General features: G+C 62.5%; 53 protein-coding genes and 1 tRNA gene (1 of these 54 cut by a window edge). 32 read left to right on the top strand and 22 right to left on the bottom strand.

The genetic code is table 11. The features are described 5' to 3' along the window. Positions 1–24 carry the end of a DoxX family protein gene (locus F8R15_RS16165; protein ID WP_152845282.1) on the top strand. Its footprint begins 360 nt before the window's first position, so 24 of the gene's 384 nt are visible here — the last part of the coding sequence; its start codon lies off the left edge, out of view; the stop codon is at positions 22–24. Between the two features lies 1 nt (position 25). Here F8R15_RS16165 and betA read toward each other — a convergent pair whose 3' ends face one another. The 3 genes from betA to betI form a co-directional block, all read right to left on the bottom strand. Further along, positions 26–1681, bottom strand: coding sequence for a choline dehydrogenase (gene betA / locus F8R15_RS16160; RefSeq protein ID WP_152845281.1), 1656 nt, complete (start codon positions 1679–1681; stop codon positions 26–28). Between the two features lie 105 nt (positions 1682–1786). Further along, positions 1787–3238 carry a betaine-aldehyde dehydrogenase gene (betB, locus tag F8R15_RS16155; RefSeq protein ID WP_152845280.1) on the bottom strand — a complete coding sequence of 484 codons (1452 nt, stop codon included), beginning with the start codon at positions 3236–3238 and terminating at the stop codon, positions 1787–1789. After that, positions 3235–3816, bottom strand: coding sequence for a transcriptional regulator BetI (betI, locus tag F8R15_RS16150; protein ID WP_083078886.1), 582 nt, complete (start codon positions 3814–3816; stop codon positions 3235–3237). The genes betB and betI overlap by 4 nt, the downstream gene beginning before the upstream one ends. Before the next feature lie 118 nt (positions 3817–3934). On the opposite strand from betI, the gene F8R15_RS16145 reads away from it, so the two are divergent. The 4 genes from F8R15_RS16145 to choV are packed head-to-tail and all read left to right on the top strand — an operon-like array spanning position 3935 to position 7460. After that, positions 3935–4879: a choline ABC transporter substrate-binding protein gene (locus F8R15_RS16145; RefSeq protein WP_078522864.1), complete on the top strand. Its 945-nt coding sequence runs from the start codon at positions 3935–3937 to the stop codon at positions 4877–4879. 35 nt (positions 4880–4914) lie between these two features. Then, positions 4915–5556: a hypothetical protein gene (locus F8R15_RS16140; protein ID WP_152845279.1), complete on the top strand. Its 642-nt coding sequence runs from the start codon at positions 4915–4917 to the stop codon at positions 5554–5556. 18 nt (positions 5557–5574) lie between these two features. Beyond that, positions 5575–6411: a choline ABC transporter permease subunit gene (gene choW / locus F8R15_RS16135; protein ID WP_152845278.1), complete on the top strand. Its 837-nt coding sequence runs from the start codon at positions 5575–5577 to the stop codon at positions 6409–6411. Beyond that, positions 6408–7460 carry a choline ABC transporter ATP-binding protein gene (choV, locus tag F8R15_RS16130; protein WP_152845277.1) on the top strand — a complete coding sequence of 351 codons (1053 nt, stop codon included), beginning with the start codon at positions 6408–6410 and terminating at the stop codon, positions 7458–7460. The genes choW and choV overlap by 4 nt, the downstream gene beginning before the upstream one ends. Positions 7461–7576: 116 nt before the next feature. On the opposite strand, the gene F8R15_RS16125 is transcribed toward choV, so the two are convergent. Together F8R15_RS16125 and F8R15_RS16120 are read right to left on the bottom strand one after the other, a co-directional pair. Further along, positions 7577–8482, bottom strand: a complete 906-nt coding sequence (locus F8R15_RS16125) for a DMT family transporter (protein WP_253732690.1) — start codon at positions 8480–8482, stop codon at positions 7577–7579. A 54-nt stretch (positions 8483–8536) separates the two neighbouring features. Next, a complete protein-coding gene (locus tag F8R15_RS16120) occupies positions 8537–9148 on the bottom strand; it encodes a LysE/ArgO family amino acid transporter (RefSeq protein WP_152845276.1) in 612 nt (203 codons plus the stop codon). A 95-nt stretch (positions 9149–9243) separates the two neighbouring features. Between F8R15_RS16120 and F8R15_RS16115 the strand changes: the two genes are divergently transcribed. Together F8R15_RS16115 and F8R15_RS16110 are read left to right on the top strand one after the other, a co-directional pair. Beyond that, positions 9244–10098: a LysR family transcriptional regulator ArgP gene (locus F8R15_RS16115; RefSeq protein WP_152845275.1), complete on the top strand. Its 855-nt coding sequence runs from the start codon at positions 9244–9246 to the stop codon at positions 10096–10098. Between the two features lie 109 nt (positions 10099–10207). Next, a complete protein-coding gene (locus F8R15_RS16110; protein ID WP_152845274.1) occupies positions 10208–10543 on the top strand; it encodes a cupin domain-containing protein in 336 nt (111 codons plus the stop codon). Between the two features lie 10 nt (positions 10544–10553). On the opposite strand, the gene F8R15_RS16105 is transcribed toward F8R15_RS16110, so the two are convergent. Further along, positions 10554–11327: a transglutaminase family protein gene (locus F8R15_RS16105; protein WP_078542696.1), complete on the bottom strand. Its 774-nt coding sequence runs from the start codon at positions 11325–11327 to the stop codon at positions 10554–10556. A 207-nt stretch (positions 11328–11534) separates the two neighbouring features. On the opposite strand from F8R15_RS16105, the gene F8R15_RS16100 reads away from it, so the two are divergent. Continuing rightward, complete coding sequence (locus tag F8R15_RS16100; RefSeq protein ID WP_152845273.1) at positions 11535–12437, top strand: Stf0 family sulfotransferase; 903 nt, start codon at positions 11535–11537, stop codon at positions 12435–12437. Between the two features lie 50 nt (positions 12438–12487). On the opposite strand, the gene F8R15_RS16095 is transcribed toward F8R15_RS16100, so the two are convergent. After that, positions 12488–12919 (bottom strand): peptidylprolyl isomerase, encoded by a 432-nt coding sequence (locus F8R15_RS16095; protein ID WP_078522873.1) that lies wholly within the window; start codon positions 12917–12919, stop codon positions 12488–12490. Between the two features lie 279 nt (positions 12920–13198). Here F8R15_RS16095 and F8R15_RS16090 point away from each other — a divergent pair, with 279 nt between their 5' ends. Next, the gene (locus tag F8R15_RS16090; protein WP_152845272.1) at positions 13199–13924 is read left to right on the top strand and encodes a GIY-YIG nuclease family protein; all 726 of its coding nucleotides are present in this window, start codon (positions 13199–13201) and stop codon (positions 13922–13924) included. Between the two features lie 47 nt (positions 13925–13971). Here F8R15_RS16090 and F8R15_RS16085 read toward each other — a convergent pair whose 3' ends face one another. The 4 genes from F8R15_RS16085 to F8R15_RS16070 all read right to left on the bottom strand — a co-directional run bounded on the left by F8R15_RS16085 (position 13972) and on the right by F8R15_RS16070 (position 17957). After that, positions 13972–14712 (bottom strand): YebC/PmpR family DNA-binding transcriptional regulator, encoded by a 741-nt coding sequence (locus F8R15_RS16085; protein ID WP_078522874.1) that lies wholly within the window; start codon positions 14710–14712, stop codon positions 13972–13974. Positions 14713–14821: 109 nt separating this feature from the next. After that, positions 14822–15217: a hypothetical protein gene (locus tag F8R15_RS16080; protein ID WP_152845271.1), complete on the bottom strand. Its 396-nt coding sequence runs from the start codon at positions 15215–15217 to the stop codon at positions 14822–14824. 12 nt (positions 15218–15229) lie between these two features. Continuing rightward, positions 15230–17008, bottom strand: coding sequence for an SLC13 family permease (locus F8R15_RS16075; RefSeq protein ID WP_083078896.1), 1779 nt, complete (start codon positions 17006–17008; stop codon positions 15230–15232). A gap of 133 nt (positions 17009–17141) precedes the next feature. Beyond that, entirely contained in the window at positions 17142–17957 is an 816-nt protein-coding gene (locus F8R15_RS16070) for a TIGR00282 family metallophosphoesterase (protein WP_078542693.1), read from the bottom strand. Positions 17958–18115: 158 nt separating this feature from the next. Between F8R15_RS16070 and F8R15_RS16065 the strand changes: the two genes are divergently transcribed. From F8R15_RS16065 to F8R15_RS16045, 5 genes are all read left to right on the top strand, one after another. Then, positions 18116–20134, top strand: a complete 2019-nt coding sequence (locus F8R15_RS16065) for an ASKHA domain-containing protein (protein WP_152845270.1) — start codon at positions 18116–18118, stop codon at positions 20132–20134. Positions 20135–20303: 169 nt separating this feature from the next. Further along, complete coding sequence (locus F8R15_RS16060) at positions 20304–20864, top strand: fasciclin domain-containing protein (protein WP_152845269.1); 561 nt, start codon at positions 20304–20306, stop codon at positions 20862–20864. Positions 20865–21017: 153 nt separating this feature from the next. Then, positions 21018–21091, top strand: a tRNA-Gly gene (locus F8R15_RS16055). A gap of 631 nt (positions 21092–21722) precedes the next feature. Then, positions 21723–22172, top strand: coding sequence for a thiol-disulfide oxidoreductase DCC family protein (locus F8R15_RS16050; RefSeq protein ID WP_152845268.1), 450 nt, complete (start codon positions 21723–21725; stop codon positions 22170–22172). Next, entirely contained in the window at positions 22169–23785 is a 1617-nt protein-coding gene (locus F8R15_RS16045; protein ID WP_152845267.1) for an SDR family oxidoreductase, read from the top strand. The genes F8R15_RS16050 and F8R15_RS16045 overlap by 4 nt, the downstream gene beginning before the upstream one ends. 235 nt (positions 23786–24020) lie before the next feature. Here F8R15_RS16045 and F8R15_RS16040 read toward each other — a convergent pair whose 3' ends face one another. Then, entirely contained in the window at positions 24021–25265 is a 1245-nt protein-coding gene (locus F8R15_RS16040; protein WP_152845266.1) for a hypothetical protein, read from the bottom strand. A gap of 636 nt (positions 25266–25901) precedes the next feature. On the opposite strand from F8R15_RS16040, the gene F8R15_RS16035 reads away from it, so the two are divergent. From F8R15_RS16035 to F8R15_RS16020, 4 genes are read left to right on the top strand one after another with little or no spacing between them, the layout of a single operon-like run. After that, the gene (locus F8R15_RS16035; RefSeq protein WP_152845265.1) at positions 25902–26798 is read left to right on the top strand and encodes a cytochrome ubiquinol oxidase subunit II; all 897 of its coding nucleotides are present in this window, start codon (positions 25902–25904) and stop codon (positions 26796–26798) included. Beyond that, complete coding sequence (locus tag F8R15_RS16030; RefSeq protein ID WP_216644141.1) at positions 26795–28915, top strand: cbb3-type cytochrome c oxidase subunit I; 2121 nt, start codon at positions 26795–26797, stop codon at positions 28913–28915. The genes F8R15_RS16035 and F8R15_RS16030 overlap by 4 nt, the downstream gene beginning before the upstream one ends. Continuing rightward, on the top strand, positions 28912–29532 hold the full coding sequence (locus tag F8R15_RS16025) for a cytochrome c oxidase subunit 3 (protein ID WP_152845264.1): 621 nt from the start codon (positions 28912–28914) through the stop codon (positions 29530–29532). The genes F8R15_RS16030 and F8R15_RS16025 overlap by 4 nt, the downstream gene beginning before the upstream one ends. Next, a complete protein-coding gene (locus F8R15_RS16020) occupies positions 29529–29840 on the top strand; it encodes a cytochrome o ubiquinol/quinol oxidase subunit IV (protein WP_152845263.1) in 312 nt (103 codons plus the stop codon). The genes F8R15_RS16025 and F8R15_RS16020 overlap by 4 nt, the downstream gene beginning before the upstream one ends. Before the next feature lie 1250 nt (positions 29841–31090). Here the strand turns inward: F8R15_RS16020 and F8R15_RS16015 are convergent. Then, positions 31091–32137, bottom strand: coding sequence for a hypothetical protein (locus tag F8R15_RS16015; protein WP_152845262.1), 1047 nt, complete (start codon positions 32135–32137; stop codon positions 31091–31093). 658 nt (positions 32138–32795) lie between these two features. Here F8R15_RS16015 and F8R15_RS16010 point away from each other — a divergent pair. From F8R15_RS16010 to F8R15_RS16000, 3 genes are all read left to right on the top strand, one after another. Beyond that, positions 32796–33086, top strand: coding sequence for a hypothetical protein (locus F8R15_RS16010; protein WP_152845261.1), 291 nt, complete (start codon positions 32796–32798; stop codon positions 33084–33086). Beyond that, a complete protein-coding gene (locus F8R15_RS16005) occupies positions 33071–34516 on the top strand; it encodes a hypothetical protein (protein WP_152845260.1) in 1446 nt (481 codons plus the stop codon). The genes F8R15_RS16010 and F8R15_RS16005 overlap by 16 nt, the downstream gene beginning before the upstream one ends. Before the next feature lie 79 nt (positions 34517–34595). Next, positions 34596–36464 (top strand): SLC13 family permease, encoded by a 1869-nt coding sequence (locus tag F8R15_RS16000; protein WP_152845259.1) that lies wholly within the window; start codon positions 34596–34598, stop codon positions 36462–36464. A 1034-nt stretch (positions 36465–37498) separates the two neighbouring features. On the opposite strand, the gene F8R15_RS15990 is transcribed toward F8R15_RS16000, so the two are convergent. After that, positions 37499–37831, bottom strand: coding sequence for a hypothetical protein (locus F8R15_RS15990; RefSeq protein WP_134331000.1), 333 nt, complete (start codon positions 37829–37831; stop codon positions 37499–37501). A 248-nt stretch (positions 37832–38079) separates the two neighbouring features. On the opposite strand from F8R15_RS15990, the gene F8R15_RS15985 reads away from it, so the two are divergent. From F8R15_RS15985 to F8R15_RS15955, 7 genes are all read left to right on the top strand, one after another. Beyond that, positions 38080–38784: a hypothetical protein gene (locus F8R15_RS15985; protein WP_134330999.1), complete on the top strand. Its 705-nt coding sequence runs from the start codon at positions 38080–38082 to the stop codon at positions 38782–38784. Between the two features lie 70 nt (positions 38785–38854). Then, positions 38855–39628 carry an exopolysaccharide biosynthesis protein gene (locus F8R15_RS15980; protein WP_306461409.1) on the top strand — a complete coding sequence of 258 codons (774 nt, stop codon included), beginning with the start codon at positions 38855–38857 and terminating at the stop codon, positions 39626–39628. Positions 39629–39758: 130 nt separating this feature from the next. Then, positions 39759–40103, top strand: coding sequence for a hypothetical protein (locus tag F8R15_RS15975; RefSeq protein ID WP_098411360.1), 345 nt, complete (start codon positions 39759–39761; stop codon positions 40101–40103). Between the two features lie 413 nt (positions 40104–40516). Next, entirely contained in the window at positions 40517–41623 is a 1107-nt protein-coding gene (locus F8R15_RS15970) for a mechanosensitive ion channel family protein (protein WP_253732688.1), read from the top strand. 27 nt (positions 41624–41650) lie between these two features. Next, complete coding sequence (locus F8R15_RS15965; RefSeq protein WP_098411361.1) at positions 41651–42622, top strand: Gfo/Idh/MocA family protein; 972 nt, start codon at positions 41651–41653, stop codon at positions 42620–42622. 21 nt (positions 42623–42643) lie between these two features. Next, a complete protein-coding gene (locus F8R15_RS15960; protein WP_098411362.1) occupies positions 42644–43441 on the top strand; it encodes an SDR family NAD(P)-dependent oxidoreductase in 798 nt (265 codons plus the stop codon). Positions 43442–43741: 300 nt separating this feature from the next. After that, positions 43742–45196, top strand: a complete 1455-nt coding sequence (locus F8R15_RS15955; RefSeq protein WP_098411363.1) for an MFS transporter — start codon at positions 43742–43744, stop codon at positions 45194–45196. A gap of 266 nt (positions 45197–45462) precedes the next feature. Here F8R15_RS15955 and F8R15_RS15950 read toward each other — a convergent pair whose 3' ends face one another. The 6 genes from F8R15_RS15950 to F8R15_RS15925 all read right to left on the bottom strand — a co-directional run bounded on the left by F8R15_RS15950 (position 45463) and on the right by F8R15_RS15925 (position 51897). Then, the gene (locus F8R15_RS15950) at positions 45463–45645 is read right to left on the bottom strand and encodes a hypothetical protein (RefSeq protein WP_078522903.1); all 183 of its coding nucleotides are present in this window, start codon (positions 45643–45645) and stop codon (positions 45463–45465) included. A 61-nt stretch (positions 45646–45706) separates the two neighbouring features. Next, positions 45707–47266 carry a GMC family oxidoreductase gene (locus tag F8R15_RS15945; RefSeq protein ID WP_253732701.1) on the bottom strand — a complete coding sequence of 520 codons (1560 nt, stop codon included), beginning with the start codon at positions 47264–47266 and terminating at the stop codon, positions 45707–45709. Positions 47267–47349: 83 nt separating this feature from the next. Further along, positions 47350–47973, bottom strand: coding sequence for a gluconate 2-dehydrogenase subunit 3 family protein (locus F8R15_RS15940; RefSeq protein ID WP_098411366.1), 624 nt, complete (start codon positions 47971–47973; stop codon positions 47350–47352). Beyond that, positions 47970–48956 carry a hypothetical protein gene (locus F8R15_RS15935; RefSeq protein WP_152845257.1) on the bottom strand — a complete coding sequence of 329 codons (987 nt, stop codon included), beginning with the start codon at positions 48954–48956 and terminating at the stop codon, positions 47970–47972. The genes F8R15_RS15940 and F8R15_RS15935 overlap by 4 nt, the downstream gene beginning before the upstream one ends. 69 nt (positions 48957–49025) lie before the next feature. Continuing rightward, positions 49026–50126 (bottom strand): enolase C-terminal domain-like protein, encoded by a 1101-nt coding sequence (locus F8R15_RS15930; protein ID WP_098411368.1) that lies wholly within the window; start codon positions 50124–50126, stop codon positions 49026–49028. A gap of 1 nt (position 50127) precedes the next feature. Next, complete coding sequence (locus F8R15_RS15925) at positions 50128–51897, bottom strand: thiamine pyrophosphate-requiring protein (RefSeq protein ID WP_152845256.1); 1770 nt, start codon at positions 51895–51897, stop codon at positions 50128–50130. A gap of 163 nt (positions 51898–52060) precedes the next feature. Here F8R15_RS15925 and F8R15_RS15920 point away from each other — a divergent pair, with 163 nt between their 5' ends. After that, positions 52061–52915, top strand: coding sequence for an SDR family oxidoreductase (locus F8R15_RS15920; RefSeq protein WP_152845255.1), 855 nt, complete (start codon positions 52061–52063; stop codon positions 52913–52915). An 82-nt stretch (positions 52916–52997) separates the two neighbouring features. On the opposite strand, the gene F8R15_RS15915 is transcribed toward F8R15_RS15920, so the two are convergent. Then, complete coding sequence (locus F8R15_RS15915; RefSeq protein ID WP_166741314.1) at positions 52998–53345, bottom strand: BON domain-containing protein; 348 nt, start codon at positions 53343–53345, stop codon at positions 52998–53000. Between the two features lie 202 nt (positions 53346–53547). Between F8R15_RS15915 and F8R15_RS15910 the strand changes: the two genes are divergently transcribed. Genes F8R15_RS15910 through F8R15_RS22055 form a run of 3 tightly spaced genes read left to right on the top strand, consistent with a single transcriptional unit; the run spans position 53548 to position 55452 of the window. Continuing rightward, positions 53548–53745 (top strand): hypothetical protein, encoded by a 198-nt coding sequence (locus F8R15_RS15910; RefSeq protein ID WP_098411372.1) that lies wholly within the window; start codon positions 53548–53550, stop codon positions 53743–53745. Positions 53746–53801: 56 nt separating this feature from the next. Then, a complete protein-coding gene (locus F8R15_RS15905) occupies positions 53802–54074 on the top strand; it encodes a hypothetical protein (RefSeq protein WP_152845254.1) in 273 nt (90 codons plus the stop codon). Between the two features lie 13 nt (positions 54075–54087). Beyond that, the gene (locus tag F8R15_RS22055) at positions 54088–55452 is read left to right on the top strand and encodes a cytochrome P450 (protein ID WP_152845253.1); all 1365 of its coding nucleotides are present in this window, start codon (positions 54088–54090) and stop codon (positions 55450–55452) included. 78 nt (positions 55453–55530) lie between these two features. Here the strand turns inward: F8R15_RS22055 and F8R15_RS15895 are convergent. After that, positions 55531–56266, bottom strand: a 736-nt coding sequence (locus F8R15_RS15895; protein WP_253732686.1) for an FAD-binding oxidoreductase, incomplete at its 5' end; no start/stop codon positions are given.

Raw genomic sequence — 56266 nt, 5'->3', positions numbered from 1 at the left:
CTCCCGCGCCGCAAGAACGGTTAGATCAGCGCTGCGCCACCTGCCAGTTCGGCGCAATCCACGGCTCAAGATTCTCGCGCGCGAGCGGCGCCCGGCCCAGCAGGTGATCGGCCATCTTCTCGCCCACCATGATCGAAGGCGCGTTCAGGTTGCCATTGGTGATGCGCGGGAAGACCGAGCTGTCAGCGACCCGCAGCCCCTCAACCCCGATCACGCGCCCTTCGGGATCGACGACGGCACTCGGATCGTCCGCCGCCCCCATCTTCGCGGTGCCGCAGGGGTGATAGGCGCTCTCGGCGTGCTCGCGGATGAAGGCGTCGATCTGCTCATCCGTCTCGACCGCAGCGCCGGGCTGGATCTCGTGCTTCACATGCGCGGCCATCGGACCTTGGGCAAAGATTTCCCGCGTCAGCCGCACGCATTTGCGGAACTCGGCCCAGTCGTCGGGATGGCTCATGTAATTGAACTTGATCTCGGGCTTGGCCTCGGGATTGCCCGAGCTGAGCCGCACATGCCCGCGCGATTTCGAACGCATCGGCCCGACATGCGCCTGGAAGCCATGCCCCTCGGCAGCGGCCTTGCCGTCATAGCGCACCGCGATCGGCAGGAAGTGATACTGGATATCCGGATAGTCGATCCCGGCATCCGAGCGGATGAAAGCGCAGCTCTCGAACTGGTTCGACGCGCCGAGCCCGCCCTTCGTAAACAGCCACTGCGCGCCCACCCGGGCCTTGCCGTAGAGGTTCCAGTATTTGAACAGCGTCACCGGCTGTTTGGCGGCGAATTGCATATAGATCTCAAGGTGATCCTGCAGGTTCGCGCCCACACCCGGGCGATCCGCCAGAACCTCGACACCATGGTCGCGCAGATGCTCTGCCGGACCCACGCCCGAGAGCATCAACAGCTTCGGCGTGTTGATCGAGCTAGCGGCCAGCACGACCTCGGAGCTCGCCCGGACCACCTCGACCTGCCCCTTGCGCTTGATCTCGACGCCGACAGCCTTCTTGCCGTCGAAGACGACGCGCCGCGCCAGACCGCGCACGATCCGCAGCTTCCCGGTCTTAAGCGCCGGGCGCAGATAGGCATTGGCCGCCGACCAGCGCCGCCCCTTGTAGATCGTGGCCTCCATCGGCCCGAAGCCTTCCTGCTGCTGGCCGTTGTAATCCTCGGTCACCGGATAGCCCGCCGCCTTGCCTGCCGCCACGAAAGCGTCGAACAGCGGATTGGCGCGCGGCCCGCGCGTCACATGCAGCGGCCCCGAACGGCCACGCCACTCGGTCTCTTCGCCGCCATGCCAATGCTCCATCCGCTTGTAATAGGGCAACACATCGGCATAGCCCCAGCCGGTTGCGCCGCTTTCTTCCCAGTGGTCGAAATCGCGCGCGTGGCCCCGGACATAGACCATGCCGTTGATGCTCGACGAGCCGCCCAGCACCTTGCCGCGCGGAGTCGCAAGACGCCGCCCGCCCAGATGCTCTTCGGGTTCCGACTGAAAGCCCCAGTCGTAGATCCCCATATTCATCGGATAGCTCAGCGCGCCGGGCATCTGGATGAACGGCCCCGCATCCGAGCCGCCATGCTCGATCACCACCACGTCGCGCCCCGCTTCCGCGAGCCGATACGCCAGCGCCGAGCCACCCGAGCCTGCGCCTACGATCACAAATTCTGCCGAAACACTCATATCTTCCCCTTGGCGGAAATATCCCGGGGGTCGCCGGTTGGTGCGCCATCGGTCCGCGGACCAACCGGCGACGCGCAGCGCCCCCAAGCCTCGTCAAATTCGAACTCAGTAAGGGCTCTCGACCGGTCCCATGCCGACATAGACGGATTTGAGCTGCGTATAATGCTCCACCGCCGCGCGCGAATTCTCGCGCCCGAAGCCCGATTGCTTGACCGCGCCGAAGGGCATCTCCACCGGCGTCAGGTTATAGGCGTTGATCCAGGTCGTGCCCGCCTGAAGCTGGCTGACGACGCGGTGGCCGCGCGCCAGATCACCGGTGAACACACCCGCGGCGAGGCCGAATTGCGTGTCATTGGCCCGCGCGATCGCCTCTTCCTCGGTGTCGAAATCCAGCACCGACATGACCGGGCCGAAAATCTCCTCGCGCGCGATGGTCATGTCGTCGGTGACATCGGCGAAGACCGTGGGCTGTACGAAAAGCGGCCCCTCATTGCCCGCAGAGCCGCCGCAGACCAGCCGCGCGCCCTCGGATTTCGCGCTCTCGACATAGGACATCACCTTGTCGAACTGCGCCTGCGAGATTAGCGGACCGAACTGCGTCGCCTCATCCAGCGGATCGCCCGCGACGATGGTCTCGGCGCGCTCTTTCAGCCGGGCAAGAAACTTCTCCTTGATGCCCTTCTGCACGAAGACCCGCGTCCCGTTGGAACAGATCTGCCCCGAGGAATAGAAATTCCCCAGCATCGCAGCCCCGATCGCGCTTTCGATATCGGCGTCGTCGAACACGATCATCGGGGATTTGCCGCCCAACTCCATCGTGACGTGCTTCATGCCCGCCGAAGCCGCCTGATAGACCTTCGCGCCCGTCGGCACCGAGCCCGTCAGCGAGACTTTCGCGATACGCGGATCGGTGGACAGCGCCGCCCCCACCGGGCCGAAGCCCTGCACCACGTTGAAGATACCCGCGGGCATCCCGGCTTCGATGAAGATCTCGGCCAGCTTCAGCGCGCCCAGCGGCGTCATCTCGGAAGGCTTGAACACCATCGCGTTGCCGGTCGACAGCGCGGGCGCGGATTTCCAGCAGGCGATCTGGCTGGGATAGTTCCACGCACCGATCCCTGCGCAGACGCCCAGCGGTTCGCGGATCGTATAGGCGAAATCGCCGCCCAGCGGCATCGTCTCGCCGGTCAGCGTCGGCGCGAGACCTGCGAAATATTCCAGCGCCTCGGCGCCCGAGGGCCAGTCGGCCTCGCGGGTTTCCTGAATCGGCTTGCCGGTGTCGAGCGTCTCCAGCAGCGCCAGCTCCTCGGCACGCTCGCGGATGATCGCGACGGCACGGGTCAGGATGCGGCCGCGCTCAACCGGGCGCAGCGCGGCCCAGTCCTTCTGCGCTTCCATCGCGCCCGAAATCGCGGCGTCGATCACCGCGGGCGTCGCGGCATGCAGCTTGGCGATCACCTCGCCGGTGCCGGGATAGGTGACGATCAGCTCGTCGCCATCGGTGTCTTCCATCCAGTCGCCATTCACGAAATGGCTTGCTTTCGGCTGTGCCCTCATTGGTGGACCTCCAATTCCTTTTCCAGATGCGCCAGCACCAGTTCACAGGCGGCCTCGCGGTCGGGATCGCCCGCGACCAGCGCCGCGCGGATGTAGACGCCGTCGATCATCGCGCCCAAACCCTCGGCCACGGAGCCCGCCCGGTCGCCGACCAGCGGACGCAGCCCGTGCATGAGGTTGGAGCGCAGACGGCGCTGATAGATATGCAGCAGTCGCCGCGCATCGGCGCTCGACTGCGCGAGCACGTAGAAGTTCAGCCACGCGGCGATCGCCTCGTGACGGAACGAGCCAGCCGCGAAGGAACCCATCACAACTGCGCGAACACGCTCATGCGGGGTCTGTGCCATCGCCATCGCACCGCGCACTTCCGCGCCGTAGATCGACAGAATCGACCGCATCGCGGCGAGGAAAATCCGGTCTTTCGACCCGAAATAATGGTGCGCCAGCGCCGAGGACATGCCCGCGCGCCGGGCGATCTGCGCGACCGTCACATCGAGCGATCCCGCCTCGCCCACTGTCTCAATAGTCGCTTTGACCAAGGCAGCGCGCCGTATAGGCTCTGCTCCAAGCTTCGGCATGTGATCGGCCTCCTTCCGGGTGGCTTGCTTGCATGTCGAGCTAGAACATGTTTATTGACTCGTCAATCAACAACCGCATCCCGCGGTTTTTCTTAACGCTGCACAGGGAGAAAAAAGCATGAAACTTCGTTCCACGCTCCTCGCAATGGGGGCTGCGCTCTCGCTCGGACTGGCAGGCACCGCGCCCGCACAGGCCGCCGATTGCTCGAAAGTGACCTTCTCCGATGTCGGCTGGACCGACATCACCTCGACCACCGCGGTCGCGACCACGATCCTCGAAGCGCTCGGCTACGAGACCGACACCAAGGTCCTCTCGGTTCCGGTGACCTACGAGGCGCTCTCGAAGGGCGATGTCGATGTGTTCCTCGGCAACTGGATGCCCTCGATGGCCGCCAACGTGGATCCCTACACCAAGGACGGCACGGTCGAGACGCTCGGCACCAACCTGACCGGCGCGAAATACACGCTCGCCACCAACGCCGCCGGCGCCAAAGCCGGCATCAAGGACTTCTCCGACATCGCCAAGCATGCCGACGAGCTGGACAACCAGATCTACGGCATCGAGCCGGGCAATGACGGCAACGCGCTGATCCTCGACATGATCGACAAGGACGCGTTCGGCCTGAAAGACTTCGACCTGAAGGAAAGCTCCGAGCAGGGCATGCTCGCGCAGGTCGCGCGCGCCGACAAGGCCGACAAGCCGATCATCTTCCTCGCGTGGGAGCCCCACCCGATGAACTCCAACTTCGACATCACCTACCTGTCGGGCGGCGATGACTTCTTCGGCCCCGATTACGGCGGTGCAACGGTCATGACCAATGTCCGCGCGGGCTATGTCGACGAATGCCCGAACCCGGGCAAGTTCGTCTCCAACCTGAAGTTCACCCTCGGGATGGAAAACGAGATCATGGGCAAGATCCTCGACGACGGCGATGATCCCAAGGACGCTGCGAAGGCTTGGCTCAAAGCCAATCCCGATGCTTGGAAAGCCTGGCTCGACGGTGTGACCACGAAGGATGGCGGCGACGCGCAGGCAGCGGTCGAGAAAGCGCTGAACTCGTGAGCCTTCGGGCGAAATATTCGCGCGGGCGACAGGGCATGACCCTGCGCCCCCGCTTGCCCTCGGTCCGCGCCCTCACCGGCGCGGCCCTTCTCTTCGCAGGGATGATCGCGGCCCCCCTCACCCCGGCGCAGGCCGCGGATTGCCCGGACGCCGAAGCCCTGCACGCGGCGGGCGTCACGCTTACCCGCAACACCCCGAAAATGGCGCAGGCCTATCGCTACGAGAACGGCACGCTGACCTCCTACCGGGTCGACGATCCCGAGCTTGGCCGGCCGCCCAAGCGCGAGCGCTACGACCATCCGCTGGCGGTGAGCCTGCAGGAAATGGACGGGCGCAGCTTCGCGCTCATCTATGACGACGACCCCACGCGGCTCGACCAATTGCCGCAACTGGGCAACTGGCGCACCCCGGTGAGCCTGAAAGTCGACGGCGAGACCAAGGATCGCGGCACCATCTCCTACGCCTATCGCGGCACCGGCTCGGTGCAGATCGGCGCGTGCCGCTACGATGTCTGGCAGGTCGTCGAACGGATCGCGATGGGCAAGCTGCGCACCGCCTTCCTCAAGGAATTTTCCCCCAAGGCCGGGCTGGTCCTGCGCGTGACCAAGCTCGACCCCGAAACCGGCAAGGCGCAATCGCAAGTCGCCTTCGACCGCATCGAAACGCGCCAGAAATAACAAACCGCAAGGACAGCTATGAACTGGTTGACCGATATCAAAATCCCCGTGGGCAAGACGGCCAAGATCGTGATCGACTGGCTGCAGGACCACGCCGCACCGCTCTTCGACGCGCTCTCCGTCGCGTTGAAAGCGCTGATCGACGCAACGCTCTGGGTGCTGCAAGGCCCCCCGCCCCTTCTCGTGATCCTTGCCTTCGCGGTGATCGCCTACCTGCTGCAGCGCAGCTGGAAGATTTCGCTGCTGGTGATCGTGGGCTTCCTCTTCATCCTCAACCAGGACTACTGGGAGGAGACGACCGAGAGCCTCACCCTCGTGATCGCCGCCTGCGTGGTCTGCATGGGCATCGGCGTGCCGATCGGCATCGCCGCCGCCCACCGCCCGCGCCTCTATTCGGTGCTGCAGCCGGTGCTCGACCTGATGCAGACGCTGCCGGCCTTCGTCTACCTGATCCCGGCCATCGTCTTCTTCGGCATCGGCATGGTGCCCGGCCTGATCGCGACCGTGATCTTCGTGCTGCCCGCGCCGATCCGCCTGACCCATCTCGGCGTCTCCTCGACGCCCGACACGCTGACCGAGGCCGCCCAATCCTTCGGCGCGACCAAGAGCCAGCTTCTGTGGAAGGTCGAACTGCCCTACGCCACACCGCAGATCATGGCCGGTCTGAACCAGACCATCATGCTCTCGCTCTCGATGGTCGTGGTGGCCGCGCTGGTCGGCGCGGACGGCCTCGGCGTGCCGGTCGTGCGCGCGCTCAACACCGTGAACACGGCGCTCGGCTTCGAGTCCGGCTTCGTGATCGTCGTCGTCGCCATCATCCTTGACCGCATGCTGCGCCGCGGAGGTTCGAAATGACCCAGACCAAAGCCAAAACCGCCGTCAAATTCGACAATGTCTCCATCGTCTTCGGCGACCGCCCGCAAGAGGCCCTGCCTTTGATGGACGAAGGGCTCTCGCGCCCCGAGATTCAGGAGCGCACTGATCAGGTGCTGGGCGTGCATGACTGCTCGGTCGAGGTGCCCGAGGGCGAGATCCTCGTGCTGATGGGCCTCTCGGGCTCGGGCAAATCGACGCTGCTGCGCGCGGTCAACGGGCTCAACCCGGTCGTGCGCGGTCAGGTCGAGGTGCATGACGGCGAACGCCTCGTCGATGTCACCCATGCCGATCCCGCGACCTTGCGCAAAATGCGCCTGAACAAGATCGCGATGGTCTTCCAGCAATTCGGCCTGCTGCCCTGGCGCACCGTGCGCGAGAATGTGGGGCTCGGCCTCGAACTCGCCGGCATGAGCAAGGCGCAACGCCGCAAGAAGGTCGACACCCAGCTCGAACTGGTGGGGCTGTCGGACTGGGCCGACCGTCAGGTGGCAGAGCTTTCGGGCGGCATGCAGCAGCGCGTGGGCCTCGCCCGGGCGTTTGCCACCGACGCACCGATCCTTCTGATGGACGAGCCCTTCTCCGCGCTCGACCCGCTGATCCGCACCAAACTGCAGGACGAGCTGCTGGAACTGCAGACCAAGCTCAAGCGCACGATCATCTTCGTCAGCCACGACCTCGACGAGGCGTTCAAGATCGGCAACCGGATCGCGCTGATGGAAGGCGGGCGGATCGTGCAATGCGGCACCGCGCGCGACATCATCGCCAAGCCCGCGAACGGCTATGTGGCCGATTTCGTGGCCCATATGAACCCGCTCGGCGTGCTGACCGCAGAAGACATCGCCGATCCCGTCGGCACACCCACCGGCGACGCCACCGGCGAGCCGATGCCCGCCGACGCGCCCGTGCGCGACGTGATGGAGCGGCTCCGCCACGAGCCCGCCGTGCCGCTCACCGATGGCCGCGTCGTAACCCGCGAGGGCGTCATCACGCGGCTCATCGACCCCCAGCGCAGCGCCGAGGCCAGCTGAGGGACGCTTCGCGGAGGATATTTGGAGCAGTTGGAAGACGGGCCACAGCGCCCTTTCCAACTGCCTCAAATATCCCCGCCGGAGGCATCCGACATTTGCAGGAAAGCGCCGCGCTGTCAGATCTTGGTGGCCGGCGGAGGCGGCGTCACCCGGCGTTTGAGCTGCGCCTCGCGGAAGGTCATGTAGCTCACCGCGCCGATGATGATCGCACCGCCCAGGATCACGTAAGGGTCCGGGCGCTCGCCGAAAATCGACCAGCCCGCAATCGCCGCCCAGACCAGTTGCAGGAAGATCACCGGCTGCGTCACCGTCACAGGCGCCGCGGCGAAGGCCCGCGTCATACAGTAATGCCCGCCCGTTGCGAAGACCGCCACCGCACCCAGCCAGAGCGTCTCGGACAGCGTTATCGGCTCCCATTTCCAGATCGCTACCGGGGCAAGCGCGACGGTCACCACCAGCGTCATCATTGCGACCACCGTGCCTGCGGGGACGTAATCGGTCAGCCGCTTCGCGGCGAGATAGGCGCCGCCGAAGAACAGCGCCGCGCCGAGCTGGGCGAGATGGCCGGGCTCGATCGCGCGCATCCCCGGACGCAGGATGATCAGCGCCCCGATCAGCGCGACGACCACCGCCGTCACGCGCCGCCAAGCCAGCCCCTCGCCTAAAAGAAGCGCGCCGCCCACCGTCACCACAATTGGGTTGAGGTAGTTGATCGCGGTGACGTCGGCGATCGGGATATTGCTCATCGCGAAGAACCACAGCCCCACCGCCACCGCATGCAGCGCCCCGCGCAGCCCGAATAGCGCCCAGACCTGAGGCGGGAAGTTCTGGCGCAGGATGCGGGTTAGCGCGGGGGCGAAGAAGATCAGCCCCCACATGAAGCGCACGAAGGCCGATTGCGCGGCAGGCACCTGATCGCCCAGCCAGTGGACGATGATGTTCACCATCACGAAACAGGCCGTGGTGGCGAGCATCCACAGGATGCCGATCAGCGGTTTGTTGGGTTTGTCTTGCGCGGTCATGACCCCTCTTGGACGCTGGTTCGGCACCGCGCGCAAGGGGCGGTTTTGTGTCGGTTATAATCCGCCCGCCGCGAGCTTCCAGGCGATCGAGCCCATCAGCACCGCGATCAGCGCATCGAGCACGCGCCATGCGCTCTCCTTGGCAAAGAGCGGCGCCAGAAGTCGCGCGCCATAGGCCAGTGCGAAGAAGAACACGAAGGAGGCCACGATCGCGCCCGAGGCGAAGCTGACCCGCGCGCCCGCGAACTGCGCCGAGACCGCGCCCAAGAGCACCACCGTATCAAGCCAGACATGCGGGTTCGCCCAAGTGAAAGCGGCCACCGTCACGAGCACGGCGCGCAGGGACGGTGCGCTGCCTGCGCTCGGGTCGAGATGCTCGCCGCCCCGGATCGCCGCCAAAGCGGAGCGGAGCGCATACCAGCTGAGAAAAGCGACACCGCCCCAGCGCAGCGTCTCCGGCAGCCATGGCAGCGCCGTGGAAGCGGCAGCGAAGCCCGACACGCCAAGCGCGATCAGCACCGCATCGGAGAGCGCGCAGAACAGCGCCACCGCGAAGACATGCTCGCGCCGCAGCCCCTGACGCAGCACGAAGGCGTTTTGCGCGCCGATCGCCACGATCAGCCCGAGCCCCAGTTTCAGCCCCGCCCAGAATGCCACCAATTCCATCCGCCTCACCCCCAGTCTGCTCAGAGACGCTTCTCAGTGCCGGGGCGTGCGTATAAGTTCAACTTAATTAAACTAACTCTGTATAAGTAAAACTTATGTTCGACTATGCCGCGCTGGATGCGCTCGCCACCGTGATCGAGACCGGAAGCTTCGAGGCCGCCAGCGCGCGGCTCGGGGTGTCGCAATCGGCCGTCTCGCAACGGGTCCGTCAATTGGAGGAACGCATGGGGGCGGTTCTGGTGATCCGCGCCACGCCCTGCCGCGCGACCGAGGACGGGGCGCGGCTGATCGCCCATCTGCGGGAAGTGGCGCTTCTGGAAACCGAGATTGCGCCTTCCGAAACCCCGCCGGTTCTGCGCATCGCGGTGAATGCGGACAGCCTCGCGACTTGGGTGCTGCCCGCACTGGCCGAGGTCGTGGGCGTGCGGTTCGATCTGGTGATCGACGATCAGGACCATTCGGCGGGGCTGCTGCGCCGCGGTGAGGTCGCGGGCGCGATCACCGCCGATGAGGGGCCGATTGCGGGCTGCGACAGCGTGAGCCTCGGGCGGCTGCGCTATATCGCGACGGCGAGCCCGGACTTCGTCGCGCGCTATTTCCCGAACCGGATCGACCGGCACTCCTTGCGCGCGGCCCCTGCCCTGCAGTTCAACGCCAAGGATCGGCTGCAGGACCGCTGGGCCTCGATGATCGCGGGCATGCCGATGGGGCTGCGGGCGCATCGTATCGGCTCGACCGAAGGCTTCGTGGAGGCCTGTCTGCGCGGCATGGGCTGGGGGCTGAACCCCGAGGCGCTGGTGCGCGCGCATCTGGAAAGCGGCGCGCTGGAACGGCTGGGCCCGGCGCCGATCGACGTGCCGCTCTACTGGCAGAGCGCGCGGAGGTTGAAAGCCCCGCTCGCGCCGCTGACCAAAGCGCTGCGGCAGGCGGCGAAAGCGGTGTTGTTGTAAGGGGCCGGGAAGGGGCTGATCCGGCAGTCTGAGCGCACGCGTTGCCCGCGGCCTGCGCGGCGCACATAGTGACGCATGTCCCGTAGGCCCGTCAGGAGGAGAGACGCCCATGGAGCTACCCGATTTCATTAAGGCCTTCCCCGCCCTCGATCTGCCGTTTCCCGAAGATCAGGTGCGCAGCCACGCGATCCGCACGGAGGCGGGGCTGGTGGTGTTCCTGCACTTCCTCACCGATTTCGACCTGCCGCCCCATGCGCATAAGGCTCAGTGGGGCACGGTGATCGAAGGCGAGGCGGAACTGACCATCGCAGGCGAGACCAGGGTCTATCGCCCCGGTGACAGCTACGACATCCCCGCCGGCGCAGAACATTCGGCGCGGCTCAAGGCGGGGACGAAGGTGATCGACGCCTTCGAGGAGGCCGATCGCTATCCGCTGAAGCCCTGAGGAAAGGCGCTCAGACCCGGATCACCGAGACGCTCTGGTTGATCAGCATCGCGGGGGCCTGCGATTCCATGAAGGCCACGTCATAGGCATCGCGCCCCACCGCGACCAGCGCCATGTTCTCGGCCCCGCACATGCCGGTCGCATCGACCATATGCCATGCGCCATCGAGCCAGACCTCGGCCACGGCGTGGAAATCCTGCGGCCACACATCCGGCCCGTAGGAGGACGCCATGCGCGCCGGGATCTGCGCCGCGCGCACCATAGCACAGAACAGATGCGCGTAGTCGCGGCACACCCCTGCCCGGCCCGCGAAGGTCTCGAGCACATTGGTGTCGCTGTCCGACGCGCCGGGCACGTATGAAAGGTTCTTCTCGATCCAGTCTCGGATCGCGGCCACTTTCGCCCCGCCCTGCAGATCGCCGAAACGCTTGCTCACGAAGGAGACGAATTTGTCCGACTGCACATAGCGCGAGGGCCGGATATAGGGCGCGGCCTCGGCGGGCAGCTCGTGGAGCTGTGCCGCCCGCATCTGGGTGAGGTCGATCGCCGGACGCGTGATGTCGATCAGCGCCTGATAATGCAGCGTCATCTGCGTGCCGACCTGCGCCCAGATCCGCTCGCCCACGCCGCAATCGCCCGCGATCCGGCCCACGCTCGCATCGCCGAGGTTCATCGACGCGTTGACGATCTCCTGCCCCGGAGCCTGCGCCGCTTCGAGCACCAGCGCGACCGTATTCGGCTGCGGGAACTGGTATTGCATCTGCACGTCGACGGAAATGCGCATGGCGGCTCCTTCTCTCGGGATTCAGGTGGTGTCACTGGGATGGAGCGCGCCGCGTAACAGAGACACGTCGGTGGGGAAAGGGGGGCGCCGAGGGTTTGGTTCCCTATCGCGCGCCGGAAAGCCGAACCCGCTGGACCGGGCTGGTCGTGCGCCTCGAGACCGTCCATGATACAGGTGCGAAAACGCCCCGGGACTGAAAGGTGAGTAATGGCTCCCAATGATAACTACAGACCGGCTTGCCTGCTCGTCTTTTCCACCCAGAGGACCGGCAGCTCGCTGCTTTGCGACTATCTGCAACGCGCGGGTTTGGGAAAAGCGGGCGAATTTTTCCTGCTTTTGATGCGCAGCAAACCCCGCAATGAGATCACGCCTGCGGATTTCTTCGCCGCGGCTGAAATGGGGCGTGGCGAAAACGGGACCTCGGCGATCAACGTGATGTCGAACCAGCTTGCTCCGATCGCGGAAGCCTTTTTCGGCAAACCGGCCTATGAGGCTCTGGAGCCGGTGGCGGCTCACGCACAGTTCATCGACGCCTATGCAAAAATCTTCGGATCGAGCGCCTATCTGCGCATCTCTCGCAGCGACCGCGTAGCGCAGGCGGTCTCGCGTCTCGTGCATCGAAAGAGCGGCGTCGCCCATGTGAAAGCCGGAGAGGCGCAACGCACGCCGAACCACAAATCCGGCAGCGGCGATCCGGTCGACGAGATCACCGGGGCGGACCTTGCCCACGAAATCTTTCGGATCGATCAGGGCGAAGCCCATCTCGATGCGGTTCTTGCGCAACTCGACCAGGCCGTTTGCGACGTCACCTATGAAGACCTGACCGAAGACCCGGAGCGGCAGTTTCAGGCCATCTGGCATTTTTTCGGTTGGGGTGATTTCGACATACCCCTGCGCACGGACCACACGAAGGTGACCAAGACCGCGGATCTCACCGTTCTGCGGACGAAACTTGCCGCCTATCTGGGGGCCGATCCGGAGAGCAGCGATGCGGACCTGCTCGCGCTGTGCCGGGCCCGCAATGCGCAGGAAGGTCACGGCACCCGCAGCGCGAAACGAACTGGCGGCCTGAGCAGGCTCCTGCGACGCGGCGCACGCTCGCGCGCATGAAAAAAGGCGCCACGAGGGCGCCTTCTCAAGCTCTGGAAGCAAACGCAGACTTACGCGTCGATCTTGACGAGTTCCACGTCGAAGGTCAGCGCCTTGCCGGCGAGCGGGTGGTTCGCGTCGAGGACGAGTTCTTTCTCGTTCGCCTCGGCGACGGTCACGTTCACGGTCTGACCGTCCTGGGTCTGAACCTGAAGCTGGGTGCCCGGCTCGGTCGGGATGTCGTCGGGGATGTTCGCGCGGTCGACCGACTGCATGCGCTCGGGGTGATGCTCGCCATAGGCCTCTGCGGGCTCGACGCGCACGGTGCGCTTTTCGCCCTCTTCCATGCCGGTCACGCCCTTGTCGAGGCCGGGGATGATCTGGCCCGAACCGAGCGTGAAGGACAGCGGGTCGCGGCCTTCCGAGCTATCGAAGACGGAGCCGTCGTCCAGCTTGCCGGTGTAATGAAGATGCAGGGTGTCGCCAGCCTTTGCCTGGGTCATGGTGATATCCTTTCGCGGGGAGATGAATTTGCCGAGGCCACGGGGTTACGCGGGTGCTCGGAGCGTCACGCGACAAACTGGGGGTTCTGACCCGGAATGTAAACCGGGGGGCCGGAATTCGGGTGGTTTGAGGCCGTTTGAGACGCAAAAAGCGCCCCGGAGGCCCAAACGACGCGAAGTTACATGCTTTCACTGTTGGCCATCTCTTAAGCACGATAAGCTCGCCATGCTTACCCTAATAAAGATTTCGGCAGAAACATTGATTTGGAATTAGAGAGCATGAATAAACCAGTCCACATCAACCGGAATGAAGTTCTCCGGCAGATGCGCCCACTCCAGAAGATTGCTGGCGAACTTTTCATTCGCGACGCTCGCGAGGGAAATCTGCCGCTAACCGTTAGCGAAGCAAAACAACGGTATCGCTCCGAGCTTGGTGAGGGCTTCAATTTTGACACCGGAGAGGATTGGGCGGACGACATCCGAGACGCGTCGATATTTTGCCTTATCAAATACGGTTTCCACAAAGCGAAAGCGGTAAAGTTATCTAGCAACTTCGAAGATCTCTCCGAGTGGTCCTCCGAGGTAAATCTGATCGAGTTCGGAGCAAGGCTGGAATACGAATTCGAAAGCAACCTCCGTCAGTGTCAAATCTTTGAAGAGATGGTCGCGACCTGCAGCGTTCATGGGACTGGAGGAGAAGCAGTTTACACTTATTCGGATAGCCTCCTGGACAGTCTTGGCCACCCCTGCACGAAAATTGGCAGACACTTGAGCAGTAGCATCGGCTCCGTGGCTGCCCGAGTGGTCGCACAGTATGGGACAGGAAGCCCGGGCAAACCTGTGCTCCGGGACATCTTCAGGACAGACGACGCTGTCAAACTTGAGACGGACCTTCATCGCGCGTTTCGTGGACAGAAAATCTCGGGATCATTTGGCACCGAGTGGTTCGAAGTTGAGCACTCCGCTGTCCTGACACGCTATAGCACCATTGTGGGCACCGAATAGAAAAGCGCCCCGAAGGACGCTTTTGACGATTTTCGGTGCATATCGCCTTACAGCTGCGCTGCGACCTCTTCGGGCACGTCGAAATTGGCGGTGACGGATTGCACGTCGTCATCGTCTTCGAGCGTGTCGATCAGCTTCATCAGCTTCTGCGCGGTTTCCAGATCGACCTCGGTGCGGTTCTGGGGCTTCCAGATCAGCTTGGCTTCCTCGGCCTCGCCCAGTTCCTTCTCGAGCGCGTCGGAGACATCCGAGAGGTCTTCCATCGTGCAATAGATCCAATGGCCTTCGTCGTCGCTCTCGACGTCTTCAGCGCCAGCCTCGATCGCGGCCATCAGCACGGTCTCGGCATCGCCCACGGAGGCGGGATAGATGATCTCGCCCATCCGGTCGAACATGAAGGACACCGAGCCGGTGGTGCCCAGATTGCCGCCGTTCTTTGTGAAGGTGGAGCGCACGTTCGACGCGGTGCGGTTGAGGTTGTCGGTCATCGCCTCGACGATCACCGCGATGCCCTCGGGGCCGTAGCCCTCGTAGCGGATCTCGGTATAGTCATCGCCGTCTCCCGCCTGCGATTTCTTGATCGCGCGGTCGATCACGTCTTTCGGCATCGACTGGGACTTGGCCGCTTTCACGGCGAGGCGCAGGCGCGGGTTCTTCTCGGGATCGGGGTCGCCCATCTTGGCGGCGACCGTGATCTCCTTCGAGAGCTTGGAAAACATCTTCGAGCGCGCCGCATCCTGCTTGCCCTTGCGGTGCTGGATGTTGGCCCATTTTGAGTGGCCTGCCATGGGTATCTCCGTTCGGAATAGTCGCGAAATCGACCCCGTATAGTGCGCAACGGGGGGATGATTCAAGATAGATGGGTTGCGGGCGGTGCCGGGCGCCCGCCATTGCCGATCAATGCGGCAGCTTGAGGACCCCGTCGGGCTGGCTGCGCGAGGGGATCGGCTCGGGCGTCTTGAAGCTCCAGCGGCGGCCTTGCGCGTCCTTCAGCGTGACCTCGGCATAGGGCTGGAAAATGTTGCCGACCGCGACGCCGCCGAGATAGCTCGGCTCGAACCGGGTCACCTGATAGCGCATCGGATGCGGGCACCCGGCCAGATCGCCGGTATACTGGCCCGAGATATTCGCGCGGCAGACCGTGCCGTCGATGAAGGAGACACGCATCACGGTGCCCTGAAAGGTCACCCGGTCGGGCCAGGAGGGTGCGCGGGTGCCCTGCCCCGGCACACAGGCGGCGAGCGCGAGCGGTGCGAGAAGCGACAGGGCGGCGAGACGGGCGGCAAAGCGCATGGGGGAACCTCCTCAGAAGGGCCAGATCAGCGGGATCAGCAGGCAGGCGGTCAACCCGGTCACGATATCCATCGGGATGCCGACGCGCAGGAAATCGGTGAACTTATAGCCACCGGGGCCATAGATCATCATGTGAGTCTGATACCCGATCGGGGTCGCGAAGGCCACCGAGGCCGAGAACATCACCGCCACCGCGAAGGGCCGCGGATCGAGTCCGAGGGCAGCAGCCAGCGAGATCGCGATCGGGGTGTAGATCACCGCCACCGCGTTGTTCGACAGCAATTCGGTCATGACGAGACCGAGGAAATAGACCACGATCAGCGCGAGCTGCGGCGGCAGCATCTTCAGGAAGGGCGCCACGCCCGAGACGATCAACTGGACCGCGCCGGAATGCTCCAGCCCCGCGCCGACCACGAGCATCGCGAAGATCAGCGCAAGCAGGCGGCCCTCGATGAAGGTAAAGGCCTCGTCGGTATCGATACAGCGGGTCACGAGGATGCCCGCCACCGCCACCATCGCAAGCGCGAGGATCGGGGCCACGCCAAGGGCTGCGAAGATCACCACCGCGCCGAGCGCGCCCATGGCAAGCGGCAGATGCGAGCGGCGATAGGCGCGCGCCTGCGGTTTGGACACGTCCACGAGATCCATGTCAGAGGCTAGACGCGCGATATCCTCGGGCGCGCCTTCGAGCAGCAGCGTATCGCCCACCACCACGATCAGATCGTCGAGCTGGCGGCCGATATTCTGGTTCCGGCGATGCGCGGCCAGCGTATAGACGCCGTAGCGACGGCGCAGACGCATGTCGCCCAGACGCTGCCCGATCATCCGGCAGCCGGGCGAGATCAGCACTTCCACCGTCTCGGTCTGCACCGAGGACAGCTTGTCGACCATGCGCAGGTCGCGGTTCTTCTGCATCCCCAGAAGCTCTTCCATCTCGGAGCGCAGCACGACCCGGTCGCCGGCCATCAGCTCTACCGATGCCAAATCCCGGCGCAGCGACGCATCGCCGCGCAAGACGTCGATCACCCGCACGCCCTCGCGCTTGAACGTGTCGGTCTCGAGCACCGACTCGCCGATCAGCCCGCTTTCCTCCGGGATCGCGACCTCGGTGAAATATTTCATCTTCGGACGGTCGCCGAGCATGAAGGAGAGCGATTGCCGCTCGGGGATAAGTTTCGGCGCGAAGATCGCAAGGAACGTCCCGCCGACCAGACAGATCGCGAAGCCCAGAGGCGCGATCTCGAAAATGGTGAAGGGCTCCATCCCCCGCCCCCGGACGACGCCATCGACGAGAATGTTGGTCGAGGTGCCGATCAGGGTGATCATGCCGCCCATCACGGTGACGTAGCTCAGCGGCATCAGCAGCCGCGACGGCGAGAGGTTCAGCTTGCGCGCGACCTGAATGAAGACCGGGATCATCACTGCGACGACCGGCGTGTTGTTCATCACGGCGCTTGCGAACATCGTGACCCCGAACATCAGCAGCACGGTCAGCTTCGGGTTCTGGTCGATCCGCGATTCCGCATAGCGCGTCATCGCGTCGAGCGCGCCGGTCCGCACCAGCGCGCCGACGATCAGGAACATGAAGGCGATGGTCCAGGGCGCCGGGTTCGACAGAATCGCGGCGGCGTTCTCGTAAGGCACGAATCCGAAGATCAGCATCAGGGCCGCGCCCGCCATGGCGGTGACCTCCGGCGGCCATGTCTCGCGGACGAACATGACGAACATCCACCCCACGACGAGAAGGGCCGCGATGGCGGTCTCGGTGCCGGTGAAGGGCAGTTGGATCATGTCAGGCTCTCGCGTAAGCGCATCGGGCCGATACTATCGACACGTGTTGCACGAGCAAGCGCGCTCTGCCCGCGGCAGAGGAAATTTCCACGTAACGGCATGAGGTTCGGGCAACTCGGGACGCGAACGACGCTCAGATTGGCACCGATTGTGCGAGCCTGCCGCCGGTGCGCACCGCTTCGCAGCGGGTGGCGCGCCCGGTCTTGTCGTCGGTCTCGACATAAAAGCCGCAGAGCGTCACCGGACCGCGGGCGGGCGAGAAGCGTTCCTTCGACATGCCGGTCACGAAACGGCGCATCGGTTCGGCCTTCGCCATGCCGATGACGGAATCGTAATCGCCGCACATCCCCGCATCGGAGAGGTAAGCCGTCCCCTTCTCGAGAATCTGCGCATCGCCGGTGGGCACGTGGGTGTGGGTACCCACGACGACGCTCGCACGCCCGTCGCACCAATGGCCCATCGCCATCTTCTCCGACGTCGCCTCGCAATGGACATCCACCAGGGCTGCCTGCACCGCCCCGCCCAGCGGGTAGCGTTTGAGTTCGGCCTCGATGGCCGAGAAGGGATCGTCGAAGGCGCGTTTCATGAACACGTTGCCCAGAACCTGCGCCACCAGCACCTTGCGCCCGCGCCGGTCCTGAAACACCCGCGCGCCCTTGCCCGGCGCTTCCTTGGCATAGTTCACGGGACGGATGATGCGCGGCTCGCTCTCGATGAAGCGCAGCATGTCCTTCTGATCGAAGGCGTGATCGCCCAGCGTCACCACATCCGCGCCCGCATCCAGCAGAAGCTTCGCGTGATCGCCGGTCAGCCCCATGCCGCCCGAGGCGTTCTCGCCATTGACCACGACGAAATCGAGGCGCCACTCCTCGCGAAGTTTCGGCAGGGTTTCGGTGATCGCGGCGCGGCCCGCGCGGCCCATCACATCGCCAAGAAAGAGTATCTTCATGGCTCGATTAGATAGAACGCGGCGCTGGGGAGAGCAATGGGCGGCGCGCATCGGCTGCATGATGATGATGACGATTTCTCATGCAGGCGCGTCGGTTGCGGGCTTTGCTCTGCCCGGCTTGGGCCCTAGAACGGGGGCAAGGAAAACGGGAGCGCGATATGGCCGACGACGTGCAGGTGATCTTTACCCCCTCTGGAAAGCGCGGGCGCGTGGCGCGTGGCACAAGGGTGCTCGCAGCGGCGCGCAAGCTGGGGGTCGACCTCGATTCCGTCTGCGGCGGGCGCGGCGTGTGCTCGAAATGCCAATGCACGCCCTCCTTCGGGGATTTCCCGAAACTCGGCCTGCATGTGGACCCGGACGCGGTCAGCCCGCTCAATGCGGTCGAGGAACGCTATGACCGGATTCGCGGGTTGAAACCGGGGCGGCGTCTGGGCTGCCAGACCGAGATCCTCGACGACGTCGTGATCGATGTCCCGCCCGAAAGTCAGGTCCACAAACAGGTCGTGCGCAAGGCGGCCTCAGAGCGCGTGATGGAGATGGATCCGGCGACGCGGCCTGTCTATGTCGAAGTCGCCGAACCGGATATGCACCGCCCCGAGGGCGACCTGCAGCGGCTTTCGCAGGCACTGGAAAAGCAGTGGCAGATCAAGGGTGTGCGCGCCGATCTTGATGTGCTTCGGATGCTGCAGCCCGCGCTGCGCAAGGCCGAGTGGAAGGTCACGGTCGCGATCCACGATGCGGGCGACGGGCCGCGCGTGACCGGCATCTTCCCCGGCGTGCGCGAGGTGCCGCTCTACGGGCTCGCGATCGACCTTGGCTCGACCACGATCGCGGGGCATCTGGTCGCGCTCGATGACGGGCGGGTGCTGGCGAGCGCGGGCGTGATGAACCCGCAGATCCGCTTCGGCGAAGACCTGATGAGCCGGGTCTCCTACGTGATGATGAATCCCGGCGGCGATCAGGAAATGACCAATGCCGTGCGCGATGCGATGGGCGATCTGGCGCGCCAACTGGCGGAAGAGGCGAAAGTCGAGACGGGTGAGATCGTCGAGGCGGTCGTGGTCTGCAACCCGGTCATGCACCACCTGCTGCTGGGCATCGATCCGGTGGAGTTGGGTCAGGCGCCCTTCGCGCTGGCGACCTCGGAGAGCCTTGAATTCGCCGCGCGCGAGATCGGCATCGAGGCCAGCGCTGGGGCGCGCGCCTATATCCTGCCGCTGATCGCGGGCCATGTCGGCGCGGATGCGGCGGCGGTGGCGCTGTCGGAGGCTCCGCAGAAGCGCGACGACCTGTCGCTGATCGTCGATGTCGGCACCAACGCCGAGATACTTCTTGGGAACAAACAACGGGTTCTGGCCTGTTCTTCACCCACCGGCCCCGCCTTCGAGGGCGCGCAGATTTCCAGTGGCCAGCGTGCAGCCCCCGGGGCCATCGAGCGCATCGAGATCGACCCCGAGACCAAGGAGCCGCGCTTCAAGATCATCGGCAACGATCACTGGTCGACCGATCCCGAATTTGGCACGCCGCGGATCACCGGCATCTGTGGCTCGGGCATCATCGAGGCCGTGGCCGAGATGCGGATGGCCGGGATCGTGGACACGTCGGGGCTGATCGGCTCGGCCGAGCAGGTCGGTACGCCGCGCTGCGAGCCGAACGGGCGCACCCATGAATACGTGATCTATGACGGCGGCGAGGAAGGCCCGCGCATCACTGTCACCCAAGGCGACATCCGTGCGATCCAACTGGCGAAATCCGCGCTCTATGCGGGCGCGCGCCTCTTGATGGACGAGATGGGCGTGGACACGGTCGACCGCGTGGTGCTGGCCGGTGCGTTCGGCGCGCATATCTCGCCCAAGCACGCGATGGTGCTGGGTATGATCCCGGATGCGCCGCTGGGTCACGTCACCTCGGCGGGCAACGCAGCAGGCACCGGGGCGCATATGGCGCTGTGCTCGGTGAAGGCGCGGCGCGAGATCGAGGCGCAGGTGCATCAGATCACCAAGGTCGAGACCGCGATCGAGCCGCGCTTCCAGGAGCATTTCGTCGCCGCGAACGCGCTGCCCCACGCCACGGCCCCCTTCCCCGAGCTGCGCAAGATCGCGCCGCTTCCGGAGGTCAGCTTCAACACCGGTGGGTCGGGCGAAGATGGCGGGCGCAGGCGTCGCCGGCGCGGCTGAGGCGGGCCTTCGGGCCTCTCCTCGGGGCGCTGCGAGACCACCGATTTCAGGCCGGATCAGACTGCACACGGTTTCGTGATGAGACATAAGTGATCGGCGCGCCCCCAGCGCGCCGTAACCCTTGTGCTTTGGCGGGGACAACCGTCGTTTAACAGGGAGGAAAATCCTTATGTCTATGAAATTCCGTGCATTCGCCGCATCGCTCACCGCAGCTGCAACGCTGGGCCTCGCCCTGCCCGCGCTGGCAAACCCGATGGTCGGTGGCGCGAAAATGTATGAGAGCAAGCCGATCGCGGCGAACGCTTCGGCCGCTCCGAACCTCACCACGCTGGTCGCCGCGGTGAAAGCGGCGGGCCTCGTCGACACGCTGGCAGGCCCCGGCCCGTTCACCGTCTTCGCGCCGACCAACGCGGCCTTCGACAAGCTGCCCGCGGGCACCGTCGACACGCTGGTGAAGCCGGAAAACAAGGAGATGCTGACGCATATCCTGACCTGCCACGTCGCCAAGGGCGTGATCACCGCCGAGAACATCATGGCGACCGTTCAGAAGGGCAACGGCATGGCCACGATCAAGACGCTCGGCGGCTGTGATCTGACCGCGATGGTCAAGGACGGCATGGTGATGCTGAAGGACCCGAAAGGCGATGTCGCGACGGTTCAGACCGCCGATGTGAAGCAGCAGAACGGCATGGTCCACGTGATCGACACCGTGCTTCAGCCGAAGATGTAAATCGACCCCGCGCCTCGTCTCCCTTTTTTCGCGCGGCGCCTGGCGTCCGGTGAGGTCCTTCTCGCCGGGCGCTTTTTTGTGAGCGCACCCGAGGACGCGCGCGATCCCTCTTGACCGTGGCTTTCGGCTGGAATACCTCTGCGCTCGCACCATGCGGGTATGATGTAATGGTAGCCTGTCAGCTTCCCAAGCTGAACGCGCGGGTTCGATTCCCGCTACCCGCTCCAAGCTCCCATGACGGCAAGGCATTGTTTTAAAAGAAACAATCCAACCTCATAGCGGAGAAAAGCTTTTGGCTGATTTGCTGACGGAGAAGCCAAAGCGGGACATAAATCGACGGAAACTCCCGGAGAGTCCCGAAGAAACTCCCGAAGCAGATGGAACCGATCATTGGTGCAGTTCTCTTTTACAGTCCGATACTTGAGACGTAACGCTCCGTAACGCCCGCCACAGACTGCATGCCTATCAATCTCCGCGACTACCGGCGACGATTTGACGATCTCTGGAAGGGAAAGCTCCAGCATGCCTAGATCAAGAAGCCCTGATTGATTGTTTTACGCACAAGCATGAGACTTCTTGGAAGGATCACAGAAAATGACCGGTTTCACCGCACACATGGGTTGATCCAACTTTTCGAACCGGCATTTCAATCGGAAAGGAACTGGCGATGGTCTCAAGACGGAACACTCACTTTCAATCGCACGCGCGAACAGGCGTTCCCCTCGTTGAGAACCAAAACGAGTGCTTTCTGATTGCCTAACGCTGGTGAGCACGTAGCGAAAGAGCGCCGAATGTGGAGTTGGCGTCTCAAGCGGGTGTCTTGTGCGAGCTTTGGTGTTGTAGGATAGTCGGTGTAACATGCTCAAACCATTCTCCTTTCGAGATGATCCGGAGGTTCCACGATTCGCCGACGGGGCGCCGCTGGCGGTGATGGATGCCGACTGCGCAATCTGCAGCTGGGGGGCTCGCATGATCCACCGCCTCGACCGAAGTGGGACGGTGCGCATCTGTCCGATCCAGACGCCGCTTGGAGCCGCCTTGCTGAAGCACTATGGGCTTGAGCCGACCGATCCTTCCAGCTGGTTGTTCATCGACAAGGGCATTGCGCATCAGGATTTCGAAGCGGTGGTCTACGCCGCGCGACGGTTCGGAGGGTGGGGACGTTTGGCCACGGTTTTGCTGATCCTGCCGAGACCGATGCGGGACTGGCTCTACCAGCGTCTCGCGCGCAATAGATACGCGATTTTTGGACGGGCGGACATGTGCGCGATCCCAGACCCTTCGTTTCAAAGGCGTTTGCTCCGTTGAAGATTTTGGTGCTGGGAGGTTGCGGCGTTTTCGGCGCAAGGCTCGTGAAGCTCTTGATTGTCGACGGGCATGAAGTCTGCATCGCCGGACGGAACCTCGAAGAAGCCCGATCCTGTGCAAAGGAACTGGGTTGCCGGGCGATCAGAATGGATCGGGCGGGCAATCTCGACGCCTTAGTGGGGCACGAAGTCGTCGTTGATGCCGCGGGGCCTTTCCACGCCTACGGGGACGATCCTTATCGCCTCGCGCGCGCCGCAATCGCGGCGGGTATCCACTACCTCGATCTGTCAGACAACGCGGATTTCTGCGAGGGCATATCGGCCTTCGACGCCGAGGCGCGGGATGCCGGTGTCTGCGTGCTCTCGGGCCTCTCTTCTGTTCCGGCCCTGTCCTCCGCCGCCGTGCGCGCCCTCTCCGGCGAAGACGTGCCAGCGGTGATCGACACCGCAATCCTGCCCGGAAACCGCGCGCCCCGGGGGCTCTCGGTCATGCAGTCGATCCTGTGCCAAGCGGGACGCCCGATGCTGGTCTGGAACGGTAACCGCTGGGATAGAACTTTCGGATGGTCGAAGCCAGCGCGATACACCCTTCCAGGTGGATTGGTCCGGCAGGGTTGGCAGATCGAGGTTCCGGACCAGCGCCTCTTTCCGACACATTTCGGTGCAGAGACGGTCCTCTTCCGGGCAGGGTTGGAGCTGGCCCCCATGCGTTACGGCCTTGCGCTTTTCGCCGGCGTGCGGCGGGTCGTGCCATTTCCGGTGACCCGCCCGGTTGTCCGCGTGTTCAAGGTTCTGGCGGATCTCCTGGCCCCCTTCGGCAGCGGCCGCGGCGGGATGTCCGTCGCGGTCACCACGCGCCACGAACGCCGAAACTGGAGCCTTCTGGCTGAGGATGGCGACGGTCCTTTTATTCCGGCGGTAGCCGCTCGTGCCTTGCTGCGCCGCGCCAATCTGCCGGTCGGCGCTGGCCCGGCGATCGAGGTGATCACGTTGGAGGAGGCCGAGGCCGCGATGGCGGACCTGCGTGTGGTCACCGAGCGTAGCGTCGCGCCAATCTCGCCCGCCTTCCCGCGGGTGTTGGGGGAGGCTTTCCACGCGCTGCCAGATGCGATCAAGGAAACCCACCTGACGCGCGGCACCTCACGATGGGTTGGACGATTTGAGGTCGAGCGGGGGATCGGTGCCTGGTCCCGTTTGCTCTGTGCGATTTTCCGATTTCCTCCCGGGTCTCCGGGCATCGAAGTGGCGGTGACCAAGGCCGTCACCTCACGCGGAGAGACCTGGCTTCGCCGCTTCGGCAGGAACACGTTCCGCTCTAACCTCTCCGCAGGCCCCGAAGGCATGCGCGAGAGTTTCGGCCCGTTCACCTTCGCGATCGGCCTGAAGGTTCAGGAGGGCGAGCTTCACTACCCGGTCACGTCCGGACGTATGGGACCAATACCCCTGCCGCACTGGATGCTGCCGGCGTCCGTCGCGCGAGAGTTTGTTGCTGACGGCAGGTTCCATTTCGACGTCGCGATACTGGCACCGATGACGAAAGGGTTGTTGGTTCGATACCGGGGGTTCCTGTCCGCCGAGCGACCCGACGATCCGAAACGCCCAGAGTCTCACTGATGGTGACGACGACAGGTCTTGCTCCTGGCCCGTCGATGTCCGCTTTCGGGCGGGCACCTCCAGAAAAATAGGGAAGCGGCCAGATCCTTCCATAAGTCAGGGTGAGCAAGTGTCATCCAGAGTGTGATGCTGGATTTTCACCATCCGAAGCCAACGCTCCAACGATTCCGGACGTGCAAGCGGAGGTCAATCCAACGTGTGATTGCGAGCTTCATTCTAGCAGAACCATCCCCATTCACCGAGCCGGATCCAAGGCCCTCCACTGCAAAATATGCTCCGCCCGCATGCGTGCGAGTTGTGCCTCGATGGGCCTGTATCTATTGAACTCGTCTTTGCGCGAAGCCCATAGCCGAGCCGCACGGGTGAGTGTCTCGATGATTTCCGATCGCGCTACTTGGTAACTCTCGACCTCACCAGTTTCCCACCGCCTCCAGAGATCTCCTCGCACCGCTTCCTTGACCCAGCCGCGGCCTTCAATCTCACCCATTAGCACTCGGTATATCTCCCCGAGCGCGCCAGGTTCGCTCATCAGCGGGTAGGACGTGCACCATGGCGCAAGGGGCTGATAGATTACCGCCTGGACATAAGAGACGGGGACGTTGAAACCACCTTGATGCAAACCGCCCCAGTGAATATGAGGCACGTAAATTGAGCGCCAGCGGCGCCGCTCTTCCTCGAGCCAGACCTCCGCATTATGGCTGGGCGGTTCGACGGGCTCATGCGCAGCTTGACGCCAGGCGGCATTCGTGCGCGCGATGCGTCGCGCATCATTCATCTTCTCCTCTCGGAAGTCAGCCTGTGCTTCAGCCGCCTTGCGATGGAAAAGCCACGCGCGCGGCGCCGATTTCAGCACATGATCCGTGAGCTCCTCCCGCGTCAGCGAACGCCTGATCTTTGAGAGATCAATCTCGAGCGCGGACTCGCCGCGCTCGACGAAACGCTGGAGCTTTTCCGCACCAACCGCATGGGTCACGCGGATCTCCACGAGCAGTCGGTTTTCCAGGGGGGCCGTCGGCGAATGGCTTATCTTAGTGCAGATGAGATCAGGCTGAATATTTCCTTCCCGGACTTCTAGGTCGACCCGATCGAACAGAACCCGCCGCGCTGGGGACACCTCCTTTTTCCAATCCCTCGCGCTCACATTGCAAGCAACCTGAAGCGGCGGAAGGTGAAGCGCACCCCCTTCGCTGATTATCTCCTTGGCCATCCTGTGAAGCGCAGTCTCCCCAGCGCTCGAGCAATCGGCGCCTGTGCGATGGCGAAAATGATGAACTCGAATTCGACCACGCACCGGTGTGAGCGCACCGCCACAATCGAGGCAGATCAATTTCCCATGTGTCTCGCCCAACTTGGAGATATGGATAAGTCCTTCGTCATCTTCCTGCGCGAAGAGTGTTCTCGCGGAGCCGGTGCCGAAGACAAAACCCGATCCCGGCCAGTTAAAGCCTGGTTCGTCGCGCGGATGATTTACGTCGACCATGATGTCGCAGGGCCTCCAAGCAGATGGCGCCGAGGGGTGCCGCCAGACTTTTTGATAGACCAAGAAAAGTATGCGCGCATATAAATCGGGCCCAACTATGCACCTCCCTTAGGTTCTTTCGCGTCACGCGCGCGCAAGTCGCTTCCTGAAGATTTATTTCCAGCAAAGAAATCCGGATCGGTCCTGGCGCGTAGCCACCGACATAAGTGACGCGCGGGGCTCAAGCGGAGCGGAGATCGCGCTGCTGAGGTATTTCCCTCGTGCTCATACGAGTTGTCCAGAAACTCTGCCACAATTTTCCAGCTACGTCGCGCAGGCAAGGCATTCCACTCGCGCTTTTCTCTAATGCAGCCCGGCGTTGCCCCTTGCCGACCAGCCTTTTAAAGCATCGCGGCCTTGAAGGCCTGGCGCCCCAGCGGTTCGAAGGGACACTCCTTCAGCGGGTCAGTGTGACATAATCTCTGTGCTCAAAGCATGAAGAACGGGCGACAACATAAGACTGCGGCCAACTAAAACGGCGCATAACGTGGAACGCCGTGCGCAGTTCCTTGAAAATAAAGTGTTGGCCAGCCACGCTTGTCTGGCAACTCCGCCGGTCTACCGTTTTGGCACAGCCCCTGTGCAAGCGAGTTCGCCATGCCCCCTACCGTCCCAAAGCGCAGAGCCTGGTTACGTGTCGGCGCACTTGCTGCAGTCTGGGCCGCCGCGGGAAAGGCGCAGGCCGAAAGCTTCCTCGACCCTGCAGGCCCGGTCGCCGCTGCACAGGTTACGCATCTGCGCATCATTCTGATTATTATGGCCATCGTGGTGATCCCGGTTTTCGCGGCGACCCCGTGGCTGATCAGGCGCTATCGCTACGGGCGTCCGAAGGGCGACTATCGCCCCGACTGGTCTTTCTCGACCCTGTTCGAGTGGCTCGCGTGGGGCGTGCCGGTGATCGTCGTGCTGATCCTCGCAGTCTATCTGTGGGGGCGCACCCATTCCCTCGATCCATACAACCCGGTGCCCGGTGCGGCTGGCAAGCCGCTCGTCGTGGATGTCGTGGGCTATGACTGGAAATGGCTGTTCATCTATCCCGAAGAGGGCGTGGCCAGCGTCGGCGAGCTCGCCTTTCCCGCCTCGCGTCCGCTGGAACTGCACCTGACCTCCGACACGGTGATGCAGAGTTTTCTGATCCCGCGGCTGGGCAGCCAGATTTACGCGATGAAGGGGATGCGCACCAAGCTGAACCTTGCCGCAGATAGCCCCGGCACCTTCGAGGGGCGCAACACGCAATATAACGGCGAGGGGTTCTACACCCAGACCTTCAAGGCACGCGCCATGAGTGACGCGGCCTTCTCGCACTGGGTTTCGAAGGCGAAGGCGAGCGGCCTTCCCTTCGACGGCAAGGCGCGCGACGCGGTTGAGGCAAAAAGCAACAAGGTCGAACTCGCGCGCAAGCTCGACCAGCCCACGGGGCAGCCGATCCTGTTCTCGACCGCGCCCAGCGCGATGTTCGACGAGATCGCCGGCCTGAAGGAGACGGCACAATGAATACGTGGAGCGATGTCTGGGGCTTTCCCTTCGGTCGGCTGACATGGGACGCGCTGCCGGTCATGGATATCTTCAAAGCCGACGGGCGGACCGAATTGCTGTCCGGAATTACCGGGACGGCGGCGGCCGGCATGGCCGTGCTGGGCTTCGTCCTCGTGGTGATCCTGATCACGGTGAAAGGCTGGTGGCGCCCGCTCTGGAGCGAGTGGCTCACGTCGGTCGATCACAAGAAGATCGGCATCATGTATATCGTGTTCTCCTTCGTGATGCTGGCGCGCGCCTTGGCAGAGGCCTTCGTGATGCGCAGCCAACAGGTTGTGGGCCATGATGGTGGCGGGATCGTGATGCCCGAGCATTTCGCGCAGCTCTTCACCACCCATGGCACCATCATGATCTTCTTCATGGCGATGCCCTTCCTGACGGGGATGATCAACTTCGCGATGCCGCTGCAGATCGGCGCGCGCGACGTGGCCTTCCCGGTGCTGAACTCGGTCTCCCTGATGCTGACCATCGCGGGCGGGGTCATCCTGATGGTCTCGCTGGTGCTCGAGCCGTTCTCGACCGGCGGATGGACAGGGTATCCGCCCTATACGGAGCTGTCCTACAATCCCGGCGCGGGGCCTGACTACTGGATCTGGGCGGTGACGCTGTCGTCGGTCGGGTCGACCTTCACGGGGCTGAACTTCGCGGTGACGATCTACAAGAAGCGCTGCCCCGGCATGACGCTGATGCGGATGCCGCTGTTCACCTGGACGTCGCTCTGCACCTCGATCCTGATGATCTTCGCGATGCCGCCGCTAACCATCGCGACCGCGCTCCTCGCGCTCGACCGCTACATGGGCTTTCACTTCTTCACGAACGGCGGCGGCGGCAACATGATGAACTATGCCAACCTGTTCTGGCTGTTCGGCCACCCGGAGGTCTATATCCTTATCCTTCCCGCCTTCGGGATCTGGTCCGAAGTGTTCGCGACCTTCTCGGGCAAGACGCTTTACGGCTACACCGCGCTGGTGATCGCGACGATGGCGATCGCGGTCCTTAGCTTTACCGTCTGGGTCCACCACTTCTTCACGATGGGCCAGAGCGCCAATCTGAACGCCGCCTTCGGCATCGCGACGATGCTGATCGGGGTGCCGACGGGGGTGAAGATCTACGACTGGATGCTGACGATGTATCGCGGGAGGGTGCGGATTTCGGTGCCGATGCTCTACGCCATCGCCTTCCTGTTTCTGTTCACGATCGGCGGGCTGTCGGGCATCCTGCTGGCGAACCCGACGATCGATTACCAGACCCACAACACGCTGTTCCTCGTCGCGCATTTCCATAACATGCTGATCCCCGGCCTGCTCTACGGGATGATCGCGGGCTATACGATGTGGTTTCCCAAGGCTTTCGGGTTCCGGCTCGACGAGAGATGGGGCTACCGCGCCGCGTGGTGCTGGATCATCGGCTTCATGGGCGCGTTCTTCCCGCTCTACGTGCTGGGGCTGATGGGGATGCCGCGCCGGATGTCGGGCTATTTCACCGGCGAGTGGCTGCCATGGACGATCATCGCATTGGGAGGCGCGGCGGTGATCCTTGCCGGCTTCCTGTCGTTGATCGTGCAGCTCTGGGTCTCGGTGCGCGACCGCAAGCGGCTCGCGGTGCCGGTGGGCGATCCGTGGGACGGGCGCTCGCTCGAATGGGGCCTCCCTGCCCCCGCGCCGGAATGGAACTTCCCCGCCCTGCCCCGCGTCGAGGGCCGCGACGCCTTCGCGACGCTGAAAGCCTCGGGCCGTGACCTCGGCCCGCCCGAGGACGGGTTCGAGGATATCTGGCTGCCGAAGAACGCGGCGTTCGGCCCGGTGATCGGTGCGCTCGGAACGGCGCTGGCCTTCACCCTGACATGGCATATGTGGTGGGCGGTTCTGCCGCTCGCGGCGCTGGTGCCGCTGGTGATCATCGCGCAGGGCTTCCGCCGCAATACCGAGAAGCGCATCCCCGCCGAAGAGGTCCGCAAGGAATGGCGCGCCTTCCGCGAGCTGGCCGCCCGCACGCCGCGTGTGCCGCGCAGCTCGGAATACACCCGCGACAACCGCGGCCACGCCATCCCGATGGCACAGGAGGCCGCACGATGAACCAGAAAACCCGCCATCCCGGGCTCAATCTGGGGCCGAAACACCAAAGCGCCGATGACCAAGCCGAAACCGAAGTTTTCGGCTTCTGGGTCTTCATGATGTCCGACGCGATCCTGTTCGGGCTGTTGATGGCGACCTATGTCGTGATGCGGCCCAATACGAACGGCGGCCCCGGCCCGCAGGAGTTGTTCGAGCTGAAGTCGATCTTCATCGAGACGATGCTGCTGCTGACGTCGTCGGTCGCCATCGGATTTTCGCATCTCGCACTCAAACACGAGCCGCGCCCGGTGAAGATGGTGCTGTGGCTGCTGGTCGCGATGGCACTTGCGCTGGGTTTCGTGGGCTTCGAGGTCCACGACTTCCTGAAGATGTTTTCCGAAGGCGGGACACCTCAGCGCAGCGGCTTCCTGTCGGCCTTTTTCGCGCTGGTGCCGCTGCACGGGCTGCACGTCACCTTCTCCTGCCTCTGGGCGGTCGCGATCCTCGGGCAGATGCTCGTTTACGGTCTCGACGACCGGGTGAAGCTGTCGATGGTGCGTCTCGCCGTGCTCTGGCACTTCCTCGACATCGTCTGGATCGGCATTTTCTCCATCGTCTATATCGGGGGGCTGGCATGAGCGCAGCAGACGAGAAACGCCGCGAGGCCCGCAGCTACCTGATCGGCTATGCGCTGGCACTGGCGCTGACCCTGCCGATCTTCGCACTGGTGGCGTGGGACTTGCTGCCGAAAGTGGCGATCTGGTGGGCGACGGGGGTGGCCGCGATCGTTCAGATCGTGGTCCATTTCCGCTTCTTCCTGCATATCCGCCTGAAGGGTCAGAAGCAGGAGGACCTGCATCTGATCCTGTTCACCACGCTGATCCTGCTGCTGATGGGCGGCGGGACGCTGTGGCTGCTTTGGAACCTGCACGCGCGAATGATGTGAGCCGAAGATCCCCTGAAGCCGCCGGCTCGAAGCCCGTCCCGCTAAAAATTCAAGTTGGGCGCGCTATCGACAGCTCCTCCCGCTGCCATGCAGAAGACTGTGTCAATCTTGCAGGGGAGGTCCTTGCAGGACGCGGTTGCAATGAAGGAAAGGAGTTTTCTGCCTTTCGGGAGAGCTCAGGCCCGTCCGAACTCCGTGCAGTCGCGGTCGCTTGCGGCTATTGACCATGAAAAGTTATTTCGCAAACCCGCAATGATCCTCCCAGACAGGGCCCCCGCGTAACACGGACCACCGTCTTAGGTAGGTTATCGAACAAGCCTGTTACACGCACCTTGAAAGATTTCAATGACTTATCCGACGCGTAACGCGGTAACGCCCGTAACGCCGGAAGTAAATATATAGGTGGAGTCTTCTCTGGATCGAAGTGGATGGAGGAACCACTCACTCTCTCTATGTATATTCATCTCATAGAGTGTTACATACATACATAGATAGAGATTTCTGTTTTATTTCAATTGCTTGCGCGCGTAACGCGTCCTGTAACACGCGTAACAGCTGTCACAGCATTGAAATCGTTTACTTTTTTCGGAACCGCCGGTGCCCGATTGGCCCATTTCGGGCTCTCAGGCTGCATTTTGGTCAAGATGGCGAGGGCGGATAACACTAAAAAACCTTCAAGAGCAATGTTTTGCGGGAGACCTTCTGCAATTGATACTACGGGCGCGGCGCGGCCGCCTCCGCTCTCGTCGTTGTCTGTTTCGCAATCTACCCGGTGCTCACGGAGCCTTTTGCAGCTTAGATGCGAGATGACTAGGTCGGTGGCCCTGATATCTTGCTGCGAGCACGTCGTAGGCTACGTCGATGAGCTCGGCAGCCCTAGGTCCACTGACCATCAAGCAGTTCCGGTCGCAATAGTGATGCTCGGCACCACGGCAGAGCTTTCAGCAGGTTCAGAACCATCATCTGGCCCACGACCTATGAGCAATAGACCGAGCGTGCCCGGAGGTGGGCACGAGATCAGGGGCTCCCTCACCCTCACCCTCAGCCCCCACGCGACGAGGCAGTTCGGTTTGCCCTAGGCGCAAACGGCGCCGGGGCGGCAAATGTCACCCGGCGTCAATAGGCCTTAAAAGGCGCCCACGTGGATTGAGGCGCAAGCGCGATGCCTGTTTGGAGAAGGCTGCGAAAGCGGCAGCGGCGGAGAGAATGCTGGAGAGAAAGGCACTTCACCCCCATGTATCCGGGCGCGGTCACTGCGGCGAGTGCATCCGCGGGCCCATCACCCGCGTCGGAATATTCCTGTCCGGCTTCGTGCCGCGTTGATGCGCACGCACCATCACGATCTTTCCGCTCTTGTAGCGCCGTTCATGCGCGCTCACCCAATGCTCGGTCGGCGGGTGGCGACCGGCGGCCTGCTCACGCTCAAATTCGCGCCGCGCTGCCTGCTCGCGCAGATGCGCATATCCCTCCTTGCCGATCCGGATCGTCACATGGGAGCGAAGGTTTTCTGTGAGCCAGGTCTTGCCGAATTTCGCGGCGGTCTTGCGCTCTCCCGGCGACAGGCTGTCGCGCTCCTCTCGCTCAATCCCGTTCTCCGGCGAGGACAGGAGCGCGAAGAGCACGAAGCCGAGCACCATGTCATAGGTCAGGTGACTGAGTTCGTTATTCACCATCCCCTGAAGATCCTTCTGGGAGGTGCTCTTCTGGGCGAAGAGGTCGAACATGTGCGGATGCGGGCGCCACTCGTAGGTGTCGAGGAACTCTCCGCGAACCGGGTCGCACGGGAAGACAAGATGGATCAGCGGATCGATGATCCCGCCGTTGGAGTCGCTTCTGAAGAGCGAAACCTTCAGGGCACCGGGGTCGCGCAGATCGTAGAGATAGCCCCGAAGACCGGCATCCTCGAGCGCGTGTCGAGGCAGGTTGGTGCCCTCCCGCGTCGCGCGATCGGCGATCAGCATCCGGTGATCGTGCTCCACCCAGACGAGATCGGCGGGAAACTCGACCTCGCGCATATAGGAAGCTGCCAGATCGGCAGCCGCGCGGCCAGCATCACGTTGCTGGACGTCCTCGCGCAAGCTGTCGACGTAGTTGGCGGCATTGCCGTCGAGCAGGTAGATCTTGGCCTGGGCCAGATCGTCGATCACCGCTTGGCGGAAATGCTTCGCCTCCTGGATGGCGGTCGGGCCTACGAGCTGCTGGCCCACGTAGTCAAGCCGGTCAGCCTGGCCATCCTTGCGCGACAGGTAGGTCCCGTAATTGGCGACGATCGCCTTGTAGAGTATCGCTTGCCTCATCGCCCCCCCTCACCCGGCCTGCACGCTGGAGGCATACTTCCATTTTGCAGAGGATTTCGGAAGAGCGCAGGCGACCACCTCAATTCACCTAGAGCCTTCGAAGTCACGGAGGGTATTCGTCCCCCTGCCAGCCAGAGATCGCTTTTGGCTCCACACCAAGACGCAAGAGCATCCCCGCGATCATACGGGAGGTCTGGACTGGAACTCCATACACTTCCTAAAAATCCGGCCCAACGATGCGCAGCTCTTAGGTTCTTTCGCGTCACGCGCGCGCAAGTCGCTTCCTGAAAATCTATTTCCAGCAAAGAAATACGGATTTCTTCTGGCGTGCGGTCACCGGCATATGTGACGCGCGGGGCTCGAGCGGAGCGGCGATCGAGTTTTCCACAATAATCGCCCCGATTTCATCCAGCCCCCTGCTTCCCGTGCCTTTCTACCCTGCGCGAAACGCGTTGCAGCAGTATATTCAAGCTAGGCCCTCAAGCGGCGCAGTTCAAAATGAACAAGACAGAAATAACACGCTTCTCGCGTGAATGAAGGAGGCTTGCCTTGACCCATCATATTCATGACGCACGACATGCGAGGCTCGAGAAGCGCTTGGGCCTTATCGTCCCCGCGGCAGATGACACGCAGATCGCCACGCAGGAGGTCTCCTGAAATGGCGCGGCGGGCTCATGAAATCAAAGTCCGACTTTCTGATGGGGAGATGAAGCTCATCGGAGCGAGGGTGCAGGCAACAGGATGCAGGACGATCGCAGATTACTTGCGACGGAGCGCTACCAGCGAATTGCCGCAACCAACAAACCGCGACGCTGAAATCGCGGAGGCGCTCGGTCAGCTTTGCTTCGCCGTCAACCGGCTCGATGCCAAATCGCCGAGCGCCTGTCGTCAGCTCTCGAGGAACGTTCAAGAGCTTACCACGGCGCTCTACAAATGGGCGGGTTTCTGACGATGCGCGCAATCACGAAACGGCATTCCGACGCGCGCTTCGTAGAGCATTACATTCTACGTGACGGCGCAGAGCACATCGGCGGAACTCTTGTCATCTTCGGCCGTCACGATGCTAGAGAGCAACTGAGTCAGCTGGGTGACCGGCACGGATATCTGCACATCACACTCTCGCTTCCGAACGGCATGCGCGCTGAAGACGCGCTCTGGCTTCAGATCGTCATCACGCTCCTTGAGCTGATGGACTTTCGGCCCATGCAAGTTCCTTGGATCGCCGTGCGCCATACGGATACGACGTGTGATCATGTTCACATCGCTCTTGTGCTAACGACACTGGCAGGCAAGACGTTGAAGCCGAACCTCTCGCGTCGAATTACCGATCACCGGCACCAAGAACTCGCAAAACTTCTGGGCCTACCGGCCCCCGAATATTTCGACCCGAAATTTCCCACGCTGCGTCCGCCGACCCCGATCCGGAATCTAAAGTCAAAAGCCGCGCAGATTACTTATCGTGCTCTTACGCGCGTCTTCGGGGCGAACCCGCCGCTCACGCTCGAAGAAATGGTCACGCAGCTAAAAGCCGGCCCCGAGCCGGTTCGCTTTTCCCGGATGCCCACGAAATCAGGCCACGACAGCTATGTTCTGTTGACCGAGAGCGGCGCTGCCCGCGCAAGCGAGCTTGGCACGGCGTGGGAGCCGAAACACCTGCGCGCGCGGATCGCTCACGCAATGGCCCTGTCGGTCGCGCGCTTGATTATCAACCTCCAACCTATCCAACCCCGACTGATGGAACTCATAGATGCCGCAAGATCCGAAATCGCTGAAACCGAGGTCGCGCTTCAAAGTGCTCGTCGATCTCTGGAAATCGATCGACACGAAAACGGATCGCCTGATGTCGCTTCTGGATCTGCTCGACTGGATGAAGCAAAGCGCCTCGGACATTGGGGCACGGATCCTCGAAGCATTGTCGCTGATGAACGAAGAGCTGCGGATGCTCCGCGCGCTCCGTCTGCGGCAAGAAGAGGCGGAGAAGGAGCATCGCACGCAGATGATGGAGCTGTCGGCAAGGCTGGAGGCGCAAGACGCGCGACTGAACCGGATCGAACGAAAACTCGACCTGCTTCTCCGCACGATGAGGCTTCCGATGCCCTGACCTACGGCGCTTGGCTCACTCGCGCCCTAGCGCGGCTTGGCGCGAACTTTAGTGGATGGACGTGGGTCGGCTGCCCGGAACAGCGTGCAATCGATATCAGGCTTGGCAGCGAAGTGGTGCGGCTGTCGGACCGAGGCATCGAAGTTCTTAAGGACGGCCCCGACGCTCAAAATCTCGCAGATAAATTCCAGAACATCGGAGCGGCGTCTGCCTCCCCAACTCCTGAGGAGCTGGACCTTAAACCAGATGACTGCGCCGACGGTCTTGGCTTTGGTTGAGTGCCCTTCCAACAGAAGAATGAATAACCCCGTGTATCATGAACGCCTTCTTCGCTAGTTTCGAGGCAAGGAGGCCGTGATGACAGCGCCACAAATCACCTTGTTCGCGATCCTCGGCGCAACCCTCTCGCTGTTCTTGTGGGGGAGGTTTCGCCACGACCTGGTTGCCTTGGCCTCGCTGATGGCCTGCGTCTTGACCGGATTGGTTCCGGCGGACGCAGCGTTTGCGGGATTTGGTCATCCTGCCGTGATTACGGTGGCCTGCGTTCTGATACTAAGTCAGGGCGTGCAAAACACCGGGGCCGTGGACTGGCTGGCGCAGGCAATTCTACCTTCCGAGGCAAAGCGTCTGACCAGCATGACGGCGCTCGTCGCTCTTTCGGTTGTTCTTTCTGGCTTCATGAACAACGTCGGAGCGCTCGCGCTTCTCATGCCGATCGCGATCCGGCTCGCAGGGCGGCTGGACCTGACACCTGGGCAGATGCTGATGCCCCTGGCCTTTGCCACGATCCTCGGCGGCATGACCACGCTGGTCGGCACACCGCCTAACCTGATCGTCTCGGGCTTTCGCGCCGAAGCCGGATTGGGGCAGTTCGGTATGTTCGACTATGCCCCCGTAGGTGTGGCGGTCGCCTTCGTCGGCGTGGCGTTCATCGCGCTTCTGGGATGGCGCATCGTGCCTGCGCGCAAACCGATGAGCACGGCAGGTTTCGACACTGGCAGCTATCTGACCGAGGTTCGGGTGCCGGATAAAAGCAAGGCCGTAGGACTGACCCTGCGCAAGTTCGAACGCGGGATTGAAAAAAGCGGCGCCCAGATCATCGGACTGATCCGCAACGACGTGCGGATGACGGCGCCACATGGCGGACGGCGCATACAGGCGGACGACGTTCTGATCCTGGAGGCCGAGGCTCAAGAGCTGGCCGAAGTGTTGTCGGCCTTCGGCATCACGCTTGAAGAGGAGGAGAGCGGGTCGGCGCGAGCGGAAAGGAAAGCCGGAGAAACAACACCGCAGACTGAAAACGACGGAGCCGAGCGCAACACGTCCGCCGAGGACACCGATGCAGCGACGAAGCCTTCGGACCGTGACGAGGATATCGTGTTGCGCGAATTCGCGGTGCTGCCGGGCTCTACGATCGTCGGACAGTCCGCAACAGACCTGCGGCTGCGGACGCGCTACGGCCTAAATCTTCTGGCCGTCTCACGGGAAGGTCGTCCCCCGCGGACGCGGCTGCGGACACTGAAGCTGAAGCCAGGTGATTTGCTGATGATGCAGGGGGCCGCCGAGATCATGGCCGATTTCATGAACGAGACTGGCTGCGCGCCTCTGGGAGAGCGCGAATTGCATCTTCCCAACGCGCGAATGGCGATCATCGCCAGTGCGCTCCTGCTTGGCTCTATCGGGATTGCCACCTTCGGCCTGCTGCCGGCATCCGTGGCCTTTACCTTGGGAGTTCTGGGCTCGATGCTGCTGCGAACCGTGCCGCCCAGGCAGGTCTACACAGCCATCGACTGGCCTGTCATCGTCCTGCTGGGTTCGCTGATCCCAATGGCTGGCGCGATGCAGACCACCGGTGCGGCAGATGTTCTGGCGCGTTTCTTGGTCGAAACTGTTGCGCGCGGGAACGCCATCGCGGCTCTGGCGGCAATCCTGATCACTACGATGTTTCTCTCCGATTTGATGAATAATGCGGCCACGGCAGCAGTTCTCAGTCCAATTGCCTTGGGCATTGCAGCGTCGCTAAAAGTGAACCCCGACAGTTTCCTGATGGCCGTGGCGATCGGCGCGTCTTGTGCTTTCCTCACGCCAATCGGGCATCAGAACAACACACTCATCCTAGGGTCGGGCGGTTTTCGCTTCAGCGACTACTGGAAGCTTGGGCTGCCGCTCGAGGTGATCGTCGTTGCCGTAAGCTTGCCGCTGCTGCTCATCGTTTGGCCGCTTTAAGCCCCGGCGAGCACAAGCGAACTGAAACAACGAGATTATCCAAATTTCCTAAAGTTCGATTGCCGACTGCTAAGGAAAGCACTGCGGCTTCGACCACGCCATGCCGCGCGTCAGACCGTTCACGCGGCACAGCACAACAAGGCGGAGCATTTGATCGGGTTGACGCCGAACTCAGGGCATGTCGGTAGCGCCAAGTCAGCTCACGTTGAGCTTAACGCATCATTGTCTATTTCCAAACATTTACCTCAAATTCTTAGTTGATGCTTTAGGTCGATCACTTCGTCGCGCCGCCTATGAAACCGATCCGTAACCTCAACAGTTTTTTCATTAATCGGCCCCTCAACCAACGCGCTTGGGATGCATGCGGCCACCGGAACCAAGATTGAGCGCCCCATAAGCTCGACGAGCATCAATATCGCGCTTCCTCGAGTTGACCCCTTACCGGTCAGTTCGGACCAGCATGGAGTGAGAGGATCACCGTAGTGTTTACACATCCATCGGTCCTGGCGATCGCCTCACTTTTGCCCTTGCTGGATATAGACACTAAAGTTGTGACACACTTCGGCGCGGCGACCTCAAATCGTGCCGCTTCGCGAAGGCGACCTGTTCCAGTCCGGATCTTCGCGTCTAACCTTGAAAGTATTCCACATTCCGGCCGGAACGCCGGCTAGTAGCCCGATCATAGCCGAGACAGCGAAAGCCTGCCATCCAACCCAGTCGAAGGCAAGGAATGCTGTTAACACCGCTCCAGCGATACAGAGCACCCAGAGCGGAACGAAAAGAAGTCTCCATCCGTATTTCATGGCGTGTCTCCTTTGTTCTCAAATGCTCAACAAGTGCCAGGCAATCTTGGTTCCTGAAACGCTCGTATGTCCGAACGTCTAGCTGCACTTGGTTACCCGGCCATTGAAGCGTCAATGGTCTCCCGAAGCCCCCCAGCGCGCGAGCCGCAAAGTGAAGTTCCTTTACGATTGGTATGTCTAGCCTCTTTGACGGAGCCTGCCCCCCCCCTCTTAACGCCGGACGCCCCCTGTTCAAGACCAAAGGATGTGCAGCACCCCTCCCCCGATGGCGCTCCCGATGACAGCGGCCAGCCCAACAAGAATAGTAACCCGCACCTCATGAGCGCGGCGCCGCGCTTCGGCCTGTCTGTGGATTTCCATGCGTGCGATCCAAACTTCGTGCGGATGACCTTCCGCTCCGAGTGATGAGCTGAGGTAGAGGTCCGCGAGCGGAAAGTCCTTCACGCGCTCCACTGCCGTTTTGACATCTTCGGCCCGGCTCATGTCCAAATCTTCTAGGGCCGTCTCGACCATTCTTCGGGAGACAACCGGGTCGACTTTCTTCTCGTCCACATAAATATCCATGCCAAAAGCCTTCGATCACAAAAGCCACAGCAAAACAGTCTGCTGTAAGTCTGAGCGATGCTCAAAATCATGCTCGCACAATCGTCCGCAGACGACCCAGACAGACTAGTGAATTGTTCCTTCCGGTCCACCTCAAAATCCATCGGCACCCTTTTCCCGGAAATCCGCGCCACACCTCTTTCGGACCCATTCGCGCGGTTACGGCGTTGCTCCAACGTGAGCGCGAGGGCCTGATTGAGAAGAGAGAGATGGAGTGGTTAGTCGACAACCAACACGTTGTTAGCATCATCGTGCAGATCGTCACCGCGATGGTCTGGCTGGTCTATCTCCAGCTTATACTCATGAACTTCCGGCGCGAGCGGCGCTCGAAGTTGCTGTTGACCCGGATTGCCGGCGGACACGAGCGCGGTCATTTGATGTTGGGGAATATGGGGGCCGAGCCTATCTTTGTGAAAGCCTTATTGGTCGACCTCGAAGTCGACGAAAAGACCTACCACTCCATTGCCAGCGACACCGGAGGCTTCGCACCCTTTCCCGACACGGAACCCGGCAGGTCCGTCAAGGGTCCGCTGAAAGCCGCAGAGTATCGCGACCTCGGACAGATTTCAGATTTGGTGAGCGTGGCTCTGGAATACTCCGAAATTCCTGAAGGCGCGGAGAACATAGAGTCGGTCGTCTTTACAGTGCTGGCGGAAAACGGCCGCTCCAACATGCTGACAGCAGGGCAACTCAGTTTCGACGTTTACCACGCGGGCGAGCACCAACGTTACCTCCCAAAGACCCTCTCTACCGTGCAATTGCGAAGCTTCCGCAAGCGCCGCGAGCTGTCGTCCCGACTCGAGGAGGTGCTGGAGAAGGAAGCACACGCGTTCCTCACAGCCGATGACGGCAACCGACGCGTGCGTGGCGCGAGTCCCTCCTCGCTCCGCCACATAGCTAATGAGAGCAGGTGAGACCATGTAAGGTCGAATAACGTCACCGAATGCATTCGAGGTCGCCCCCCTTCACGGGAGCGTCGCGAGGATGCCCAAGCGAACTATGAGCGAAACACGAATAAACTCTTGGCTCGGACCGCGCGAAGGCCTTTCACGTCCGGCGGCGCCCTCGCGCAGTCAGGAACATTCATCCTGCGGAGCAGTTGCATTCTCGATGAGAGAGAATGCTAAACAATCACTAAGCGGGGGAAGCATATCCGGCGCAGCTGAGGGCAAAGCCAAAGCAGGTCCGTCGGCGGTTCCGCAGGTGGTCGAGCGAGTGAAGCGGCTCACGCGAGGCAGGCAAACGATTACACTTAGCCAATTAACCGAAGAGATCGGGTCCCAAGGTCACGCGCCGCTGCTAATGATCGCCTCGATCTTCATGATCCTGCCAATCGGATTGATCCCTGGCATTGGGGGAGCGCTCGGATCGCTAGTCGCACTAATCGGGCTTCAAACGCTCCTAGGACGGAATGGCGTCTGGTTACCTGAATTCTTCGGGAAGCGCGAAATATCGGCAGAACGTGTCCACGCTGCAGCTGCAAGACTGAACCCCGGCGCTGCTTGGCTCCGTCGACATTTACATCGCAGATGGGAGCCCCTCGCCTGCGGTAGCATTTCGGTCTCGGTGATTGCAGTGATACTTATCGTCACTGGAAGCTCGTTGCTCATTCTCGGGGCCATTCCCGTCGCCACTCCTCTAATCGGGCTTCCCATCGCGGTATTCGCGGTCGGAATATTGGGCCGTGACGGCATTGTTGTCGCAGCTGGTTATGTTCTGCTGTTCATCGTTGGCGGAACTGTATGGCTAATGCGCTGAACCGGACCATGTGACGGACCGTTCTTATAACGACAAAATCGCCTTTGACTGTCCAAGCAGGAACTTGGTTTGCCTACTTCTCGTTTAACACAAGGACCGAGACGGGTCAGTTGAAAGCCGGAGGCGCTCGATGACGAAGAAGGACGCACGCGAAAACCCCGACGGCAAGGCGAACTCTGGTTCGGCAGAAGCAAGCCAGCTGCGCGAGACGATCGACCGTGGCGGCACCGGCGACAAGGTGGCATTTAGCGACCCCGCCGCCGCGCCCTTAGGAACCGATGACGAAGCGGCCGGAACCTCGCCCTCGCTTCAACAGGTGCGCATGGCACAAGAACATGAAGGACGACACGGAGTGGCCGAGAACCGCAAACCCGGGCCCGCGGAAATTAATGGTGGAATGAGTCGGTGGGCGCTGCTCGCCATTGCCTTCGTCGTGCTATTCGTTTCCGCAGTCGCCTGGGTCGCAATTAGCTAGACCTAAAAAAGCCCCGCGACCAAAGTCTCCCAAGAGGTGGACCAATCGAAAGTTTGCGGAAACCGAAGCGAAGCCCGCGTGTTGATTATCGTAGGTCGGCGATCACTGAGATACGCCGAAACCGTGCCCAAAACTTAGCTCCCTGATCGAACTCGCAGGAGGCGTCCTCTTGAAACATGCAAATTTCGTCCGAAGCTTGATCGAGCACCCAATATTGGCTGACTACTTGACGTCAGGCATGGCCTTTTCGCTACCGACGACGCGAACGCCAACTGCAGACTTACACTTTCTCATATCCAAGCATCCTCTGGGGTGGGAGCGACTTCCCGCAACTCGCTTCAGTCATCCCGGCAAGGAGCCTGCGCTTCGGCGCGGGACAGGCGTCGGCTCTATGATCTGGCCTGGACGACGCAATGGTTCTCGCAATGCGAATTCTTGAACTCATCCGAGAGGCGGTCGCCAAAGGCCCTCAATGGCTCGGGCCTGCGATTGTTTTAATTGGTGCGCTTCTACTCTCGTTGCTAGTGCATTGGGCGGTCTTTCGCATCCTTAGGAGGTGGGTAGAGGCAGATAATGGCATTGCCGGCTCGTCCTTGCGGCAAGCGAAGAGACCGATGCGGTTGGCTTTCGTGCTGGCCGCATTGGCGATCACTGTCCCCCGCACCGATCTGCCTTGGCGGATACAGGACGTTTTGGGGCACATATTTCTGATCCTGCTGATCGTTTTGATAGGTTGGACCTTCATCCTTGTAACCCAACGATTGAGCGACCGCGTGATCCGTCGCCAACGGATGGACCTGGACGACAATCTCGCCGCACGCAAGCTCGTCACGCAGTTCCGCGTGTTACGGCGAACCGCCACGATCCTGCTGGTGATCTTTACCGTCACGGGTGTGCTACTGACCTTCGAGCCAGTGCAGAAATATGGCGGAAGCCTGTTCGCCTCCGCAGGTGCGGCGGGGCTGATCCTCGGGCTGGCAGCGCGACCTGTCCTCGCAAACCTGATTGCGGGCATCCAGATCGCCATCACCCAGCCGATCCGGTTAGAAGATGTGGTGATCGTGGATGGCGAGTGGGGCTGGATCGAGGAGATCTTCGCCACATACGTTGTTGTGCGGATCTGGGACTGGAGACGGATGCTGGTGCCGCTGAGCTATTTCATCGAACAGCCCTTTCAAAACTGGACCCGTGAAAATGCGTCGATCATCGGTGCCGTGCACTGGTATCTCGACTATACGGTGCCTACGACCGAAGTGCGCGAAAAGCTCGAGGAGATCGTCCGCGAGTCTCCGCATTGGGACGGTCAAGTGATCAACCTTCAGGTCACGGATGCCGACAAGGACGCCGTCGTGCTCCGTGGCTTAATGAGTGCACGCACCTCTCCGCAGGCTTGGGACCTGCGTTGCGAAGTGAGAGAGAAGCTGATCGCGTGGCTACAGGAAGCCTACCCCGAAGCACTCCCGAGGCTGCGCGCGGAACTCGTTTCGTCGCCTGCTGATACGGGCGCGACGCCAGCCTGATCCGCGTCCGACAACAGGAGAAGTGGCATGGAAGACGATACAGACATTTCGACCCTCGCGTTACTTGGCGGGGCGCATGTGCATCTGCCGGACCACCTACAGCACATGAAGGCGCGCGGCTTTCGCGTCGGGTTTGTGCATGACCGCGATCTCGAGCGGCGCGACCGGCTTTGTGCCGAGCTTGACGCCAAGCCGCTCACCACGCTCGACGAGCTTGTCGGCTTGCAAGCAGCGGGTGCCGTCGTCTGCAGCGAGACAGCCCACCATGCCATTGATATCGGAGCGGCGCTCTTAGCGGGACTCCCGACCTTTTCGGAAAAGCCACTCACCGGCAGCGCTCGCGACGCCGAGGTCTTGGCGCAGCAATCAGCCAAGGCGGGAGTAATATTGCACACCGCGTATTTCTTCCGGACCCTCCCCGCCCTGCGCAAGGCGAAAGACTGGATTTCCGAGGGGCGTCTGGGCACGGTGCGATCGGCGAGGATGCTCTTCAATCATGACGGCGGCTATGCGGATTGGCTGGATCTCGACTGTTGGATGACCGACCCGGAGCTTGCCTGCTACGACGGGTTCGTCGACGAGGCAGTGCACGCGATCGACGCTTTGCAGTGGATCTTGGGCCCCGTCCGCAAGGGAAATGCGGTCACCGGCAACGCGCTGGGGTGGCCCTTGAACGATCACGGCGCCGCAATCCTGCGCTTTGCGAGCGGCGCTACCGGCGTCGTCGAAGCGGGCTGGACCGACACCCGGATGCGGCTCGAGTTGGACCTCGTGGGCGACGCCGGGGCGATTTCGCTGAAGAATGGCGAGATGACCCTGACACTGCGCGGGGCCGAGAGTCCGACCGAGCGCGTGGTGCTCGATCCGCTCGATGCGGGCACCGGCATCGTGCCCTTTCTGAGCGCGCTTAAGGGCCGTGCCGCACCGGGGCTGGTCTCGGCTGGCGAGGCGGCGCGCGTCAACCGGGTGCTGGACGATCTCGGGCTTCGGCTCAACTGAACACGCGAAAGGAGCACGACGATGGATTATGGACTTCACGGCAAAACCGCCCTGGTCACGGGCGGTGCCTCGGGTATCGGCAAGGCCGCCGCCAGAACGCTGCTGGCCGAGGGCGCGCAGGTTATCCTCGTGGATCTCAAGGGCGACGAGGTGTCCCGCGCCGCCAAGGAGCTCGGCCGCGGCACCTGTGCCCTTCAGGCCGATCTGCGCGATCCGAACCAGATCAAGGGTCTCGCAGCAACCACGCAGGAGCGCTTCACCATGCCGGACATCCTTGTCTGCGCGGCCGGTGTCACCGGCGCCAAGGGGCACCCGCTAGAGATGACGGACAGTGACTGGCATGACGCGTGGGAGAGCGATTTCATGTCGGTCGTCCGCACCGTGCGCGCCTTCGAGCCGACGATGGAAAACCGTGGCTGGGGTCGGGTCGTAATCCTATGCTCCGAGAATGCGGCGCAGCCTTATGAAAACGAGGCCGTCTATAATGTCGCCAAAGCGGCCCTTCTGAATTTCGCCAAGGGGCTGAGCGGGGTGGCCGCGCGCCGGGGCGTGCTGGTCAATTGCGTCTCCCCCGCCTTTATCGAGACCCCCATGACCGACGGGATGATGACCCAGAAAGCTGAGGCGGAGGGTGTCAGCCGTGATGAGGCCGTCCAGAGCTTCCTGAAGTCGGAACGTCCCTGGCTGGCGCTGGAGCGGCGTGGAAGACCGGAGGAAGTAGCCGCAGCCATCGCCTTCCTTTGTTCCGAACAGGCCAGTTTCGTCGTCGGCGCCAACTACCGTGTGGATGGAGGGTCCGTCGCCGCGATTGCGATTTGATAGTCAAAGATTGGACAAATACTTAAAAAACGCATTATCCGCTAGATCGGCATCACAATGATCCCGCGTGACCTCGAGACGCTTCCGGCATCGTCTAATTTCGGTAGGATCGTCAAAAGTTTGACTCTGCTTTTGCGGGATTTCTCCGCTGCGGTGAGCGCCCCTTACGTTTGCCCTTCTCTGGCAACTCAATGATTGCAGCCCAGAAAACCTGCCCCCTGCACAGGAACATCCCTGATCAGCTCGCGTTGTGGTCAAAAGCAATTGACCGAGGAAAATTTGATCTGAGAGGAGGCTGTCATGGCTGGCGCAACAGGGCAAACGGTTCAAACAGACATTCCCGCCCGTATGGATCGATTGCCGTGGTCTCGATTCCACCTGACGATCATCGTCGCCCTCGGCGTCACCTGGATTCTCGACGGCCTCGAAGTCACCCTCAAGGGGGCCGTCTCCAGCGTCCTTCAAGAACCCGAGAGCCTCGGCTTCACGAGTTCGCAGATCGGGATGATCGCGTCCTTCTACATCACCGGGGCGGTTCTTGGCGCGCTCTTGTTCGGCTATCTCACGGATCGTTTCGGGCGTAAGATGTTTTTCTTCATCACGCTCGCCGTCTATCTCGTCGGCGCACTCCTGACAGCCTTCTCCTGGAACCTATGGAGCTTCGTGGCTTTCCGGTTCATCACCGGTCTTGGCATTGGCGGCGAATATGCCGCGATCAATTCGACGATCGACGAGATGATCCCTGCCCGCGTGCGCGGTCAGGTCGCGCTTGGCGTGAATGGGTCCTACTGGCTCGGTGCCGCGCTCGGCGCGCTATCGACAATCGTGCTGCTAAACCCAGACTATCTCCCGGTCGATATGGGCTGGCGTCTCGGTTTCGGCATCGGGGCTGTGCTTGGCGGCATCATCCTCTACATGCGCCGCCATCTTCCCGAGAGCCCGCGCTGGCTCGCCACGCATGATCGGCTGGACGAGGCCGAAGATATCGTGAGCGACATCGAGAAGCGCACGAGCGAGCAAACCGGCGAAGAGCTCTCGAAGGTGCCGGACGACGACAAGATCAAGATCCGGCCGCAGAAATCGTTCTCTCTGATAAAAATTGTCAAGGCGATGTTCTCGACGCACCGGAAACGGGCGTTGCTCGGCCTCGTCCTGATGAGTTCGCAGGCGTTTCTCTACAACGCGATCTTCTTTACCTACGCGCTCGTTCTGTCGAACTTCTTCGACGTCCCCTCAAAGAGCACCGGACTCTATCTTGTGCCTTTCGCCATCGGCAACTTTCTTGGCGTGATTGTTCTGGGTCGACTGTTCGACAAGATCGGCCGCCGGGTGATGATCTCGCTCAGCTACGGCCTGTCCGCAGCCATCCTGATGGCTACCGGTTACATGTTCGCCCAAGGCTACCTGACCGCCATTACGCTCACGGCGCTCTGGTCAGTGATCTTCTTCTTCGCCTCGGCGGCTGCAAGTTCCGCCTATCTGACGGTGAGCGAGGTGTTCCCGCTCGAGACGCGTGCGCTCGCGATTGCGATCTTCTATTCGATCGGCACGGCGGCTGGCGGCATCGTTTCGCCTTGGATCTTCGGCATGCTGATCGACACTGGCTCCGCTTGGAACGTGTTCTACGGCTACCTCTTCGCCGGTGCGCTGATGACAGTGGCCGCCGTCACTGAAGCGGTCATCGGGATCGATGCCGAACAGGAGTCCTTGGAGGACGTGGCAGATCCTCTCTCCGCCGAGGAGGCGAGCCAGTAACGGATCTGCGCCGCAAACCGCGAAGCCAGCGACCCGAAACATGAGCATATGTCGATGCCGAGCCGTGCGATCGCCATGCGCGCGCGGCTCGGGCGCGGTTTCCGGGGCTGAGAACCATGTTATTGCAGCAGGGAAACTTGGTGAATCGTTTGTTCGACATTCTCGACGCCCAGCCCAATGACGACTGAGACGCTGAATGTCTTCTAGTCCTACAAAAATGCTGTTTTGAGCCTCACCAGCATTGAGACGGATCGACCCGCATTTCTTCATTCAGAGGTCGTTCCGCGTTCCTTTTTGAGGCGAACATAGGCCGCATATCCGACCTTTACCGGCGAATATCTGGTGACGTTTTCTACGAACTCTCCCTCGAAAGGGTCATCAACCTTCGGCAGTTGGTCCACATTCTTGTCCGCTCGCAACCCACCTGAATATTCAACTTTGATCTTCATGATTTCCTCGCCACTCCCTTTTTCCATTGCAGCCGACTGCGGCCCCCTATGCGCCAGATAGTCAGTCGAAGCGCGCATCAATAATCCTGTCCGCGATCCGCGCGGCGTTGGCGAGGATCGTCATCGCCGGGTTGACACCGCCACCTGTGGGCATGAGTGAACCATCGCAAATCCAGAGATTATCGACATTCCACACGCGCCCCATATCGTCGGTGACCGAGGTCTCGGGATCGTCACCCATCGGGCAGCCACCCATCAAGTGTGCAGTGCTCTGCGTTTCAAACAGATTTTTGCCACCTGCAGCACGCATCATTCGTGACATGAATTTCCTCCCATGTCCCTGCAGACGCCTGTCATTGTCGCAAAAAGAATGCGTGACCTTGGCTCGTGGGAGCCCAAGTTCATCCGTCTCGTCAGCCAAGGTCACGCGATTGTCGACCTGTGGCATCGACTCTCCGACCATCTTCAGCCCGGCCATCCGATTGTAACGCCCCATGGCTTCGAGCAGGTCATCCCCGAACATTCCCGTAGATGAAGTCAAAGTCCCGGCGAAATCTCCGGGCAACGGTCCCTGGCTCATGAAGGAATAACCACCATCGAAATTTTTGCTCGGGTCGTCGTCGGCATAATTCCAATGCTCACAGGTCGCCATCGATGGGGGCCCCTTATACCAACGAATTTCCTCGTCGAACTCGCCCCATACGGCGTCGTTCGCATGCACCATGAGATTGCGCCCCACGAGTCCGTCTGCATTGCCGAGACCCTGGGGATGCTGAGCAGTCGACGAGTTGAGCAACAAGCGCGGTGTTTCGATCGAATAGCCTGCCGCTACCACATTCTCAGCCTTCTGGAAGCGCCACTTCCCATCGCGATAGTAGCTCACCCCGGTCGCGCGCCCGTCTGCACCGGTTTCGATCCGCCCCACCATCGCCAGATCTCGCACCTCGGCGCCCGCCTTGATCGCGCGCGGAACATAGGTAATCAGCATGCTCTGCTTGGCGTTGATCGAGCAGCCGATCTTGCACATGCCGCGATAGGCGCAGGGCGGCGATTTCCCGCTCGGTGCGGAGACGGTGCAAAGCGGAGTCGGCGCCCAGTCGACGCCAAGCGCCTCTGCCCCGCGCGCCAACACCAGACCGGCTTCGTTTACCTCATGCTCGCGATAGGGATAGCGCCCGCGATCGGGCCCCCACGGGTAGCGGATCGGCCCAGAGATCTTCAGCGCCTCCTCGACCTCGTCATAGTAGCGCCACATCTCGCGCCAATCGACCGGCCAGTCGCGACCGTAGCCCAGCTTCGAGCGGGCCTTAAACCATTCGGGGCGGAAGCGCAGCGACACCATCTGGAAATGCACTGAGGATCCGCCGACCGCGCGCCCGGAATTGTTTGCGCCCAACTCGATCGGATCGTCGCCATCCGAGATCCGCGGGTCGAGCCAGTAGAGCTTCTCCTGCTCGCGCTCGTCGGACGCGAAGTCTCGCCTGGGCTGGAAGAAGGGACCGGCGTCGAACAGCACCACCGACATTCCGGCCTCGGCGAGCTTGGCGGCGAGAACCGATCCGCCGCAGCCCGCACCGACGATCACGAAATCGACCGGCGCGTTCTTAGGGTATTCGCGCATCGGCACCTGTCCTTCGCGCTTGAAGACATCCGGGGCGTGGCCATTCACCGCGCGGGGGCGATCATTGCGGGGCGCGTCTTGTGTCATGCCTGATCCTCCCATGTTCCGAAGGGCGCCTCCCAAGGGTCGATCTGGCCGACTTTGAGCCGGACATAGCCGCGTGGCGATGCCGGGCCGCCATAGCCGATCTCGCTCATCGCGGCAGGAGCGCTGTAATAGATTTGCACGATCTGCTTGAGCAGAAGCGCGCGGAAGAATTTCTGCGGCGGCATCTCCTGCCACGCCTCGGGCGCGCGACAGTCGCCGCGATCGATGGAGCGCAGCAGGCGCGCCTGCTTGGGCCGGACGAGCTCGCAAAATCCGCGTCCGTCGAACGCTGCGCGCGCCTCGGCGTCGATCGCCTCAAGCCCGCGCAGCCATGCGTCGCGCTCGGGCGGCATCGTGGCGAACCGCGTGCCGGTGCCACGACCTGCGTGCAGGGCAGCATCGATGAAGGGCGCGATGGGCACGGGCTCGGGGCGGCGCTGCGGGATCACCACCGCGCAGAGCGCCTCCAAAAGCGCGAACTGGTTCGGGTCAAGAAAGCGGCGCGGCGGCGGATCACGCCGCGCGCGCAGAACCTCGCGTGTCTGATCGTCGAAGGACGGGCTGTCCCATTTGTCGAGCACGTCATAGCCGGGATACGGGGTGCGGAACGGTTGGCTCATATCGCCGCCCTTTCCTTGTTCTGGCGCGGTTGATCCTCCCCCACCGCGAGCAGATCAAGCGCCGCGCGCCCGGTCTTGCCGAGCCCCGCGAAGCTGATCGGCGCGGGCATCGGCGGCCCCGCCAGCGTCGTCTGCCGCCAGTTGCGCCAGCCCGCCGAATTGCGCGCGACTCCGAGGGCGTGAAAGCCGGTGCCGACATAGCCAAGCCCCTCGACCGCACGCAGCAGCAGGGTAAGCGGGCGCCGGAAATGCCGATGCGGATAGATCGCCTGCGCCATCAGCCCGGCAGCGGCAAGCGGCGGCAGCGTGACCGGCAGATACATCGCCTTGTCATGGAACGCGCCGCGGAAATGCAGCAACGCGACCTCGCCGGATTCCGCCACGAGCGCGAGCGCGGTGAGGCAGGCCAGTTCGCGCCCGTGCAGATGCTCGTAGCCCTCGGCCTGGGCCATCCGATGGGTCACCATCCCGAACAGACCGCTCATGATCAATGCCCCCGGTGCCCCGAGCGGCGCGGCGTAGAACAGGTTATTCCACGAAATCCCGCCGGGCCGGCGGCTGATGTTGCGCAGGTGAAACCCCATGCCGGCAATCCCGATCCCGACGGAAGAGAGATGCGTCACCTCAAGCACGCGGCCACGCTTTCTGCGCCGGGGTTCGGCCAAGGCGGCGGCCATCGCGGTCGCCCCTGTCAGGGGGGCCACATACATCTCGTCGCGGCGGAAATCGCCCCGCAGATGTTCCAGCGCGCTGTCGAAGAGGACGCTGGCACCCATGATTGCGGCCCCGTCCCGACCGAGCCGCAGCGCCTCGCGCTTGTTGCGCGACCGCTTAACCGGATTGGCGGAGCGTGGGCGGCGCGCGGCCAGCCCGGCGGCGACGAAACCGAGGCCCACGCCCGCGACGATGGCGCCCAGCCCGATGCCGCCGACGGGGCGCCGGGTGCGGCGTCGGAACGTGTCATATATCCTGTCATGGGTCATTGCGTGTTCCCTTTCCTCCTGCCGAAACCTTTCTCGTCCCAGCGTGAGACCATGCGCCGGGATCTGTGCTTAGGCCTGTCGGAACCGCTCTGCCTCCCGCAGGCGCAGCCGCAGCCCGAAGCCCGGTTCGCCATTGTCGCGCAACTGGCCGTTCTCAGGCTCGGGCGCGCCGTCGAAGAGCATCCCCTCGATCCGGACATGGTCGTGAAACCATTCGAGGTGGATCGCGGGCAGCGCGGCGAGGCACGCGTGCAGATGCAGCGCGGGGGCGCAATGGGCAGACAGCGGCACCTGATGCGCGGCGCTGAGCGCGGCCACGCCCATGAAGCCCGTGATGCCCGCGCAGCGCGTCGCATCCGCCTGCAGCACGTCCACCGCGCCCGCTTCGAGCATGTCGCGGAAGTAGCCGATATTGAAACCGTATTCGCCCGCCGTGACATTCATCCCGGCCGGCGCTCGGTCGCGGCAAAGGCGCAGCCCTTCGAGGTCATCCGAGGAGACGGGCTCCTCGTGCCATTCCACGCCGTAGTCGCGGGCGCGCTCTGCCAGCGCCAGCGCCTCCTTGCGGTTCTGGGCGCCATTCGCATCCATGAACAACCGACAATCGGGGCCGATGGCGTTGCGCGCCTGTTTTAGCCGGTGGGGATCGCGCTCGGCGTCTCGCCCGACCTTGATCTTCACCATCGAGAAGCCCTCGGAGGCCCAGCCCTCGAGTTGGCTGCGCAGCTGCCGGTCGTCATAGGAGGTGAAACCGCCCGAACCATAGGCCGGGATCGTATCGCGCGCGCGGCCCAGAAGGCCCGCGACGGGCTGGCGCAGCAGCTTACCCTTGAGGTCCCAAAGAGCCGTGTCCGCCGCCGCGATCGCCATCGCGACAGGACCATCGCGCCCGATATTTCGCGTGGCATGCACCATCGCCAGCCAGAGCTTCGCGATGTCGAGCGCGTTGCGCCCTTTCACCTGTGGAACGAGAATGTCGCGCACGATCCCAGCCGTCGCGGGGGTCGTGTAGCTGTAGCCAAGGCCGGTCTCACCCCCGGCGGAAATGGAGACGAGAACCATCGAGGTCTCGCTCCATTCCAGCGTCCCGTCGGCTTCCGGCGCATCGGTCGGGATCGTCAGGGCGGAGACGTCGACCGCCTCGATCAGCGGATCGGAGCCGAGGGTCATCTCAGCGGTCCGTGACGCGCTTGATCGTCTGCTTCACGATGCCAGCCGTTTCGGAGTCACCGTGGACGAGCGCGCTCATGAAGGACTTGGCCTGATCCATCGTGATATGGGGCGGCAGCGTCGGCACGTCCGGATCGACAGTGGCGTGAATCACGGTCGGGCGATCCGCCGCGAAGGCGACCTCCCAGGCCGGGCCAATCTCCTCGGTGCGGTCGATCCGCAGCCCCTTGAGACCCAGAAGCTCCGCATAGGCGGCCATGTCGATATCGGGCACGTCCTGCGTCTTGTCGACACGCGGGCTGTCGGCCATAGCGCGCAGCTCCCAGGTCACTTGGTTGAGGTCCTGATTGGCCAGCACACAGATCACCAGCCGCGGGTCGGCCCAGTTGCGCCAGTATTTCGAGACGGTGATCAGGTCGGTGATGCCGAGCATCTGCATCGCGCCGTCGCCCACGAAGGCCACCGCTGCGCGATCAGGATAGCAGAATTTCGCGGCCACTGCATAAGGCAGGCCCGGGCACATCGTCGCCAGCGTCCCCGACAGCGACGCCTTCATCCCCCGGCGGATTTTAATCGCACGCGCCAGCCAGTTGGCCGAGCTGCCCGAATCCGCCGACAGGATCGCCTTATCGGGCAGCCGCGAGGACGCCTCCCAGAACAACCGCTCAGGATTGACGGGATCGGCGCTTTCCTTGGCGCGCTGCTCGACGCCCTCCCACCATTCGGCAGTCTTCTTCTCGATCGTCTCGCGCCACGACCGGTCGGTCTTGGGCTTGAGACGCGGCAACAAGGCCTCCACCGTGTCGGCTGCATCGCCCACGAGGTTCACGTCCATCGGATAGCGCATCGACACCATCGTCGGATCGAGGTCGATCTGCACCGCCTTGACCTGCCCTTCCTTGGGGAGGAATTCCGAATAGGGGAAGCGCGAGGCGATCATCAGAAGCGTGTCGCATTCACGCATCATCCAGTCAGAAGCCTGCGTGCCCAGAAGCCCGATCGAGCCGGTCACGAATGGCAGATCGTCGGGCAGTGCGGCCTTGCCCAGAAGTGCCTTCGCAACGCCCGCGCCGAGCGTTTCGGCAAGCTGGGTGATCTGTGTCTCGGCGCCGATCGCACCTGCGCCAACGAGGACGCCGACCTTTTCGCCCGCGTTCAGAATATCCGCCGCGGCAGCGAGGTCCTTGTCCGCCGGAAGCAGGCGCGGCGCCTGATAGCCAACGCCACTGTGGACAGTGCCGTGGGCATGGGGCGGCGCTTCGACCGCCGCGGCCTCCTGCACGTCATTAGGAGCGATCACGCAGGTCACGCTGCGCCGCGCCTGTGCGATCCGGAGCGCCCGGTCGATCAGGTGGCGCGCTTGCCCCGGCGCCATCATCGTGTGGACATATTCGCTCGCCACGTCCTTGAAAAGCGATTGTAGGTCGACCTCCTGCTGGTAATTGCCGCCAAGCGCGTTGCGTCCCTGCTGACCGACGATCGCAAGCACCGGCTGGTGGTCTAGCTTAGCGTCGTAGAGCCCATTGAGCAGATGGATCGCGCCGGGGCCGGAGGTCGCGAGACAGCAGCCCACCTCGCCGGTCCATTTCGCATGCGCTGCTGCCATAAACGCGGCGCTTTCCTCGTGACGTGCCTGAACGAATTCGATCTCGTCATCGCGTCCGAGCGCTGCGACGAGGCCGCTGATTCCGTCTCCGGGGAAGCCATAGATGCGGGTGATGCCCCATTGCTTGAGGCGAGTAAGAATGAAATCGGCAACGGTGTCGGACATGAAGAGTTCCTCCACAGTTCGGGGTGAATAGGAAAAGGAAACGGGCTTGTTTCGCTCAGTGTTCCGACAAGAGCCTGTGAGGAGGCCCCAGTAAAAGAAACGCAGGAACATTGCGGCGCGCATCCGGTTGGTCCGTTCAGACCCACCCAGAAAGGAGCCGGTTATGAATTACCCCAAACCTCCCTTCCCGAAGCAACCGCAGTCCCTTCCCGGTTCGACCGAGAAGATGGAACCGCGCCCCGATCATGGCGAGCAGAGCTATGTCGGGTCGGGCAGGCTCGAGGGCATGGCCGCCCTCGTGACCGGCGCGGACAGCGGCATCGGTCGCGCCGTAGCGCTGGCCTATGCGCGCGAGGGGGCCGACGTGATGATTTCCTATCTCGAAGAAAACGACGAGGCCGAAGAAACCCGCCGACTTGTCGAAGAGGCGGGCCGACGCGCCTACGTGATGCCGGGCGACATTCAGAACGCCGACCATTGCCGCGCGCTGGTCCGCGACACGCATGAAGCCTTCGGCCGTTTCGACATTCTCGTCAACAACGCGGCGCACCAGATGCATTTCGACGAGATCGAGGACATTTCCGACGAGGAATGGGATACGACCTTCCGCACGAACATCCATTCGATGTTCTACCTGTGCAAGGCCGCTGTCCCGGTGATGGAGAAAAATGGCGCGATCATCAACACGGCCTCGATCAACTCGGACAAACCGAACCCGGGCCTTCTCGCCTATGCGGCGACAAAGGGCGCGATTCAGAACTTCACCACGGGGCTTGCCCAGATGCTGGCCCCGCGTGAGATACGGGTAAACTGCGTAGCGCCAGGGCCGGTTTGGACGCCGCTGATCCCCTCGACCCTACCGGAGGACTCGGTCGCGCATTTCGGGGAAGACAAGCCGATGGGCCGCCCCGCGCAACCTGCCGAACTGGCGTCCGCATATGTCATGCTCGCCGATCCGCGCTCGAGCTACACGTCCGGCGCGACCGTGGCCGTCACTGGCGGGATGCCGATGATCTAATCAAACGCGCGGGCCGTCAGACATTAGCGGCGGCCCGCGCGGTTTTCTCCCGCAGAATTTCGGAAGTCAGACTTGGTTAGCTTCAAGCCGGAATGACTTCGATCTGATTTTGGACAAGGAGAACACCACGCACTTCCTGCGCGAGCGCCTCAGCGAGTGTCCGCTGGAACTCCAACCCGATCGTGCCCTTGAGAGTCACTACCCCTTCGTCCACGACAATCAGAACTTGGCTCATGTCGATCCGCCCATCGCTTTCGAGCGCGCCCTTTACCGCAGGCGAAAGCTCCTCATCGGGCATCACGCGATCGGGTTGTTCTGGCGGTTCGGGCATGATCGGTTGCTCGACCCCGTGATAGCCTTCCGGTCGGCTTGGCTCGGCAAGATCCGAGCGCACCACGCGGACATCTTTTTCATCGCCCTTCTCAGTCATGATTACCTCCATGCCTGTGGAAGAGTTCAACGGGTGAATGTCTCGCTTGTTCCTGCACAGGCCGAACTCAACGCGATCACGATGCACCTCGATATGGAACAATGCCTGGTGCGAGTTGTTTCTTCAATATGCATGACGACCCTCGCGTGCAGCACCGCACGGGTCTCACGCGAGGGCTGACTTTGACCAAAGGAGGCCCATCATGTTGACCAGACTGCTTTTTGCCGCCTCAGCCCTTGGCGCCTTGGGGTATCTCATCAACCAGCGGCGCCACGCGTCCTCTTCGGAGGTCCGACCAGCAGGCCCTTCACAGATGCGCAATCCGCCGCGGCAATGGGATCAGGTGGATGAAGAAATGGACGAGAGCTTCCCGGCGAGCGACCCGCCCGCGAATTACTGACCTCAGCAGCGAGGCTCCGGTATCGAGCCGCCGGCTCCTGCGCAGAGAGCGATGACATGCCCAACACTTATCTCGAAGACACATTGATCACTTTGGAGGCCCGGCTGATTGCGCAGCGGCGCCTTTTGGCGCGAATGATGGCGGAAATGCCCCCAGAAGCACGCGAAACCCTTCTTTCCTGGATCAACGAGCGTGAAGTGATGCGCGACGGGCAGGAAGATCCCGGTGCCGTTCCTGACGCGGTCGATACGCTCCCATTAAGCATCGCCCAAGAGTTCCAGCAGATCGCGACACTCGCACGCCGTCACCACCGCAGCAGTGATTTATAGACACGGACTGAGTGTGAGCGATGAATACGACACCGAGCGACAGACGCCCCAAACCGCCCTGCCCTGCGTTGCGCAGCACTGCTACAGCTCAGTTTGGTGCGTCCGTGACAAATTCAACCACAGCGAGGGAAGGCAGATGCATCATTCCCAAACCATTCCCCACCTGCCGGGGATCGACAGCACCCGCGCCTTTCTCAGCGAGGGCTATCCATTCATTTCGCGCAGATGCGACGAGCTTGGAAGCGATGCGTTCCGAACCCGCCTAATGCTACGCCCGGTCACATTTCTTCGCGGACCGGATGCGGTTCGCGGCTTCTATCGGGCGGGCCGCATGACGCGCCGCGGAGCGATGCCACCGACCGTAGTGCCGCTTCTACAGGGCAAGGGCAGCGTGCAAAGCCTGGACGGCGCAGAGCATCAGGTCCGCAAGAAAATGTTTCTCGATCTCATGGCCCCCGTGCGGCTGCAGCAGGCCCGCCAGATTTTCGCAGAGGAATGGCAGGCGGCGGCGGGCAGTTGGCGAGGCCGCGAGATCGACCTCTCCGATGCTGTCGACGGCATCATGACACGCACCGCGCTTCGCTGGTGCGGCATCGACCCGGGACAACATGACGTTGCGAGCCGCTCGCGTGAACTCAGCACGATGTTCGCCGAAGCCGGTGCGCTCGGCCCCGCCTATCTGCAGGCACGCTGGCTCCGAGCTCGATGTGAGCGTTGGGCGCGAAGTCTCATTGCTGAGACCCGAGAAGTGGACGGACCCGCCGGAAGCACCTTGGGCAAGCTTGCCTTCCACACGGATCTCGATGGCCGCCGCATGAACGAGGATGTGGCCGCGAAAGAACTCCTGAACATCCTGCGCCCGATCGTGGCAGTCGGACGCTACGTCGTCTTTGCCGCCCACGCCCTGCATGTCCAGCGCGCAGCCATCCACGCTATGACGGAAGACGACGAACACATCAGTCGCGCGATCGCCGAAGAGGTTCGTAGGCTTTATCCGTTCTTCCCGGCGATCGGCGGACGCGTGCGCGAAGCGTTCGACTGGCACGGCGCGAGGTTCGAGCCCGGCGACTGGCTGGTGCTCGACCTCTACGGCACTAATCACGATCCTAAGACGTGGGATGACGCGGAAAGCTTCTGTCCCGAACGCCATTTGGGGCGCGACCGCCAACCCGAGGGGCTCGTGCCGCAAGGTGGGGGCGACTACCTACAAAATCACCGTTGTCCCGGCGAGTGGCTCACGACCGAGTTGCTAACCGAAGCGGTGATGCAATTGCGCAAGCTCGACTGGACTTTGCCGGAACAGAACCTGTCGCTTCCCGAAAACCAGTTCCCGCCGCTGCCCGAAGGCGGTTTGCGCGTTGCGGTGTCACCCAACTGAACCTCCGCGAGCGCAATTATGGGGCGACTACTTCTTGAACCCCGGGCGCTCGGCGGATAGAGCGCCGGGCCAAGGGTCTCAACCGATCTGGGCGGCTGCCGGACCGAAGAACTCATAGTGGATGCGAGCGTCCGGAACGTTTGCTGCCTTCAGACCGGAAACCATCGCCTGCATGAAGCCTGTCGGGCCGCAGATGAAGTAGTCCGCCTTGGCGGGATCGCTGATCTGCACGAGCCAGTTCGGATCGACGCGGCCGGTATGGACACCATTCGCGATATCACTCTCTTCCGGCACCTCGTAGAAGACGTGACTCTCATGTGCCTTCGCGCGGGAGGTCGCGGCAAGCGCATGGGACCGGCCATTCCGCGTCGCGTGGACATAGACCATCCGCAGATCGCCGCCGCCGCAGCTCTCCAGCATCGAAATCATCGGAGTGAGGCCAACGCCGCCCGACAAGAGAACCACCTCTCGCTTGTCTGCGGGATCGAGGAAGAACTCGCCAGCGGGCGCGGCCACGTCGAACTCGGCGCCGACCTCGACCGCATCATGCAGCCAGTTGGAGATCCGTCCGCCGGGCTCGCGCTTGACGGTGATGCGGTAGGACTGACCATCCGGTGCCGAGGAGATCGAGTAGTTGCGCCGATATTCCTCGCCTTCCGCAGGAGCAAAGCGGAAGCTCAGATACTGACCGGGGCGATGCTTGAGAACAGGCAACCCATCCACGGGATAGAGCGTGAAGGACGCGATCTCGGAGGTTTCGCTGTCCTTCGCGCCAACCTTGAAGCGCCGCCACCCGCGCCAGCCGCCGTCCTGT

Source organism: Thioclava sp. JE_KL1 (genome assembly GCF_009296265.1).
GTDB lineage: Bacteria > Pseudomonadota > Alphaproteobacteria > Rhodobacterales > Rhodobacteraceae > Thioclava.
This window is presented reverse-complemented; position numbering and strand designations above follow the sequence as displayed.

What these genes read in the sequence shown, in the direction of transcription:
- betA (WP_152845281.1), bottom strand. Translation starts at nt 1,681, where the DNA reads ATGAGTGTTTCGGCAGAATTTGTGATCGTAGGCGCAGGCTCGGGTGGC.
- betB (WP_152845280.1), bottom strand. Translation starts at nt 3,238, where the DNA reads ATGAGGGCACAGCCGAAAGCAAGCCATTTCGTGAATGGCGACTGGATG.
- betI (WP_083078886.1), bottom strand. Translation starts at nt 3,816, where the DNA reads ATGCCGAAGCTTGGAGCAGAGCCTATACGGCGCGCTGCCTTGGTCAAA.
- F8R15_RS16145 (WP_078522864.1), top strand. Translation starts at nt 3,935, where the DNA reads ATGAAACTTCGTTCCACGCTCCTCGCAATGGGGGCTGCGCTCTCGCTC.
- F8R15_RS16140 (WP_152845279.1), top strand. Translation starts at nt 4,915, where the DNA reads ATGACCCTGCGCCCCCGCTTGCCCTCGGTCCGCGCCCTCACCGGCGCG.
- choW (WP_152845278.1), top strand. Translation starts at nt 5,575, where the DNA reads ATGAACTGGTTGACCGATATCAAAATCCCCGTGGGCAAGACGGCCAAG.
- choV (WP_152845277.1), top strand. Translation starts at nt 6,408, where the DNA reads ATGACCCAGACCAAAGCCAAAACCGCCGTCAAATTCGACAATGTCTCC.
- F8R15_RS16125 (WP_253732690.1), bottom strand. Translation starts at nt 8,482, where the DNA reads ATGACCGCGCAAGACAAACCCAACAAACCGCTGATCGGCATCCTGTGG.
- F8R15_RS16120 (WP_152845276.1), bottom strand. Translation starts at nt 9,148, where the DNA reads ATGGAATTGGTGGCATTCTGGGCGGGGCTGAAACTGGGGCTCGGGCTG.
- F8R15_RS16115 (WP_152845275.1), top strand. Translation starts at nt 9,244, where the DNA reads ATGTTCGACTATGCCGCGCTGGATGCGCTCGCCACCGTGATCGAGACC.
- F8R15_RS16110 (WP_152845274.1), top strand. Translation starts at nt 10,208, where the DNA reads ATGGAGCTACCCGATTTCATTAAGGCCTTCCCCGCCCTCGATCTGCCG.
- F8R15_RS16105 (WP_078542696.1), bottom strand. Translation starts at nt 11,327, where the DNA reads ATGCGCATTTCCGTCGACGTGCAGATGCAATACCAGTTCCCGCAGCCG.
- F8R15_RS16100 (WP_152845273.1), top strand. Translation starts at nt 11,535, where the DNA reads ATGGCTCCCAATGATAACTACAGACCGGCTTGCCTGCTCGTCTTTTCC.
- F8R15_RS16095 (WP_078522873.1), bottom strand. Translation starts at nt 12,919, where the DNA reads ATGACCCAGGCAAAGGCTGGCGACACCCTGCATCTTCATTACACCGGC.
- F8R15_RS16090 (WP_152845272.1), top strand. Translation starts at nt 13,199, where the DNA reads ATGAATAAACCAGTCCACATCAACCGGAATGAAGTTCTCCGGCAGATG.
- F8R15_RS16085 (WP_078522874.1), bottom strand. Translation starts at nt 14,712, where the DNA reads ATGGCAGGCCACTCAAAATGGGCCAACATCCAGCACCGCAAGGGCAAG.
- F8R15_RS16080 (WP_152845271.1), bottom strand. Translation starts at nt 15,217, where the DNA reads ATGCGCTTTGCCGCCCGTCTCGCCGCCCTGTCGCTTCTCGCACCGCTC.
- F8R15_RS16075 (WP_083078896.1), bottom strand. Translation starts at nt 17,008, where the DNA reads ATGATCCAACTGCCCTTCACCGGCACCGAGACCGCCATCGCGGCCCTT.
- F8R15_RS16070 (WP_078542693.1), bottom strand. Translation starts at nt 17,957, where the DNA reads ATGAAGATACTCTTTCTTGGCGATGTGATGGGCCGCGCGGGCCGCGCC.
- F8R15_RS16065 (WP_152845270.1), top strand. Translation starts at nt 18,116, where the DNA reads ATGGCCGACGACGTGCAGGTGATCTTTACCCCCTCTGGAAAGCGCGGG.
- F8R15_RS16060 (WP_152845269.1), top strand. Translation starts at nt 20,304, where the DNA reads ATGTCTATGAAATTCCGTGCATTCGCCGCATCGCTCACCGCAGCTGCA.
- F8R15_RS16050 (WP_152845268.1), top strand. Translation starts at nt 21,723, where the DNA reads ATGCTCAAACCATTCTCCTTTCGAGATGATCCGGAGGTTCCACGATTC.
- F8R15_RS16040 (WP_152845266.1), bottom strand. Translation starts at nt 25,265, where the DNA reads ATGGTCGACGTAAATCATCCGCGCGACGAACCAGGCTTTAACTGGCCG.
- F8R15_RS16035 (WP_152845265.1), top strand. Translation starts at nt 25,902, where the DNA reads ATGCCCCCTACCGTCCCAAAGCGCAGAGCCTGGTTACGTGTCGGCGCA.
- F8R15_RS16030 (WP_216644141.1), top strand. Translation starts at nt 26,795, where the DNA reads ATGAATACGTGGAGCGATGTCTGGGGCTTTCCCTTCGGTCGGCTGACA.
- F8R15_RS16025 (WP_152845264.1), top strand. Translation starts at nt 28,912, where the DNA reads ATGAACCAGAAAACCCGCCATCCCGGGCTCAATCTGGGGCCGAAACAC.
- F8R15_RS16020 (WP_152845263.1), top strand. Translation starts at nt 29,529, where the DNA reads ATGAGCGCAGCAGACGAGAAACGCCGCGAGGCCCGCAGCTACCTGATC.
- F8R15_RS16015 (WP_152845262.1), bottom strand. Translation starts at nt 32,137, where the DNA reads ATGAGGCAAGCGATACTCTACAAGGCGATCGTCGCCAATTACGGGACC.
- F8R15_RS16010 (WP_152845261.1), top strand. Translation starts at nt 32,796, where the DNA reads ATGGCGCGGCGGGCTCATGAAATCAAAGTCCGACTTTCTGATGGGGAG.
- F8R15_RS16005 (WP_152845260.1), top strand. Translation starts at nt 33,071, where the DNA reads ATGGGCGGGTTTCTGACGATGCGCGCAATCACGAAACGGCATTCCGAC.
- F8R15_RS16000 (WP_152845259.1), top strand. Translation starts at nt 34,596, where the DNA reads ATGACAGCGCCACAAATCACCTTGTTCGCGATCCTCGGCGCAACCCTC.
- F8R15_RS15990 (WP_134331000.1), bottom strand. Translation starts at nt 37,831, where the DNA reads ATGGATATTTATGTGGACGAGAAGAAAGTCGACCCGGTTGTCTCCCGA.
- F8R15_RS15985 (WP_134330999.1), top strand. Translation starts at nt 38,080, where the DNA reads ATGGAGTGGTTAGTCGACAACCAACACGTTGTTAGCATCATCGTGCAG.
- F8R15_RS15980 (WP_306461409.1), top strand. Translation starts at nt 38,855, where the DNA reads ATGCCCAAGCGAACTATGAGCGAAACACGAATAAACTCTTGGCTCGGA.
- F8R15_RS15975 (WP_098411360.1), top strand. Translation starts at nt 39,759, where the DNA reads ATGACGAAGAAGGACGCACGCGAAAACCCCGACGGCAAGGCGAACTCT.
- F8R15_RS15970 (WP_253732688.1), top strand. Translation starts at nt 40,517, where the DNA reads ATGGTTCTCGCAATGCGAATTCTTGAACTCATCCGAGAGGCGGTCGCC.
- F8R15_RS15965 (WP_098411361.1), top strand. Translation starts at nt 41,651, where the DNA reads ATGGAAGACGATACAGACATTTCGACCCTCGCGTTACTTGGCGGGGCG.
- F8R15_RS15960 (WP_098411362.1), top strand. Translation starts at nt 42,644, where the DNA reads ATGGATTATGGACTTCACGGCAAAACCGCCCTGGTCACGGGCGGTGCC.
- F8R15_RS15955 (WP_098411363.1), top strand. Translation starts at nt 43,742, where the DNA reads ATGGCTGGCGCAACAGGGCAAACGGTTCAAACAGACATTCCCGCCCGT.
- F8R15_RS15950 (WP_078522903.1), bottom strand. Translation starts at nt 45,645, where the DNA reads ATGAAGATCAAAGTTGAATATTCAGGTGGGTTGCGAGCGGACAAGAAT.
- F8R15_RS15945 (WP_253732701.1), bottom strand. Translation starts at nt 47,266, where the DNA reads ATGCGCGAATACCCTAAGAACGCGCCGGTCGATTTCGTGATCGTCGGT.
- F8R15_RS15940 (WP_098411366.1), bottom strand. Translation starts at nt 47,973, where the DNA reads ATGAGCCAACCGTTCCGCACCCCGTATCCCGGCTATGACGTGCTCGAC.
- F8R15_RS15935 (WP_152845257.1), bottom strand. Translation starts at nt 48,956, where the DNA reads ATGACCCATGACAGGATATATGACACGTTCCGACGCCGCACCCGGCGC.
- F8R15_RS15930 (WP_098411368.1), bottom strand. Translation starts at nt 50,126, where the DNA reads ATGACCCTCGGCTCCGATCCGCTGATCGAGGCGGTCGACGTCTCCGCC.
- F8R15_RS15925 (WP_152845256.1), bottom strand. Translation starts at nt 51,897, where the DNA reads ATGTCCGACACCGTTGCCGATTTCATTCTTACTCGCCTCAAGCAATGG.
- F8R15_RS15920 (WP_152845255.1), top strand. Translation starts at nt 52,061, where the DNA reads ATGAATTACCCCAAACCTCCCTTCCCGAAGCAACCGCAGTCCCTTCCC.
- F8R15_RS15915 (WP_166741314.1), bottom strand. Translation starts at nt 53,345, where the DNA reads ATGACTGAGAAGGGCGATGAAAAAGATGTCCGCGTGGTGCGCTCGGAT.
- F8R15_RS15910 (WP_098411372.1), top strand. Translation starts at nt 53,548, where the DNA reads ATGTTGACCAGACTGCTTTTTGCCGCCTCAGCCCTTGGCGCCTTGGGG.
- F8R15_RS15905 (WP_152845254.1), top strand. Translation starts at nt 53,802, where the DNA reads ATGCCCAACACTTATCTCGAAGACACATTGATCACTTTGGAGGCCCGG.